The following is a 51,130-nucleotide window of genomic DNA, read 5'->3' on the forward strand; positions in this document are numbered from 1 at the left end:
TCAAAGGCAGGTGAAGTTGGAGTAGCTGGTTTATTACCATTAAAGTTGTTATCATAATCAATTAGTGAGGCAGGTAATACGTATTGAAAATAATCTCCTGCTTTTACGTCTTCTGGCAAATCAATCGTAAATACAAATTTCCCTTGAGCAATCTGGTTTTGAGGCAGCTCAGCTGTAAATTCAGGAGGTGCCACTGGTTCGCCATTAATCGTAAGCGTAAACTCAGTTAACTCTACTCCAGGAATTTCTACTCCTGCTGCAAGGATATTCAAAGGTATAATAAGATCATCATCATTCTCTGATGAAGTTGCTTCTCCATCCTCTCCTTCAACTGGATCTTGGTTTTCACCTTCGTCTCCACCCTCATCTAATGGCGGAGCTTGGTTTTCACCTTCATCTCCTTCCTCATTTTCTGGCGGAGCTTGATTTTCACCTTCATCTCCATCCTCATCTAATGGCGGAGCTTGATTTTCACCTTCATCTCCACCCGCATTCTCTGGTGGTGTCACAAATTCGCTCTCGTTTCCACTATCGTCTGCACCATTGCCTTCCTCAGACGATACAGGAGGTAAAAGATCATCTGGTTCTGCAAAAATAGTTAGTGGACTAAATAAAACTTGAAAAACCAGTAGTAGAGCCATAATAGCAAAACTTGCTTTTCTCATTTTTTTGATTTTCTCTCCTTTTTCTATTTTTTTCGATAATTATTCAATTATCTTCAAATTAGAATATCCCACAAAAGTATAAGAATGTGACCTAAACAATTTCTGAACATCAAATGTACACTTTTATTGAAAACGCTTGAAAATAAAAAAAGCTCCTGATCGGTTTAAAGATCAGCAAGCTAGCTATCAATTGTTACGTAAGTTATTTTGTTAAGAAATTCGAAAAATTAGCTGTTGAATAACTGAAAAAATTGGGGGTTGTTATATCTTTATGAAAATTAAATTTTTATGTCTATTTTAATTGTTATAAGAGACTTTGAGTTGTGATAGGATGGGGCAATTTTCACGCTCCCATGGAGTGCGACTGCATTACAAGCAGATAAACCGTTTGGTGACACAGATTTCAATCCACGCACTCACATGGAGTGCGACGATTCGCAATCCAACGTTAATCCCCATTACAAAAAGATTTCAATCCACGCACTCACATGGAGTGCGACATCTCAAAAATTTTTTCCCAGAGTCGCACTATTGATTTCAATCCACGCACTCACATGGAGTGCGACCCACCATTACCACCTGTACCGCCTTCTGACGGTTTATTTCAATCCACGCACTCACATGGAGTGCGACCCACCATTACCACCTGTACCGCCTTCTGACGGTTTATTTCAATCCACGCACTCACATGGAGTGCGACCACAGTGTACATAACTGGTATGACGACGATGACAAATTTCAATCCACGCACTCACATGGAGTGCGACGCTAACTAGCCATATATTTTTTAACTATTAAACCATTTCAATCCACGCACTCACATGGAGTGCGACGATGAGCAAGGGTCATCATCTCTAAAAATTTTGTATTTCAATCCACGCACTCACATGGAGTGCGACGATCTCAGCCTCTAGCTCTGCAGCTAGGTACTTCTATTTCAATCCACGCACTCACATGGAGTGCGACCAACACGGCGAGAGTATTGCCGATACGTATGCTATTTCAATCCACGCACTCACATGGAGTGCGACTGACAGCGTAGAGGCTTACTTTGATGCGGTAAATGCGATTTCAATCCACGCACTCACATGGAGTGCGACTCGAAAGAGTGTCTGAGTATCAGGACATAAAAGCTATTTCAATCCACGCACTCACATGGAGTGCGACATTTGGACAAGCATATAACATCACAACTAATTAGAATTTCAATCCACGCACTCACATGGAGTGCGACAACTTGCCAAAAATGCGGATATACGTACCTACCGCAAATTTCAATCCACGCACTCACATGGAGTGCGACCGTGGCTAACGGTTACTGGCGCATATTTATCGAGATTTCAATCCACGCACTCACATGGAGTGCGACCTTGCATTAATCAAGAGTCGTATTATAACTTTTATTTCAATCCACGCACTCACATGGAGTGCGACATTACGATTAATAACTTCTTCAACTACAATCCTCCTATTTCAATCCACGCACTCACATGGAGTGCGACAGCCCGCATATTTCACCTTTGCGTAGCAAGCTTTTGCAAACGCTTAAGTGCGGATCGATTTAAATTTACCATAATTATACCAAAAAATCACGTGAAAAATCGCAAAAACCCTTATTTTATGCGGGGTGCGGATCTCCTAGGGATTTTATGTGAGCTTCCGATCCGCACCAAACCATGCTAAGCCAGCCTTACAGCTCAACAATTGCTTTAATCACTTTTGACTGAGGCTTCAGCCACTCTGTAAACTGTTCAACCATTCCCTCTAAACTGCTGCGATGGGTAATATAGCGGTTTGCATCAATATAACCATTCTCCATCGCCTGCAAGACCGTAGTAAAATCTTGCCGAGTAGCATTTCGACTTCCCATTAATGTTAGCTCTTTACGGTGAAAGTCAGGATCGTGGAAAACAATATCTCCTTTAAACAAGCCAACATACACTAACGTTCCTCCATGAGCAGTATAACGGAATGCATCCATCATCGATTGCGCGTTTCCTGTTGCATCGAATACGACATCTGGAAACTGACCATTCGTTAGCTCAGAGATCTGTTGCTCGGGCTGTTCCATAGCATTCACAAGCTGCTTGGCACCAGCCCAAGATGCTGCAAATTTCAAACGTTCCTCATTCATATCCATCGCAATAGCGCTTGCTCCCATACTATGAATTAATGCCATAATCCCTAACCCAATAGGACCCGCTCCAATAACGAGTGCAGTTTGCCCCTGCTTTAAGCCCGAACGAGCAATCGCATGTGCTCCGATTGCTAACGGTTCTAGCAGTACCGCTTGATCAAGCGTTAATTGATTGCAGGAAATAAGATGAGTAATCGGGATAGCAACCCGCTCTCTCATTCCGCCGTCAATATGTACACCAAAAACTTGCATGCTTTGACAGCAATTGCTTTTCCCCTGCAAACACGCCTTACAATGACCACAATGAAAATAAGGAATAATGCTGACTTGATCTCCAATTTTAAAGCCCTGATCATTGTCAGCGATGTCTACAATTACTCCCGCCAGTTCATGACCGAGTATACGCGGATACGTAAAATAAGGCTGCTTTCCTGCAAAGGCATGATAATCTGTTCCACATATCCCAATGCGGCGAATTTCTACGATAGCAAAACCATCTTGCAGAAGGGGCTCCGCTAGCGAATCAACATAGTTCAGTTTTCCAACTTGCTCACAGAGAATCCCTTTCATTATTGCTCTCTCCTTTGGTCAGGTGCCGACTCTGCTTCTTGTTTGGCAAGCCCTTCGTTATATTCAGGTCGTCCGCTTGCCCAAGTAACATTAGCAATCGGCTCTAAGATTTTTAATACTTCAGCTAGTAGCTGTTCATTTAGTTCCTCCTCCACCCAGCGGACATTATTTGCTATATTAAGCGGATTAGCCGTGCTTACTAATGTAGTTGGAATCGCTGGATTAGCGGTAGAGTATTGAACGGCTAGCTTAGCAATATCATAGCCTTGAGCTGCACAAAAGTCCGCTGCTTGCTTACATATTGCCTTTACCTGCTCGTCTGCAGGATGCCAGTCTGGAGCAGAACGTGTGCTTAATAACCCCATTGAAAGCGGAGAGGCATTAATTAAGCCGATTTTAGACTGCTCTAATAAAGGCAATAAACGTAAAAGCGAGCTGTCATTTAAAGAATAATGACAGTAGGATAAAATACAATCTACCTCGATTTGCGGTAACAGCTTTTCAAACATCTGTAACGGCAAGCCGCTAATTCCGCAATATCGGATTTTTCCTTGCTGCTTTAATTGATGTAATGCAGGTATCGCCTCATGCACGATAATATCTGCCGAAACAAACTCCACATCATGCAGAAAAAGAATATCAACATAATCGGTATTTAATCGCATTAAACTTTCATCGATACTAGCAAAAATTCGTGAGGCAGAAAAATCAAAGCTGTTCTCTCCATACCGACCTGCCTTGGTCGATAAATAGTACTTGCTTCGGTCCAATCCCTTCAAGCTTTTGCCTAGCACAGTCTCGGCTTTCGTTAAACCATAATAGGGAGCAACATCGATATAATTAATTCCAAGATCAAGTGCAGTATGGACAGTTTTAATGCTTTCCTGATCATCAGTATCGCGAAAAACAGAACCTAGCGATGATGCTCCAAAGCTTAATGCGGAGACGGTTAGATCGGTATTTCCCAGTTTTCGATATTGCATGTTCATTCTCCTCACGTTCTAAAATGACAGCTTATAAAATGCTGCGGCATTTAAGCCAAAAAGTCTTGCCTTCTCCTCTAGCCCCCATGTTTTAGGCATTGCACGTTCAACAATTTCTATCACTTGATCGTAGCTGGCTGCCAGCAAGCATACAGGCCAATCGCTGCCGTACATCACTCTTTTATCGCCAAAGCATGCTAACACATGCTCGATATATGGAATAAACTGTTCGTTGCTCCAGCTTTGATGATCCGCTTCGGTCACCATGCCAGATAACTTACAAAATACATTCTCGTATTGGGCGATCTGACTGATTTGCTCCGCCCACGGCTGAAATTCTCCACTAGCAATGTTTGGCTTGCCAATATGATCAATAACTGCTCTCATCTTCGGGAAATGTTCTAGTAACGCCAGTACAGTATCTAGCTGACTAGCAACAACAAGTAAATCTAGCGGAAGATCACGCTCAACATAATAGGCAATTCTATGTAAAACCTTTTCTTCAAGCAGCTTACTGCAATCCTCCATATCCTGCAGCATGATTCTTAAGCCAACAAGTTTTTTATATTGACTAAGCTCAGCAAATTGCTGCTTATAATCACTTGCAAAGAAATCAATCCAGCCTACCACTCCCAAAATATTAGGAGTTTTGTCGGCAAGTTCAAGTATAAACTTACTTTCAGCTACTGTAGGAGCTGCTTGTACTAGAATCGTTCCATCTAACTGATGCTTTTGCAAATATGACTGTAAATCATCTGGATAAAAGTCGCGATATAACGTTGGAATTTGTGGGGTTATCCATCCATAATCGCCACGATTAATTGCCCAATAATGTTGATGTGCATCAATTCTCATGACAATCCTCCTTAATTAAAATTAAGCTTGCTACAACAAATCGAAACAAGTAAGTTAATCATTTTCTATATTCTATACTACAAATTTTGATAGTGTAAAGGCTTTATATTGCATATTTATAACGAAATTTGATATTATAGAACAAACCTTTATTTATAGAAAGGTGGTAGACAATTGAAGCCGATACGCAAGTCCTTTCATCATCAATTGCTTTTTCCTTTCGAGCTTGTTTATCGAGCTGTTAAAAAGCAAAATAATGAACTTCCAGAGCATTTTCATGATCACTACGAACTTGTTTATATTCATGAAGGCAAAGGGGTAATTTTTATCGATCATATGTGGTATGAGAAGCAAAAAGGAGATTTCTTTCTAATACCAGGCAACACCATTCATCATTCCTTACCAGACGATGAGCAGCCTATCGTTTCCTCAGCAATCTTTTTTGCACCATATCTAGTGAACAGCACGCCAAGCGAGGCAGGCTATTCATCGCTTGCTTGCTTTGAGAGTGCCAAGCAGAAAAAGCAATATAAGCTTGAGCTAACCAAGGAGCAACAAGCTATGCTTGAAGAAACTTTGTCCAAGATGAATGAGGAATGGAGCAACCGCTCCACTGGCTACCAAACTGCACTTTGGCTTGAACTGTGTCAGCTATTGTTAAAGCTTAATCGCCTAACGAGCTCAAGCTCATTTAAGCTGGCAGCAGGCTCACATCATATTCCTTCCTGGATGCTTACCGCATTACGAACGATTGACCAGCATCCAGAACAAGAGCTAAGTTTAGAGCTGCTCGCTAAGCAGGCATCTGTATCGACTTCACATTTTTCGCGAGTATTTCGCCAGCTTACAACAATGAATGTTACGAACTACGTTAATGCAAAACGAATTGTAAAAGCGAAAGAGCTATTATTAACAACAGAATTAAATATCGATACTATTGCAGAGCAATGCGGCTTTCAAACCGCAACCCATTTTTACCGTGTATTTAAGCAAATTACTGGAGTAACGCCAAGACAATATGTAAATGACTCCCTTGCTAAAACATAAGTAGTCCAAGATCATCCCGATGATATAAATGGATATCCAATCTATTATGATGTGAAAGGAAGGATCTTATGAAGCTTGTTTATCATTCTCCCGCAAATTTTTGGACGGAGGCATTACCTGTAGGTAACGGTAAACTAGGAGCTATGATTTTCGGGGGAGTAGAAAAAGAGTTGCTGCAATTAAATGAGGATACATTATGGTCAGGTTATCCAAAGGATGGCAGTAATCTGAACGCTTCCGCTGCTATCCCAAAAGTGAGAGCTGCCATTGAACGAGGAGATTACGCACAGGCTGATGAGTTAACCAAGCAGATGTTTGGACCGTACACGCAATCCTATTTACCTCTAGGCGATCTAAGCCTTACGATGGAGCACGGAGATTGTTACCACCAATATAAACGCGAGCTTGATTTGCAAAACAGCTTGGCAAAAGTGGAATATTGCGTAGGAACAACGGTTTATAGCCGTGAAGTATTTGCTTCCTATCCCCATCGAGTAATTGTCGTTACCCTTAAAGCTAGCGATGTCGGTGCACTTAATTTTCATTTACAGTTACATAGCACGTTGCGTCATCAGACGTTAATTGAGAAGCAAGATCTCATGATATTTGGTCAAGCGCCAGAGCAAGTTTGGCCAAGTTATTGCAATGTCACCAATCCAGTTCAATATGGAGAAGAGGATAATGCAAAGTCACTTCGTTTCCATGGCAGAATACGTGTCGCTCACCATGATGGAAAACTTATAGCTAAAAATAATGGTATTCATGTATCAGGGGCAACCAGTGCAACCCTATATATTAGTGCCGCTACAAATTTTAATGAACAGAAAATTAATATAGATTATGATGTTGATCCTGCTTTAGCTTCAAAGCGCACTTTAGATGCATTAGCGGAAATTAGCTTGGAAGAATTAAAGTCGGCTCATATTACCGATTATCAAGCATTATTTAATCGGGTAGAACTGAAGCTAGGAGAAAGCCTCGCACCAGCAGAGTTGTCTACCGATCAAAGAATAGCCCAGTATCGAGCTAGCGATCCTGGTTTAGTAGAGCTGCTCTTTCAGTATGGTCGCTACCTGATGATTTCTAGCTCTCGACCTGGTACTCGCCCTGCTAATTTGCAAGGAATATGGAACAATTTAACTCGTGCGCCTTGGAGCAGCAATTATACTTTAAATATTAATGCGCAAATGAACTATTGGCCTGCAGAAGTGGCTAATTTAGCAGAATGTCATGAACCGTTATTGCAGTTTATCGACGCACTTGCCAAAAATGGATCGAGAACAGCTCGTAATAACTATGGGATGAATGGCTGGGTAGCACACCATAATTCCGATCTATGGGCGCAATCTGAACCGGTAGGTAATTTCGGAGAAGGCGATCCTGTATGGGCATTTTGGCCGTTCGGCGGTGTATGGCTTGCTCAACACTTATGGGAGCACTATGCTTTTAACTTAGATAATCAATATTTGCGAGAAACAGCTTATCCGTTAATGCGCGGTGCGGCAGAGTTTATTTTAGACTGGCTATATTGTGATGAAAACGGCAAATTGCAGACTGCACCATCAACTTCACCAGAACATAAATTTAGAATTAACGGTCAATTATATGCTGTTAGCCGTTCTACTACAGCGGACTTAACGATGATTTGGGATCTGCTGTCAAATTGCATAGAGGCATCGCAAATTTTAAATATTGATGAGAATTTCCGGCAAAAGTTAAAGGATACGCTTAATGCTTTGCAGCCGCTGCAAATTGGCAAGCATGGACAATTGCAGGAATGGTCGGTCGATTTTGAGGATGAAGATATTCATCATCGTCATGTGTCCCACCTGTTTGGCGTATATCCAGGCAAACAATTAACCGAGTCTAAGGAGCAAGCACTATTTAACGCTGCTAAAACATCATTAGAAATTCGCGGCGATGGTGGCACAGGTTGGAGTCTCGGCTGGAAGGTTGCGCTATGGGCTCGATTTAAAGATGGAAATCGCGCGCATAAATTATTAAACAATGTATTAAATCTAGTACCGAGCAACAGTTCATACAATAACAGCGGCGGAGTTTATGCAAACTTGCTTGGCGCACATCCACCATTCCAAATTGACGGGAATTTCTCAGCAACAGCAGGAATTGCCGAGTTGCTGCTGCAATCTCACGAACAGGAATTGCATCTTCTACCGGCATTGCCTGACGCTTGGGCAACAGGAAGCGTGAAAGGCTTACGAGCACGGGGCGGTTATGAGGTCAATATGACTTGGCGTGAAGGCAAACTGCAAGAAGCAATCATTTCTGCTACTCATACTGGCAATTGTACATTACGAATTGCTGCTAAGGACATTTCCGTACTGCAAAATGGTAAGTCTATAGCCGTTACTACGCTGCATAACGGTCAGTTCTCGTTTACTGCAGAAGCTGGTGCAAGCTATACGATACTTGTGCAATAGTAACAAATAAGGGCAGGCGCTAACTTTAAAATGTACCCTCTGTAAAGGACAATTATTAAAAGGTTAGACGACTTGTTCTAGCTGCTGTCTGTATTTTGCAGGCGGCAGCTTTTTTAAATTCCACTGACCACGATAGTAATTGTAATAGATCATATAGTCCTTAATTTCTTGTTTAACCTCGTCTAACGTTTCACAATGACTAATCCTTGTTTCATCTTTGAGATGTCCAAAGAAGGATTCTTGTGGGGCATTATCCCAACAATTCCCTCTACGTGACATCGATTGACCTAACTTCATTTTCTTTACCAACTTTTGAAATTTAGGATGCGTATAGTGCATACCTTGATCGGAATGAATAAAAGCATCTTTGGTTAAATGACGATGTTTTAACTTCAGTTTTTGGAGCGTGTTGATTGCAATATCTAAAGTGATTTTATCGGATACTTCATAGGCTAAAATTTCATTTGTTACAGCATCTTTTATGGTAGACAAATAGGCACGTTTTCCGTATTTGTACGTTAAATAGGTAATGTCCGTTAATAATACTTTTCCTGCTACCCCTTGCTTAAAATGACGTTGTAGCAGGTTTGGACATGTTCGATGTTCCTTTGTTGCTTTCGCCATTCTTCGATATGGATTAGCCTTTCGAATCGGACATATGATTGAAAATTTTTTCATAATACGACGAATTCGTTTTAAGTTAAATATAATCTGATATTGATTTTCTAACGTCATTTTAATTTGACGTGCCCCTTTGTTTCGATTGCGGAAACGATAGGCTTTTAGAATGATCGCTTTCAATTTCATATCGGCTTCCTCACGTTTTCTCCGATTGCGTACTGCCTCTTCTTTGAAATAACCATAATAACCTGAACGTGATACGCCTGTGAGTTTACAAAGATAGCTAGCAAGTCGTTTTAATTGATATTTCTCAATAATCTGATGAATGAGTTGAAATTTTTGACTGGTACTTAATAGGATTTCTTTTTCATCATCTGCCTTTCTAGTTGATCGAGCTTTTTTAATAGTTCATTCTCTGCTTGTACTAATTTCATCTTCGCCTCTAAACGTGCATATTTCTCTTCGATGCTTAACTCACGCTCTAATGGACGACCAGAACTATATTTACGTGTATCCTCTAATCCTGCTACTCCGTTATCCTTATAAGCTGCACGCCAACGACTAGAGGCCTTCCAGATACGTGTCATCCCTAACACTTCTGCATCAAACCCAGCTTCTTCAAAAATTTGAGAGGGGAGTTTCCCTTGCTCATACTCGTGAATAAATAACTGCTTAAATGCGTCCGTATACGTAATTGCTTTTTCGCTAACTCTTTTTACATAAGGATTTTGTCTTAATTGTTCCTGTTGTTTTCTTGTAAATAATTGTTTGCTCATATTCATCGGCTCCGATTGTTGTTTTGTTCATTATAATCAAAAAAAGACCCAATAAGATAACCTTTTTCAAGTGTCCATCTTATTGGGTACATTTTACTTGCGCATCTGCCCTTTAATATTTAAAACCTAATCTTATAATTTTATTAATGATATATGATTGCTGTTTATTATCCATTGACAATGCTTAACTTTTGAATTGAACGAATAAAATCAGAAGTTGCATAGCCTAACGATTCAAAAATTTGATAAATTGGTTGATTGTATTCATCATCCGTTACATAAATTTTCGAAACTTTCTTCTGTTCAAAGCGCTGTCTTAAAGCGCGAACAAGATCATTGTCTATACCTTTATTCTGATAATCCTCTGCAATCGCTATTCGATAGTAGTAACCTTTGTTATTGTCGATTGTTCCAATTATTACGCCAACAATTTCGTTATTATCCTCAGCGACCAGTACCAGGTCACTATCCCAGCTTAATTGGCGTCCGAATGCTTGCAATGTTTGCTCACATACTTCTTCAGTAAGAACTGCCTCAAAAAGCTCCTTGATGCTGCGATAATCTGCTAATTGAATCGAACGTACATTCATCGTTTACACCTACTTCTGAAAGATCAGTATCTAAAGATATTTCGACAATTTTATATAAAATTTGCCTAATAGAGCTATTATATATTGAAAATACGCAAAAAAACAAACATTTTATTTGTAAGCGCTTTACAATGTTTGCGATTTTCGGTTGTTATTTATCGATAAATGTATATTATTTTTACTCACTGGTATACTTAATGAGAGTAGTTTTTTACAAGACTTTTTAAACACTGATGTTGCTTTATTCCATCAAATAAGGGATAATAAATAAAGTAACTACATATTAAATTGGAGGTTTTTGAATATGGCACATCAATTACCAGCATTACCTTATGCTCATAATGCACTTGAGCCGCACATTGATGCTCAAACAATGGAAATTCATCATGGGCGTCATCACAATACTTATGTAACTAATCTAAATGCAGCTTTGGAATCTGCTCCAGAACTTCAAAGCAAATCTGTTGAAGAGCTAATTTCAAATCTTGATAGTGTTCCTGAAGCAATTCGTACTGCTGTTCGCAACAACGGCGGCGGTCATGCTAACCACAGCTTGTTCTGGGAAACTATCGGTCCTAACGGCGGTGGCGAGCCTACTGGTAAACTAGCTGAAGCAATCAACAGCAAATTCGGTAGCTTCGAAAACTTCAAAGCTGAATTTACTAAAGCAGCTACGACTCGCTTTGGTAGCGGTTGGGCTTTCCTTGCAGTAAACAATGGTGAGCTTGAAGTTTACAGCCTGCCAAACCAAGACAGCCCACTTATGGAAGGTAAAACTCCTATCCTTGGACTTGACGTTTGGGAGCATGCTTACTATTTGAAATATCAAAACAAACGCCCTGACTACATTGCAGCATTCTGGAATGTTGTAAACTGGGCTGAAGTAGGCAAACGCTACGAAGCAGCTCTATAATATAACTCAACGCAAGATCAATAAAGGACTAGAAAGCATACTTTGGTATGTTTTTTGGTCCTTTTTGCATTTAAAATATTTCTATTTATTAAGGAAAATAAAAACTCGTTGATGAATAGTTTTTCTGCTAGGTACAGGAACCCATTTCAAGCCATTTGCATAAGCTACTGCATGACGAACGCCTAAAATGCTTGAAAAGGAGTTTGAGTACTTACATGAATAATGAACCTTTGCATAACCAACCTAATCATGAGCTTGAGAATGAATTCGACTCGGCTCGTTCTCCTGTCATTGTATCAGTTCCACCATTAGTCGGCCCTGGTCCTTACGGTCCTGGACCTTTTACACCTGGACCTTGGGGAGCTCCTGTGCCTCCTTACGGACCTGCTCCTTGGACGCCCGGACCTTGGGGAACTCCTGTGTCTCCGTATGGACCTTCTCCTGGGCCATGGATTCCTGTTCCTCCAGGCAGACCTGGACCTTGGAATGTTGTTCAACCTGTAGATACTACTGATTCATCACAAACCCCATTTTACCAGCAATCAATTCCTGCTACACCGCGCGAGGAAGATCAGTTTACTGAAGGAGAATGGATAAACGAGAAATCCTCTTATGATGTTAACGCTGAAGAACGACCTACCCCTGGGTCAGGACACGGACCTGGACATGGATCTGGTCATGGACACGGACCTGGACATGGGCCTGGACCTTGGGGACCTGGACACGGGCCTGGACCTTGGGGACCTGGACATGGACCTGGACATGGGCCTGGACCTTGGGGACCTGGACACGGGCCTGGACCTTGGGGACCTGGACACGGGCCTGGACATGGGCCTGGACCTTGGGGACCTGGACACGGGCCTGGACATGGGCCTGGACCTTGGGGACCCGGACCTTGGGGGCCTGGACCTTGGGGGCCTGGACCTTGGGGACCTGGACCTTTAGGGCCATTCGGACCTTGGGGACCAATCATCCCGCTGCCAATTCCTATTCCTTTCGGGGGAGGACGTGAGCAATATATTTATATTACGATAAATGGCGGTGTAGCATATCCTAATGCGACTAGCTCTTACCGATTAACTTATCAGCCAGGTCTAACTGTTTATGATGCTCTTAATAGTACTGGTGTGATTCAAATATCTCCACAAGGAGAAATTATCGCTGTAAGTGGAGTAGCTATAGGCGGCAATGTCAGCTATACTTTACAGCTTAATGGGCAAATGATACCTGTCTCCATGATGAATCAACAACTACAACCAAGCGATCAATTGGTATTATCGATAATTGTTAGTTAATTTCTGAACAGTGTCATGATTTTGATTTAAAAATAAAGAGCTGTCCAAAAAGTCGTGTAAACCTGACCTTTTGGACAGCCGCTTTATAAAAAATATTGCAAAGCTACAGTGCTTTCACTTTACTGCTTAAAAGCTTTAATTGCTCATCCTCGTAACCTACTCGGAAAGTGATTTGCTGTTTTACAAAATTATATGCTCCTTCGACTCGTTGATCGGCAGAGATGACGACAGTCACCATGGCTTCATCATCTGTTAATGAAATATGCTCATCATCAATTGAAATATTACGCATATGAATATAGCCTTCACGGAATTTTACATAACTCGTACTTTCCTGCCAATTGCTGCCCAGCAGCTTATAAGCATAGATGTAGTCGCCAATGTTAATTGCATCGTAAAAATGCTTTACTAAATAAGAAGCTAACTGATCTAGCGGTTGCTTTTCTTCTTCGGAAACTGTCTCCTCATCTGTAAGTGACAAGCCAGGCAGCATCGTCATTGGCTCCTTCGACCAGCCCTCAATTAGTGGAAGCACATTGACAATAGGGATGCTAAAACCAATTGAGCTATTTTCTAGACCTGCTGAATTAATCCCTAATACCGCACCCGTCGTTGCATCAACTAATGGACCACCGCTATTCCCATGTGAAATTGGCGTTGAAATTTGATATAAATCCGTATAAGTGTACGGTGGAATCTGTAAACTACGGCCAACACCGCTTATAATTCCTGTCGTCACTGTATTTTGGAAACCAAGCGGACTACCTACTGATAGCACTTCATCCCCTACACTTGCTTTTTCGTACTTCACTAAGGATAGACTTTCACCGCCCGCAAGCTCTGGCACTCTTACTACAGCAACATCAATATCGGTACTGATACCAATCACTTCTCCAGTTAGCTCACGAGCATCTGAAGTTTTGACTCGTACATGACGGACACCAGTAACCACATGAGCATTGGTAATCAAATCACCTTGATCATTGTATAGAAATCCGGAGCCTTGATTGCCCATATCTGTTTCCAGCATAACTACATACTTTTGTGTTTCAAAAATAATATCCTTCAACGATTTAGTTTTTTCTCCAACCGCAATTAATGGTGCACCATTTAATTGTCTTGGCACGAGCTCTTTGATCTCAGCATATGCAATAATTCCTCCACCAAGCATAAGGAGAATACCAACGATGACCAGTATTGCTCTCCAGTTCATGAAATCCTCCCACACATTTACCGTAACATTTTTATCTTTATTCCAGGCTCCAAGTTCCTTCAACTATTTCTAACTTAATGTTTTGCCCCGTTGCAAGCTCCTCATCCAACACAACAGAAAACGTCATCCCTTCACCAGAAGCAACGTTATCTGGAGTTACACCAATTGTCCCTGTTTTCAATACCTCTCCTTGTTCGGAGGTAATTTTATACTTTAATGAAACGTTATAGATGGTGCGTGTCGCTACATTTTTCATGTGAGCAACAACTACAAGATCCCCCATTTCATTCATAACCTGTTCAAAATTAAGCAGTTGTACTGCAGCTGTCTGATTGATGTAATCCTCGGCAGCAGCTTCTTCCATTGCTTGCTGAATTCGTTGCTCCTCAGCGCGAGCATATTCCTGCTGTTGCTCGTTAATATTTCTTTTTAATTCTACTAATTCTTCATCACCACGAACCCAGCCCAATGCTTCATCAATTACTGATAAAGCATTCGTATAGCGTTTACGCTCAACCAGCTTATTCACTTCCGCTGTTGTTGTTGTGCGAATCCGTTCAATAATCTGTTCTTTAAGCACTGTTGCTTCTTCACCAACTAAACCATTTGCCACATTAAGCAGATTGCCAAGCTCTTCAATCGTTCCTAATCTACCAAGCTCATTTGTTAAACTTAATACCGTATATTTCATATTAAGCTCTTCAAGTCGCTCACGATGTTTATTAAATACAGGCTCCTTATAGCCTTTTAGCTCCTGACGCAGCTCCTCCAACTTTTCCTCAGCTTCACTCTCTTTGCCCTGTTCTATGGCGTTTTCTAATTCATCCCCCATTCGATCAATTCGAATCGCATGATAAACCATAGTTTCATCTTGGGTTAATGCAGCAAAATTAGGTCGAAGCTTTATCGCATCCTGCAAAAGATTGAGCGATTGTTCATAGTTTCCAGCCATCGCTTCAACTCTTGCCATCGACTGTAAATTTAATACTTCCTCATTTATATCCAGCTCTTGTTTATAGAAATGGAATAATACCCCTAATATCGTTGCAAATAATAAAACAAATCCTACTGTAGCTTTTAATGCAAAATTATGATTGCTTCGCATCATCGCTTTCTTTTTCTTCTCATTGGTTGGCATGTTGGTTTCAACCGTAGCAGCTACTTCTTGCTGCTCAACTGAGAGTTCAGTACTATCATCGGGCCAAATACCGACCTTCTGTACTTTTGTTATGTTGTGCTGAAGCAATTTTCTTCCACATTGGCTACAGTATATAGCATCCTCAGCAAAGCTTCTTTGACAGTGATGACAATACACTTTTGCTCAGCCTCCACCCTCTGGTTCAGTAAATCTATCTAATTTTCTATTGTCTCTACTCTATTCTACCCTAAACGACTATTGTTCTCCATTTCAAAAATAAACCATTATCAATAAATGGTTCTTTTTACCTGGAAATATAGTGTCACAGATATATACGAAAGAAATCAACTTTAGTTTAGCTTTTCTGTAATTAATCGCGTACATCTTATAAGTTTACGATATTGTAACGAAAAAATGTATATCCCTCAGCTAATCGTCAAATCTTATTAGAAGTGAACTTAACGTGAAAGTTGAATGAACTGTGTTGACAATCGTTACAGTTTATTATAACTTTATATTACGACAACTGTGCTATGTTTCATTACAGTTATAGAATTGAACAACGGAGGAAATCATAATGTATAAAACAGTCATTATCGGAACTGGTCCTGCAGGACTTACAGCAGCAATTTATTTGGCACGTGCAAACATGTCCCCTCTTGTAATCGAGGGTTGGCAACCAGGAGGTCAATTAACAACGACTACAGAAATTGAGAACTTCCCAGGCTTCCCTGAAGGTATTTTAGGTTCTGAGTTAATGTCCAATATGCGTAAGCAAGCTGAGCGCTTCGGTGCTTCTTTTAAAACTGGCTCTGTAAAAAGCGTAGATTTTAGCAAACGTCCATTTGTGCTTGACGTTGAAGGTGCTGGCGAAATCGTTGCTGAATCTGTTATTATCTCCACTGGCGCTTCTGCAAAATATCTAGGTATACCAGGTGAGCAAGAAAACATCGGTCGCGGTGTAAGTACTTGTGCAACATGTGACGGATTCTTCTTCCGCGGTAAAAAAATCGTTGTTATTGGCGGCGGCGACTCAGCAATGGAGGAGGCAAACTTCCTTACTCGCTTCGCAACATCAGTTACAATCGTTAACCGTCGTACAGAGCTTCGCGCTTCTAAAATTATGCAAGATCGCGCACGAGCTAACGAAAAAATTAGCTGGGCACTTAATCGTACACCAGTTGAAGTGCTTGCTAATGGCATGGGCGTAACTGGCTTAAAAGTACGCAACAATGAAACTGGCGAAGAAGAAATTATCGAAACTGATGGCGTATTTGTCGCGATTGGTCATAGACCAAATACTGCTTTCCTAGGCGGACAAATCGAACTTGATGCGAACGGTTATATCATTGTAAAACCAGGTACAACTTCAACTAACATTCCAGGCGTATTCGCATGCGGTGATGTTCAGGATACAGTATACCGTCAAGCCATTACTGCTGCTGGTACAGGTTGTATGGCTGCCCTTGAATGTGAACGTTTCTTAGAGGGCTTAGAATAATCGTGCATGAACTAATGCTTGTATAATATAAGTACACAATAAAAAGCGATGGTGCTTTGTTGCTGAAGAGTAATTACTCCTAAGAACAAAGGTAAACCATCGCTTTATTATTACCTCATAATTACCTCATCCTCTAGCCTTTTAACGAACCTGCTAATGCCCCAGCAATAAAATACCGCTGTAAAAAGATAAACATTAAAATCATCGGCAATGCAGTAACAATAACCCCTGACATCAATAAAGGATAATTTGTAATATATTCGCCCTTAAATTGTAACAACGCCAGCGGCAATGTCATCTTGCTTTTTTCTACAATCAACAGCATTGGGAACAACAAATCATTCCAAACAATAACGAATAAAAATGCTGCTGTTGTTGCTAAATAAGGCGCCGTTAACGGTACGACGATTTGTAGGAACAAGCGAAATTCACTTGCTCCATCAATTTCTCCCGCTTCAATAATCTCTTTAGGCAATGTTTTTACAAAACCTGTTAGCATAAAGACACTAAGCGGCAATAAAATTGTTAACGTCACTAATATCAAGCCGAAATGACTATTCGTTAGTGAAAAATCACGCAGCAATGAGTAAATTGGAATCATATTTACCTGTGAAGGTATCATTAGACCGATTGCAAAAAACGAAAAAAGTAAGCCTGCAATTTTACTTTTGCCATAACGCATAATTGCATAAGCAATACTGCTCGATAATAATAGCTCTAAAGCAACCGTTACTAAGGTAACTACTGCGCTATTCCAAAAATAACGCCACATCGTCTGCTTAGCAAACAAGCTTTGGATATTGTCGAATGTAAATTGTTTTGGCAAAGATACAGGGTTAGCAAAAAACTCTGCATTACTCTTAAAAACCGTAAACAGAACGATAAGCAGAGGGGCAATAATCATACATGCGAAGCCAATTAATAGTAGTTTACCGAGTGTACGCAGCATACTTTCCCCTCCTTAATAGCTGACACGATCCGTACGTAACAGCTTAAATTGTAAAAATGTAATAAGCGCAATTAGCACTAAGAAAAATACCGATGCAGTTGCTGCCTTGCCAAAGGCATAGTTTAAAAATGCTGTGCTGTAAATATAAGTAGAGATAATTTCAGTTGAATAGTTAGGTCCGCCACCGGTCATCGTAAATACAAGGTCAAATGCCTTGAACGATTGAATCGTCGTATAGGAAACAACGATCGCTGCAGCAGGAGCAAGCAGCGGCCAAGTAATGCGAAAAAACAGTCCTACCTTACTAGCACCATCAAGCTTCGCTGCTTCATGTAACTCAGGCGGAATAGACTGTAATCCCGCAATGAACAGTACCGCCATTTGACCGATATGCGCCCATGCCTGAACAGCAGCAATCGAAAAAATGGCTATGCTTGGATTCCCCAACCAATTTTGTGCTAAATTCTCTAAGCCAATGAGCGTTAGAAACTTATTAAGCGCCCCTAAATTAGAATCATAAATAAATGTCCAAATAAAGCCGACGGAAACAGAAGACAAAATGGTAGGCAAAAAATATAACGCTCGCAGAGCAACATTGATTTTAGATTTTTTATAAATTTGCAGCGCCAGCAGCAGTGACACAATGGTTTGTACAATAACAACCATGAACATAAACTTCACGTTATTGCCAAGTGATTTTCTAAATATAATATCCTCGCTGACCTTTTCATAATTTTGCAAGCCAACATACTGATAGGACGGCGATAAGCCGTCCCAATTGGTAAAGGAATAGTAAAGCGCTGATATGGTAGGGTACATAAACAGCACCGTATATAAAATTAACCCTGGCAAAATAAACGGAAGTAATCTTAGATGCTTTTTCATCTTATTCATCATCCATTATTGAGCAATCTGCTGCTCAACAATAGCTTGTGCTTCTGCTGCTGCTTGTTCAGGAGATACCCCACTTAACACTGCTTGAATTGAATTTGTTACTGCTTTTTGCACTTCTGCATTTTTAATCGTAAAGCGCGGTTGGAAGCGTGTTTTCTTACTTGTCCATTCACTTACGATCTGTAATTCTTCTGATGTATATTCTACATCTTTTACTGTGACGTTTTGCCCTGTGCCATTTGCATATTCACCAGCAATGTCACTGCGGCTTAAAAATTCAATAAATAGCTTTGCTTCTTCTTGATGCTTAGAGCGACTGTTTACCGCTAGCATAAACGTTGTTGTATGAATTCCTTCATATACCGCTTCATCTTCAGAAACGGTAATTGGAGCTAATAGTCCTTGCTGTAAATTCGGATTGCTAGCCTTGTTTGATGCAAGATGGAATGACCCTGTTCCAAGAATCGCAGCTTGTTCTTGCACGAATAAAGCAATGGATGAATCCTGTTTTGCACCAACCGCATCCTTTTGGAAGTAGCCTTTATCATTTAACTCCTTAAATTGAGAAAGTGTTTTAACCCACCAATCGTCAGTTAACTTCGCTTCACCCGCTTCAAGCTTAACAAAGATGTCTTCATCTGGCGCGTTGTTCATTACCATTGAGTTCATTAGCTGACCAGGGCCAATATCTGCACCTGGAAATGCGATTGGCGTAATGCCAGCTTGCTTAAATACTTCCAGTGCTGCTAGCAAGCTATCCCAGTCTTTTGGAACTTCAACATTATATTTTTCAAACAGTCCCACATTATAAATTGGAATATTATAAACCAATTGATAAGGCAGCGCATATTGTTTACCATCTTTTTGACCTGCAGTAATTAAATTCGGCTCAAAATTATTTACAAAAGCTTCATTTGATAAATCTGCCATTAACTCTGCATTCGCAATTGCTTCAAATTGTGCGCCTGGGAATACTGTGAACACATCACCAACCGATCCGTCAGTAATTTTTGCCTGCGCAGTAGATTGATATTGATCAGACGGAAAAACTTGTGTCTCAACTTTTATATAAGGATATTCTTGCTCGAATTTCGCAATAATGCTGTCCAAAACTTCAACATCTTCCCCGCGCCAATGAATGAAGCTTAATTTCACATTTTCCTTTTTCTCATTATCGCTATTGCTTTGATCAGCACTGCTATTAGAACTATTGCCGCCTGTTGAAGCGCTGTTGCTACTGTTATTGTTACTACCGCAAGCTGAAAGAAGTAAAATAATTGATAATAATAAACTTAACCAACCTAACTTTTTCATAAAAAGACCTCCTAAAGTGCTCCAGCTAAGCCTCGCTCAGCAAGCTTTTTGCGTAATAGTGGCAATAATAGTCGCCCTGAAATTTCTGCTTCCTCCAAATGAGGATAACCAGATAAAATAAACGAAGTAATTCCTATATCTACAAACTCGAGTAAACGTTCAGTAATTTGCTCTGGTGTGCCAACGAAGGCAACTGCTCCGCCCCCGCGAATAGCAGATAGCCCTGCCCACATATTTGGCGCAATTACATAATTATCTTCAACAGATTGATTGAACAAATCCATTTGTCGATTTTGCCCAACTGCATCGGTTTTTGCATGCAGCTTCTCTCTAGATTGCACAAGCTCAGGATCGGCTTTACTTAAAATGTTCCACGCTGCTGCCCATGCTTCTTCTTCAGTTTCACGGACAACAAGCTGTGCTCTCATACCGTAGCGCAGCGAGCGTTCAATCCCTTGCTGCTCTTTAAGCTCCTGCAAATACCCTTTCATTTCATCAATTTGTGACTTTATCCAATCTAGCGGTTCAGCCCACATTAAATATACATCTGCGGTTAATGCTGCAGTTTTCTTGCCTGCTACTGAACTTCCGCCAAAGTAAATCGGAGGATGAGGTTCTGTTTTAACTGCTGGCTGACATGATCCGCCTTCAACGGTATAATGTTTACCTTCAAAGTTAAAGCCGCCGCTCTTCACATCTCCTGCTTCCCAGACTCCCTTGACGACTTGTACGAACTCCAAGGTTCGCTCATAGCGCTCATCATGCTTATCATAAAGCGGATCGCCACACGCTTTTAAGTCCTGAGGGTAATGTCCCGTTACAACATTAACTAACGCTCTCCCGCCAGACATTTGGTCTAATGTGGCAGCATTACGTGCTGCTAGCACTGGAGAAATTAAGCCAGGACGCAAGGCAACAAGCGTTTTTAACTTCGTTGTATGAGCAGCAATCCAAGATCCTACAACAAAACCGTCCCAACAATCTCCGCCTGTAGGAATTAAAACAAATTCATAACCTGCCTGTTCTGCTGTCTTAGCAACCTCCGTTAAATATTGCGGAGATGCTGGTCTTTGTGGGGGAATCCCAATAAATTCGCCATCTCCAGTCGTTGGTATGAACCATCCGACCTCCACTTGTTTCTGTGCTGACATAAGTACCCCTCCATATATTTAATCGTATTGTAAAAACTTTATATATATAATTGAGGGTTTTCCTTGATATATAAGTCTCGGAAAGCAAAAAACTTGCCACCCCCATAGTTTTAGGTTAAAAGTAAGGTTACCACACCGAACACTTAATCCCAAACAACTAGGAAGTGACAAGTTTGTATCCTCAATTATTAACCTATTTACTTGAATTTATCAAGTACCAAGATCAAATTATTAAAACTTTACTTACTCTTCTTATCGGTAAAAACATGTTTGATAAACCTAAAGAAGAGCCAATCAATAAACCATATCGTAAGCTTCAGGTGGATGATCTTCCGATCAACGAAACTCTTCAGAAGCTTGATTATCGAATCCTTCTAACAGAATACCTAGAGAAAAACGGTAAACATCTAAAGCCTGTTCAAAGGCGTTTGAATGCAAAGACGACTGTACCTAAATCTATGAACTGTCCGAAGTGTGGTGCTCCATCGGATTATCTTTATGCCAATAATGGGGGCAAAGGACAGTATCAATGTAAGGTATGTTCCTGTCTGTTTAATGATAAGAGCCGCTATTTGAAAGAGGCCATTTTAAAGTGTCCTCATTGTTCTAAGACTCTTGAAAAAATCAAAGAGCGAAAAGACTTTAACGTGTTCAAGTGTAAAAATAATGATTGTCCCTATTACCAAAAGAAACTAAATGGTATGTCTTCGAAAGAGAAGAGACAGTTTAAAAAAGATCCTCAATCCTTTAAGTTAAGATACATTTTCCGGCAGTTTCACATCGATTTTCAGCCATTGTCTAAGTCTTCCCCCAAAAAGCCCAAGGTTGATTTATCCAGGCTGTATGCGTCGCCACATACTTTGGGGCTCATTTTAACCTATCATGTCAACTATGGACTTTCGGCCCGTAAAACAGCTGCACTCATGAAAGATGTACATGGGGTAAGCATATCGCATCAAAGTATTTTAAATTATGAGAATGCAGTTGCCCTAATACTTAAGCCTTACGTAGATTATTATCCCTACGAACTTTCTGACCAGTTCTGTGGAGACGAAACCTACATCAAGGTGAATGGGCGTTGGCATTACTTGTTTTTCTTCTTTGATGCGGTAAAAAAGATTATTTTGTCTTACCCAGTATCGCCAAATCGGGATACAGTGTCAGCAATCCGTGCCATTGATGATGTCTTAATGAAACTGAAAGAGATTCCTAAAGATCTTACATTTGTGGTGGATGGCAATCCGATTTATCTCTTAGCTCAGCACTTTTTCGCTCAACACGATATTCAGTTCGACATCAAGCAGGTTATTGGACTTACCAATGAAGATCCTGTGTCAACGGAGTATAGGCATCTCAAACAAGTTATCGAAAGACTAAATCGCACATTTAAAGGCAATTATCGTTCAACACACGGGTTTGGATCCGAACAAGGATCTGTTTCTTTTGTGACCCTGTTTGTAGCTTACTTTAACTTTTTAAGGCCTCATTCTGCATTAGAAGGTAAGGTGCCAGTGCTTAATCCAGAGTTACTGCAGCTCCCGAATATGCCTGCGAGATGGACTAAACTGATCGCTTTAGCACAACAATGGATTAACGAACAACAACCAGCCTAACTTTTTGGTTTAGCAGAGCCCGAAGTAAAAACGAGCAATCGGCGGAGCGAACTCTTGACAAACCGAACTAGCCAATGGTTTAAAATGGAAAAACCAAGGGCTATTTAGCATGCCTTCTTTTTGTCCCCGTCGCCCTTGTTAAAGTAGAGTCAAACCATTGGCGTGTTTGTCAAGAGCGATTGCGTGGCCTTTCCACCCAACAAATGGGAGACGACCCGAACACCTATTGAGTTTTCATAGAACTTTTGACACTACCTATTTAATTAACTTTTTAGTATAATCTTAATATCCCATAGATTTACTTGGATTAATATGATATAAGTAGATTACATAAAGTTGTCACAATAGTCTATGTCCATTTGTTGCGGATTTAGTTGTCAATTTGTGGGTGTTAAGCTTAAAGTAAGGAGGGACAGCAATGAATTTAACAGAAGTGATTAATAAAGAAGATATGAATGAACATGAGCAGGAATGGCTTACAATCTATCCATTGCAGCCTACTGAATATGAGAAACAAAGCAGCTTATGGCCGCTGCGCGTTGGATCAAATATTGCTAAGCCACATTATCATATCGGTCCGCGCGTAACACAATATTATTATTTATTATGTGTTTTAGAGGGTGAAGGAACGTTTATTCACCAAAAAAAGAAATATGACCTGCGCGCTAATGATATTTATTGCTTGTTTCCTCAGGTCATTCATGAATATTACTGCAATCCCAATAAACCAATAAAAAAACTAATTCTAGCTTTTGATGGCAAACAAGCGTTAGCAACGCTAGCAAGGCTCGGATTGTCGCCTGAGCAGCCACATCTGGCAGACCGTGTAAACGCTCAGACGATTTCAGCTTTTTTGCATATGTTCCATCAGCATCAACAGCCACTTGAACGACTGCATGCTATGTATGCAATCTTTCAATCTTTAGAAATAAAACACGGACATACTCCTGCCCAATCACCTTCGCTAGATTGGCTTGAGAAAGGAAAGCAATATATTGAACACCATTTTTCTGAACCGATTACAGTAGAGCAAATTGCCCAGCTTGTTAGAGTGGAGCGGACTCATTTTTCCAAAATGTACAGCAAAGTATATGGCATTTCTCCGCTCGACTTTTTAATCCAATTAAGAATGCAGGAAGCGGAGCTATTGCTGGAGCACACTAGCTATAAAATTGCTGAAATCGCGCAAGCAGTAGGCTACCAGGATATCTCCTCCTTCTCCAAAGCGTTTAAGAAGCGAGTTGGCATGTCACCAATTGCATATCGAGAAATGCTAAGTCATCGTAGTGAAAACAAAAACGCTCTATAGTACGTCATAGTTACATGAAACCAAGCTTTAAATGACTATATTTCAAGAGCAAGCGACTTAATATATGCAACTTATTATGTTCCGAAGACAAAAGCTTCACTTCATTTCGAATCCTCAAAAAAGAAAGAACTGCAAAAGCTAGATATGATTTACAAAAATATAGTTTTAAGAAATAGAGGCTGGAACAATGCCAGCCTCGATCTCAATTAAGATTATCACGTAATCCTTTTCCTATTTAGTTTAATTCCACAATTGCTTACGCTCTTCGTATTTTAAGATTCCGCTTCATAATCAGTTATTGCCTGCTTGCCGAGCAACGTTAATACGGCATCTTCCATTGGCGGATTGTGCAAGCCAAAGCGCACGTCGCGATACATTCTTTGCAGCGGATGATCCATGGACAGACTGTGAGCGCCAACAACGCGCATTGCTTTATCGACAATAGATAATGCAGTTTGAATTGCAGTTATTTTTACCGCATTTAGCTCTGCAACTAACAATTCTGGAGCAATTTCTAATCGATCCCATCTTGCTGCGACACTGTACATATAGTGGCGCGCTGCTTGCAGCTCCAGTTCAATTTGACCAAGCTGTGTCATAATATGCGGAAGCTGAATAATTGGTGCTGGCAAGGAAGTTGGGTGATAGTTATAGGCAAATTTTATCGCTTCTTTCCTTGCAGCAAGTGCAATTCCTAGATAACAAGCAGGGATATGAAGTAACGATGGCGTAGCAGCTTTTGCTGTCTTACAGAGCATTGCTGACTGAGGTACAATGACATCGTTCATTACCAAATCATGACTAGCGGTCCCACGCATTCCTACCATATCCCACGTCTCTTCAATAACGACGCCACTGGCATTACGGGGAAAAATAAATTCAGCCGCTTCGCCATTTTCCAAGCTTGCAATAACAATAAAGTAGTCCAATGCTGGAGATAAAGACGTAAAGGTTTTTCTACCATTTAGCTTATATGAGCCATCATCAAGCTGAACGGCTGTAGTTAACATTTTCCCGCCACGAGTTGGACTGCCTGATGTTTTTTCTGTTACTGCTTTATTGAGCAATACTTGCTTCTCGACAATTTCCCGATTTAGTTGCTCTATTACAGTTGGTGAATAGTTCTTTTTGAAATTCATATCATGGACAACACTTAAATGCCAGCCAACTGCAAGTGCAGTTGCTGCATCAGCCTGTGCCAAACGCTCTTGATACATAACAAGCTCATATAGCGATATTCCTTGTCCACCAAAGCTTTTAGGCACGGGATAGGAAAAGTAGCCGATTTCACGCAATGCTGCAATATGTTCATAAGCAAAGCCATTCTCCTCGTCTGCCCGCTTCGCTCCATCCTTAAAGCTATCTGCCAAACCGCCGATTGTTGCTAACCGCTGCTCCTGCTCCTTTGTTACAACAAATAAATGATCTAATCGTTTCATCGCCTTCGCCTCTACTCATTAATAAAATGTTTATATAAAAAATTAGGTATTGTAGTTTTACAGTTCCTTTGCTCTCTACTGCAGTAATATGCTGTTGTTCATTAACTATACCAAGCGCAACTAACTGCTACAAGGCTATCTACAAACTATGATACCATTCGCACATAAAAAAGCATGTGTCCGATTTCCGAACACATGCTATCGCTAAAGCGTGATTGCTTAGCTTTTTTCTGGGCTAGACTTAGATCGCCTTTATAGTTTTTGTCCTTGTACCAGATCACCACGCACCCATTCCTTACCACTTGCAAATGTGATCGGAATGACTAGATCGCTGTCATCTTCTACTTGCTTCATCACTTGGAAATGAATATGAGCTTCCGAAGAGTTGCCAGAATTACCGCAAAGACCTAACACTTGTCCCTGCTTAACCTTATCGCCAACCTTTACCGTAATCGAATTTTGCTTAAAATGAGCGAGCATACTTACTTCCCCATGATCATGCTGAATAACGACCATATTGCCCTCTGCCTGTTGCTCATTCATTTCCCCTGGAATATTGTCAGCAATACCATCGACAACCGCAATGACTTCACCATCTGCTGGGGCAAGGACTTCGGCACCAAAGGCATAGTAGCTTTCATTATTCAACGGATCACCAGAATACGTATAACCATCCTTCATTATTACAAAATCATAGGCATAGCGTACATGCTCATATTCATAATGATAGTTTTCAAACACATTTTTTCCTCCCCAATAAACTAACCATTCATTAGCAAATGGAGGCTGAAACATTGTTTGTGAATACATTTCATCGGTTTCAGGATAGCTTGTTAGCTGCAGCACCTGCAAGCCAATAATTTGATTCTGTTCATTTACAGAAGCATTAATAGCCTTTTGCTTCGTGTTATCCTTCCATACATACGAGTTAAATCCATTTACGTTTACCGTTGAGCTTAGTTCAAAGCTATCTACCCCTTCAATAAACTGCTCGCCAATAGATTTAAAATCTTGTAACGAAACAATGTCTTTCATATACTCGTCAAATTGCTCATAAAGATGATCATATTTTCTCTCTAGTAAAGCATTAGCTATATCAACTGCTTGGATCAAGCTATCCCTATTACCAGTTTGCACCTCGTTTGAGATTGATTCTTTTATTTCCTCTTTCACCTCGTTGATGACAGCTCCTTTTTCCTCATTTTTCGCCTCACTACAACCGATAAGCAATAAAGAAACAGCGACCGCAGCAAACACTGGTTTCATATATTTTTTCATCTCTACCTCTCCCTTATATTTGTCCCTTGATTTATCTGCACTTAGTATACGCTGCTAATCTTAACTGGCAAAAAACGCTAGCTTACATATGACTTAACTATTTTGCGTGCTAAATAAAAGAGTTAAGGTAAAGTTAAGATTCAGTTGCTGTTATCTCCATGGTAAGATGTAGAAAAATAGCTCAATAACATTGAGGTGAATCAACTTGCACAATGCGAAATTGCTTATTGTTGATGATGAGCGTGCCATTGTCGAAATGATGACAACTGTATTAAAAAAAGAAGGATTTTTACATATCGATTGCGCTTTTAACGGAGAAGCGGCACTAGAGGCGTGCAACCAAACAAAATATGACCTTATTCTACTCGATATTATGATGCCTGGGATAAGCGGCTTACAGCTTTGTCCCTTAATTCGGCAAACAACCTCAGCGCCAATTTTGTTTATTACTGCGAAAACGTCCGACCTTGATGTGCTTTCAGGCTTTGCTGTTGGCGGCGATGATTATATTCGTAAACCGTTTAATCCTTTGGAGGTCGTTGCACGAATCCGTGCTCAACTGCAACGTTATTTAAGTAAAGCCCCCTCCGCAATATCTTCAAGTTTGCAGTCAGCATCTGCTAGCTTACAGCCAGCAGAACCAGCTCAAGATTCCAATTCACCAAACACGGCAGAAGTTATATATGACTATGGGCATTTTCAAGTAAATGAAACAACCGCAACTTTAACTGTAAACAATAAAGAGGTTCATTGCCCAGCGCTTGTATTTCAATTGTTGCTTTTTCTCTGTAAACATCCTAATCGAGTTTTTAGTAAAAGCGAGCTGTACGAGCGCGTCTGGGGAGAGTCGATGTTGAATGATGATAATACCGTCATGGTGCATATTCATCGTATTCGAGAACGTATCGAACGAGATCCAGCAAAACCGCAATTTTTAGTAAATGTTCGTGGCATAGGCTATAAATTAGTTCCTCGCCAGCAGTCATCAGGAGGTAAAGAATGCTTCGTAGACGATTAACGATACGCTTTGCTGGACAAATGATTATTGTCACTTTACTGCTCATCATCGTTGCTACCTTTATTATTGCTTGGATGATTAATGAAATAGAAGAAATTGAAATGAAGCGAAGCTTTGCCCCAACTGGTATTTCCAAGCTAATCGAAGAAGCAACCATTGATAAGAACGGCCTCATCGTTAATGACTCCTTGCTTAAGCAATTAGAGCAATATGGTACCTGGCTGCAAAGTCTAGATGAGAACGGGAATGTTCTGCAATCATTCTATACTCCTGACGATGTGCCAAAGCAATACATCCCTGCCCAGCTAATGAATTACTGGGTTGGTATAGAACCATTTTCCTATGATCTTGGCTTATGGATTCAACAAAAAGAGGATCGACTTTTTATTATGCTTTATGGGCAGGAAAAGTCCACATTAACGAATTTAATACCTATTTTTAAGAGGGCCTCAATTGCTGATCACTCCATTATTTTGCCGGAGTCAGTTCAGCAAAAGCTGCTCCAAGATCAAGCTTGGATGCAAGTATTAGATGCTGAAGGCAATGAAATCGCCGCTTGGAATAAACCAGCTAATGCGGGAAACAAGCTAACACTTTCTCAGCTAGCCCTGCAATATAATTACCCAGAACGCTATGGTTCGAGGCTGCAATCCTATTTTGATAAAGAAACCCAGTTAACTTGGATCCTGCATTCACCATTGCAATATTCTGCTGGCAGCTTAGCAGCATCTCCCGACGCAGAGCTGCGCGTAATCATTATTGGTTTAGTTGCATTTATCATCGCAGCATTTGTCATTATGTTAAGCTTGGCATTCGGTTATGCTAGCTTATTTATTAGACCGATCTTTCAATTAGTAAAGTGGATTCAGCAATTGGGCAGTGAGCAAGCAAAGCAATCCGATAATCATCAAGTTACCTCCTCCAAGCAACGTAAACATCTGTTTAAGGAGGTTAAAGATGAAATTGATCGACTAGCCTTAGCACTAGCTGCCAATAAACAAGCCGAAGCTCAAACACAAGCCTATCGTGAGGAATGGATTGCCGGTGTTACTCATGATATGCGAACCCCGTTATCCTCGATCCAAGGCTATGCTCATATGCTTGCTGCTGAACAATATAGTTGGAGTGAGCAGGAGGTCCGCTCTTTTGCCTCTATCATTCTAGAAAAGAGCCAATATATAGACCAATTAATTGAGGATCTTTCATTAACTTATCGCTTGCGCAGCGGAAATCTGCCAATCGTTTTAGAACGACATAATATCGCCATAGTATTGCAAGAAGCAGTAGAACGAGTAGCAGTAAGTCATGCTGGGCAAAACTATAACATTAGCTGTACTGTGCCTAGGGAGAAGAAGATTTATCAAAATATTCATCTACCTTGGTTTGAACGTATTATCCATAATTTAATTGTCAATGCAATGCTTCATAATGACAGCAATACATCGATCATGGTTCATTTAGAAGCGTTAACGAAAGATAACTGGGCAATTCATGTGCAAGATAATGGAAAAGGAATGGACCAAGAAACAAGTCAACGTCTGTTTGAGCGCTATTATCGCGGTACAAATACTGAGCAAACAAGCCTTGGCAGCGGTCTTGGAATGGCGATTACAAAAGAGCTTGTACAAGCGATGGGCGGTAAAATTAAAGTTACTTCCCAGCCAAATAAAGGCACCACGATAAGCTTATTATGGGAGAGCAACAAAACAGTCTAATATAGACTGCTTCTATATAATTTGCTTTAAAATAAAGGAGCTAGCTGATCAACATCATTGATCGCTAGCTTCCTTTCTTTATTTAAGCCTATTAAGCATTACTTATTTAATGACGACATACTCTAGGTCTACAAGCTTAGCATACGTTACAATTTGGTCTACGCTTAAGTTTAAGGAAACAACTGTATGGTGACCGCCGCCATTTTCAATCCAAGCTTTTACACCGTCTTGGAAATTAGGTTTAACTTTCCATAGCACTCTAGCTACAGGAAGCTTAGGTGCAGGTACTGTTGGTTCAAACGCTTCAATTTCATTAATTAGCAGCTTAAAGTGGGTACCGAAGTCAGCCATTGATACAACCACACCGTTGCCAGCTTTACCATCGAATACTAGACGAGCTGGATCTTCACGGTTACCGATACCTAACGGAGAAACTAAAATTTTTGGTTTATTGCTTGCAAGACTAGGGTCAACCTCTAGCATATGAGATTGCAGAATGGCTTCCTGTCCCTCTGCTAACTCATAAGTATAGTCTTCCATAAAGCCAGTGTTTTGGTTATGGCTCATCACTTTTAATAGACGGTCAAGTGCAGCTGTTTTCCAGTCCCCTTCACCTGCAAAGCCATAGCCTTGTGCCATTAGACGTTGCACAGCAAGGCCTGGAAGCTGCTTCATGCCATGTAAATCCTCAAAGTTTGAAGTAAAGGCATTGTAACCGCCGCGATCAAGGAAGCGTTTCAAGGCAATTTCGTATCTTGCTTGAACTTTAACACTTGCCTCCCAATCTTCTTTGCTGTAGTCGCCATAGTCAAAATCGTAAAGCTCACGATACTCTGCAAACAGCGCATCAACCTCTGCATCGCTCACTTCGTTCACAACTTGCACAAGATCACCAATGCCGTAGTAGTCAACTGTCCAGCCAAATTGGATTTGTGCTTCTACCTTATCACCTTCAGTTACCCCTACATTGCGCATATTATCGCCAAAACGAGCTACTTTAATGTTAAAGCTTTCATTGTAAGCAACCGCAACATCCATCCAATCAGCAATTTGTTTGCGAACTTCTGGACGTTTCCAATAGCCAACAACGATTTTATTTTGCTTTTTAAGACGAGCATTAATAAAGCCGTATTCACGGTCACCATGAGCTGCTTGGTTCAAGTTCATAAAGTCCATGTCAATTGTAGCCCAAGGAATGCTCTCATTATATTGCGTTGCAAGATGCAGCAACGGTTTTTGCAAAAGCTTTGTGCCGCGAATCCACATTTTTGCAGGCGAGAACGTATGCATCCATGTAATTACACCAGCAACCTCATCGCGATAGTTAACTTCCTTCATAATAGAAGTGATTTTATCTGCACTTACGGCAAGATCTTGGACAACAAGCGGATATGGCAATACACCGCTATTGTTTAATTCATCTGCCATTTCCTGTGCATGTGCTTTAACTTCTGCAAGAGCTTCTTCTCCATAAAGATGTTGAGAGCCTACTACGAACCAAAATTCTTTTTTTGCTGACATATCATTCATCCTCTCCCTAAAATTAATTAATAAGATTAATGATTCATACAATTAGCTATTAATAGCTTAAAGCATATTGAGCGGCTAACTAGTTTTGTCCGTAATACGCGTTTTTACCGTGTTTACGTAAATAATGTTTATCTAAAATACGCTGTGGAAGCTCCTCAGCAAACTGATTTAGCTGACGTGCAAAATGATTCATTTTACATACTTCTTCTAATACAACGCTGTTCATAACCGCATCATGAGCATTTTTTCCCCAAGTAAATGGCGCATGTCCTTTCAGCAATACTGCTGGAACTGCCATTACATCAAGACCGCGCTGCTCGAATGTTTCAATAATGACATGACCTGTTTCTTTCTCATAACCACGGTCAATTTCTTCCTGTGTTAAATAGCGAGCGCATGGCACTGAGCCGTAAAACGTATCTGCATGCGTCGTTCCCATACAAGGAACATCTAGTCCTGCTTGTGCCCAAATTGTCGCCCATGTGGAATGAGTATGGACAATCCCGCCAATTTGCTCAAAATGCTTATATAACACCGCATGGGTAGGCGTATCGGAAGAAGGACGAAGATGACCTTCTACTACATTCCCATCAAAATCTACTACAACCATATCGCTCGGTTTCATTTTGTCATAGCTAACTCCGCTCGGCTTAATAACAAAAAGACCTCGCTCGCGATCTACAGCACTAACATTACCCCATGTATATTTAACTAGGCCAAGCTTCGGCAATTCAATATTCGCCTCATAGACCTCTTCCTTCAAGCTTTCTAGCATCTATTACTCCCTCCAATTTTCCACAAAATGATCGACCGCTGCTTGTTCAATTGCCAGTCCTTTCGTATAGCGCTCCATAAATAACGCAAAGCCCGCTACATCTGTTGCATCTGGCGCAAGAGTCTCTCCTTCTGCATCCTTAAACACTTTGTTTGCTAAATAATCAGCAAGACTTTCACCCTGCTCTTTATTCAGCATGTATGCTGCAAGCAGCGCCATCCCCCATGCTCCGCCTTCACCAGCAGTAGACATTACGGTAACAGGTACATTAAGTGCTGCAGCACACATTTTTTGACCGACAATTGGTGTCTTAAATAAACCGCCATGTGCCAAAATACTATCAATTGCTACCTTTTCTTGTTGCGTTAAAATATCCATTCCGATTCTTAACGCCGCAAATGCGGTAAATAGATGAACACGCATAAAGTTAGCAAGATTAAAGCGGCTTTCAGGAGAACGTACAAACAACGGACGTCCTTGCTCAAGTCCTGTAATATTTTCACCTGAGAAGTAACCATAGCTCAATAAACCGCCGCCATCTGGATCAGCCTCTAAAGCTTTCTTGAACATTACGCTAAATAACTGATTATTATCTGGCTTATGACCCATCGCTTCATAGAACTCGCGGAATAAGCCTAACCAAGCATTAATGTCACTAGAACAGTTGTTGGCATGAACCATCGCTACAGGGCTGCCATCTGGTGTCGTTACCATATCAATCTCAGGATAAACAGCCGATAAATCTTTCTCTAAAACTAGCATCGCAAATACAGAGGTACCTACCGAAATATTGCCCGTACGCTTACGCACGCTATTTGTTGCAACCATACCTGTTCCAGCGTCGCCCTCCGGCGGACAGAGCGGAATACCTGCAACTAAATCACCTGCTGGATCAAGCAGCTTTGCCCCTGCTTCAGTAAGTAGCCCAGCCTGTTCACCAGCATTATAAATTTTCGGTAACAGATCGCGAACATTCCACGGATAACCTTTATCAGCGATCAGTTCGCTAAATGTATCTAGCATTCCTTCATGGTAACTTTTTGTCGTATCATCAATTGGAAATACGCCAGAGGCATCCCCAATACCTAGTGCTTTATTACCTGTAAGCTGCCAGTGAATGTAGCCAGCAAGGGTTGTAATATGATCAATGCTCGGAACATGCTCCTCATTATTCAAAATCGCCTGATAAAGATGAGCAATGCTCCAACGCTCAGGGATATTAAACTTAAACTTCTCTGTAAGCTCTTTGGCAGCAGCACCAGTCGTCGCATTACGCCATGTGCGGAACGGCACTAACAGCTCTCCTGCCTTGTTAAAGGCCATATACCCGTGCATCATTGCCGAAAAGCCGATTGAGCCGACTTTTTTCAAAGTGACGCCGTACTTGGCTTGTACCTCCTGCTTAAGCTCACGATAGGCAGTTTGCATGCCCTTAATGATTTCATCTAAATGATATGTCCAATAACCATCAACTAATTGATTTTCCCATTCATAGCTGCCAGAGCCAATCGTATTGAATTGCAAATCAATAAGTACAGCTTTAATGCGAGTTGAGCCAAATTCAATGCCAAGCGCTGTATCCCCATTCTCAATCGCTTGCTTAATCCGTTGATCCATGCACATTACTCCTCTCTGTCATTATTGCTTTATTTCTGTATTTAAAAGAAGGCGCTTTCTATTTGTTCTTTTTTAGTATATTTTTTGTTCGTACATTTGTCAATTTAACTTATAAATTATACTTACAACTTTTAACGTCATTAATTGTTTTTCTCAGTAACATTCAATAATTTTCATTGCTTTTACTCCATCCAATAAGATCTCTTTATAATAGAACCTTGTCTTAGTTATATTGGGTTATAAACCAAAATTGTCTCTTGCTCTATTGTTTGGAACTTTATAGCATTAAGCTTATTAGAGCAATAATGGGTTATGTCGATTTTTTAAGCGGCTGACGATACAAGCTTTTACCTATTCAAAAAATGAAGTATAATAAAATTGTTTATCAAGATTAATATGTACGTACAAATTTCATAATGCTAATTATATTGTATTTATATTACATAGCTCTTTCTATTGTAATGAATCAATCACGAAGGATGAGATTAGTGTGAAACCTAAATATCAGATTATAGTCGACGATCTAAAAAGCAATATATTGTCCGGTACATATCAGGTTGGTGAGCAAATTCCAACAGAATTAGCTTTGCAAGAAATATATAAGGTCAGTCGCCAAACGGTTAGAAAAGCGATTCTTGAGCTTGCAAACGAAGGCTTTTTGCGCAGTGAAAAAGGCTCCGGAACTTATGTCAGCAATCAATATCGCACCCTAGCAAACGGTAAGGCCAATAAACGAACAATTGGTGTTATTACAACGTACATCTCTGACTATATTTTTCCTTCTATTATTAGGGGAATTGAAAGCAGATTAAATGAAGATAATTACTCACTGCTGCTTGCCAGCACTAATAATGATGTTGAACAAGAGAAAAAAGCACTGGAAATGATGCTGTCTTACGGAGTAGACGGACTTATTATTGAGCCAACAAAAAGTAATCTTTACAATCCAAACATCGCCTACTATTTGGCGTTTAAGGAGCAAGAGGTTCCGTTTATTATGATCAATGCCTATTATGAGGAGTTAGAAGTGCCCTATTTAAGGCTTGATGATGTGCAATCTAGCTATTTAGCAACACAGGAGCTTATTTCAAAAGGACATCGGCAAATCGGCATTATCGCAAAAATGGATGACCAGCAAGGAAAGTATCGGATGAAGGGCTATATTAAAGCGTTGGCGGAGGCTAAGCTGCGCTTCCAGCCTGATCATGTTTTATCCTTTGATACGGAATCGAAAAAGGATCTGTCGGCTAATATTAAGAAGTTTTTGCTAGCTAATCGAGATTATATAACTGGCATCGTATGCTACAATGATGAGGTAGGACTTGAGCTTGTTAATGTTTGCCGCCAGCTTAATATTGCTGTCCCAGATGAGCTGTCGATTATAGGTCAGGACAACTCCTATATTGCCAAAAATGCCAACATTAAATTAACAACGTTAACCCATCCGCAGGAGCAAATGGGACGAGATGCAGCAGATTGGGTAATTAAAAAGCTACAAGGCAAAAAAGATCTCGTTGATCATGTATTTTATCAGCCGCAATTAATTGCTGGCGAGACTGTAAAGGAAATATAAACTATCGAAACTACTAAACTTCCCCTACTTGCGCGATTCCTTCATATGACTAGGCGCCTTTGCTAGCCGAATATAGTTTATATTTAGCGGTAAAGGAGCCTTATATGTTGCTAGACTTGGCTAGATTACTGCTAAATTTATTGTCGTTAACCTCATTGTTTTACGAAGATGACAACGTTTACTAAAATCCATTGCAAACAACGATTTTTAATGCTATTCTTTACGTTAAATAGACTAGTTTGTTAACTAAACTTATGATTTGTTAAAACGATTGCACAACTTTGAAATCAATTATTATTTTATTCTTTTCTTTAATATTCTCTTAAAATCTCAAGCATTCTCAATCATTCTTAGATTGTGTTATTAGCTTTTTCAGTGTACAGTATTAATAATTGTGAAATAGTTTGCACAAGCTTGCACAAATCACTTGATTAGAAATAAGAATGTATTCTTCGGAAGAAGGTTAAGAAGTATGGTTACGATTAAAGATATTGCGAAAGCTGCAGGAGTTTCTCCATCAACAGTATCTCGTGTTATATCCAATCACCCAAGAATCAGTAAAGCAACAACGTTTAAAGTAAAGCGTATCATGGAAGAAATGGGCTACCATCCTAACATCATGGCAAAAAGTCTTGTCTCAAAAACGACGAATACATTAGCTATTGTGTTACCACGCCCAGCTGAGGAACTGTTCCAGGACTTTTTCTTCGGTGAGCTTTTGCGCGGGATTTTAGCTCATTCAACTAAAGCAGGCTATGATATGCTACTTTCTGCTGCTACATCTCCAGCCGATGAACAAGAAACGATTTCTCGTCTTGTGCTTGGCCGCCGTGTAGACGGTGTTGTGCTATTATCATCACGTCAAGACGACCCGCTAATTCGTATGCTCGCAGAGCATGATTTTCCTACTGTATTAATTGGTCGAACTGAGGGGTATGATAATATCATTACAGTTGATACAGATAACGTTCAAGCTGCCTTTGATGCAACAAATCATTTGATTAAACAAGGTCATCAAAAAATTGGATTTGTAATCGGTTCCCCTAACTTAACCGTTTCTGTAGACCGTCTGCAAGGCTATAATAAAGCGATGCAGCAAGCTGGACTAACCATTAATCCTGAATGGATTATTGATAGCGAATTTTTACAGCAAAGTGGTTTTCGTGCAATGTCTTTTGTTATGAATATTCCTGACCGCCCAACAGCATTAGTTGTCATTGATGATGTTACTGCGTTTGGCGTTTTACGTGGCTTAAATGAGCTTGGCTTTAATGTGCCTAATGATATCAGCTTAGTTAGCTTTAACAACATTGCTCTTTCTGAGCTAGCTTCACCAGCACTTAGCTCTGTTGATATTAGTACTTATCAGCTTGGCTACACAGCATCTCATTTGCTTGTTAGACGTTTGCAAGATAATACAAGCTCACAAACACGTAACATTATTCCACATCGGTTAGTTGTAAGAGAATCATCGATTAAAGATTTTCAGAAAAGAGGTTAACGTAATGAATGAAAAAAAGCCTTATTTAGTTGATGCCGTTATCGGTAATTCCAATCTACTTGCTACATTAGGTCGCACTGGAAGACTTTATCGTCTGTGGTGGCCAAATATTGACACTCCACAGCATATGGATGCGATGCGAGTAGGATTAAAGCAAGAAGGCTCTGCTATCCAATGGTTTGATGAGGAAAGCAATGGCTGGTCTCATACGATTAGCTATGTAAAAGGCAGCAATGTGCTAAATGTTACTGCTGAAAATAAAGCAGCACAGTTATCCGTTGCTAGCCAACACTTTGCTGTACCAGGTAAAGATTTATTAGTTCGCGAATATGCAATTCGTAACCATAGTAATGAAAGTAAACAATTAACGTTTTACTTGCACTCCAGCTTCTTGATTAGTGAAAACAATCTATATAATACAACTATGTTTAACGCTGATGCCGATGCGTTGATTCATTTCCGCCATCAGTACTTTTTTGCGGTTTCTAGTGCAATCGTATGCACTAAATTCCAAAGCGGTATTTCTTGGGAAGAAGTGCAACATGGAGAATTGCGTGGTAACGTGATCGACATGCAACCAACAGGTGCAATGTCATGGGATTTAACGATTCCTGCTGGTGAAACTGTGGTTCTGCCTATATATATTTCTGCTGCTCATAATGAGCAAGATGCTGTCAGCATTCTAGCTGAAGCTCGGACAAAATCAAGCACAGCTTGGGCAAATGAAACAAATGAATATTGGCATAACTATGTTGCTAATGCAGTGCCTTGCCCAGTTGATGATGAGCGAATTAAAGCATTATATGAGCGTTCAATCCTAACCTTTAAATTAATGTCTGATGAAAAAACAGGGTTAATTATTGCCGCTCCTGAATTTGATGAAACGTTCAGTCGTTGTGGCGGCTATGCCTATTGCTGGGGCCGTGATGCTGCATTTATTACAACTGCGCTTGATAAAGTCGGCCTAAAAGATTTAACTAATTCCTTCTACGATTGGGCATTAACTGCACAATCTCCTGACGGTTCTTGGCAACAACGTCACTACCATGATGGTCAATTAGCTCCTTCTTGGGGTCTACAAATTGATGAAGGTGCATCAATTATTTGGGGAATGTGGGAACATTATCTCGTTGATAAAGATGAGAACTTCGCAAAACGCGTATGGCCTGCTGTATTGAAGGGCGCACAATTCCTAAGCACATTTATTGATGAAGAAACTGGCTTGCCTAAACCAAGCATCGATTTATGGGAAGAGCGTGAAGCTTCTCACACTTACTCTTGTGCTGCTGTTTATGGCGGATTAAAAGCTGCTGTTGGCTTTGCTGAACTAGCTGGTGAAGCTGAACTGGCAAAAGAGTGGAATAAAGTTGCAGAGCAAATTAAAGCAGGTATCGATGCACATTGCTTTAATGAAGAGCTAAATTGCTTCTATCGCGGGGTTAACTTAACAGTTTCTGCTGAGAAATATGAGCAAGCTATTACTGCAGGTAAACAAGGCTATACTGTTGATCTTCCTAAAGGCTACAAAAAATATGTGCTTAAACATGATCCGATTGTCGATATTAGTTTGCTTGGTATTAGCGTTCCATTCAATGCAGTTGAAGCGTCTGATGAACGTATGCGCAGTACAGCAAATGTAATTGAAGAAAAATTAACTTCGCCAATTGTTGGCGGTATTAAACGTTATGAGGATGACATTTATGTTGGAGGAAACCCTTGGATTCTAACAACATTGTGGCTTGCTCATTATCGCTTCGCAATTGGAGAAGCTGAAGCTGGCTACAAGCATATTCAATGGGTGCTTGATCACTGCACTGAAACAGGACTACTTCCAGAGCAAATTGATAAAAATACTGGTGCAACGGCTTGGGTAGTTCCATTAACATGGTCACATGCGATGTTTATTCTTGCAGTATTTATGCTAGCTGAAGCTAAACAATTTGATTTAGCTAACGTTAACAAATAATGTTTACAAATTGTTAAACTAACGTTAAATAAATTAGCGTTTGTTACAATTGAGTTAAATAATCCGCACAGCAATTGTTGCTTATAATGTAACAGTTGTTTGTGCGGATTTTCTTTTTTTGTATGGTAAAATGAGGTCATCTCCTAAAGCTTGGAAATGATTTACGCAAATCACTTGACAAATCTTATTTAATTTGTAATAATTATAAATAAGAAATTGGTCTAAATTCAATATTTATATTTTTAAATGTATGGATTTAAAGCTTTTCGCTAACACTGCAATAAGATAAAGAACTAACGACGAGGAGGATTTATTATGAAAACAATTCAAGACCAACTTAATCGTCAAATTGCAAACTGGAGCATTCTTTATGTTAAACTGCACAACTACCATTGGTATGTAAAAGGTACGCAATTTTTTACATTACATGCAAAATTTCAGGAGCTTTATGAAGAAGCGGCACTTCATGTTGATGAAATCGCTGAACGTTTGCTTGCTTTGAAAGGTCAGCCACTTGCCAAAATGGCAGACTACTTAGAAGCTTCCAGCATTAAAGAGGCTGAAGGAAATGAAAATGCAACTGAAATGGTCGATCAATTAATTAAAGACTTCACAGTTGTGATTGGCGAACTGAAAGAAGCGATGGTGATTGCTCAAGAAGCAAATGACGAAACAACTGCCGATATGCTGCTAGCAATTCACACATCACTTGAAAAACATGTATGGATGCTATCCGCATTTAATGGATAAAATCATGAAACAAAGAACATACTAAACTTACTAGAGCTACTGAGTAAACAAATACCCCCAGCAAAAGGGCTTTGCCTCATCATTAGTCTGCCTCTCCGCTAATGATAAATAAGCTTGTTGCTGGGGGTATTATTTATGTTTTAAACAATTCGGCAACTGCCTAGCTCCTGCTCGTTCCAAAGCATTTGAACATAGTCACCACTAGTTAGCGCTGCTACGCCAGCAGGTGTGCCCGTATATAGCAAATCTCCTGCTTCAAGCCCATAATTTTCGTCAATATATGCAAGCAGCTGATCGATGCTGAAAATCATATCTTTAGGACTGCCTAGTTGAGCTTGCTTACCGTTAAGCAGCAACTTAAAATGACCATTAAGCAGCTCGTCCATTGAATGTAATGGCTGCCATTTACCAATCGTCGCTGCTCCCTTAAATCCTTTAGCTGCCAGCCATGGGTGGCCTTTCTCCTTTAGTCTGGTTTGAACATCGCGTAACGTTAAATCTAAGCCAAGTGAAAAGCTGTCGATTATGTTCTCTAGCGGTTTACTGGCGTCATAAGCTTGGCGCATCCGCAATACTAGCTCAAGTTCAAAATGAACTGCTCCTCGCTGTTTCGGTATTTCCAGCTCACCGCCATTCATTTCTCGCAAAGCATGAGTCGGCTTCGTGAAAATCATCGGCTCACTTGGAACCTCATTGCCAAGCTCTAAAGCATGTAAACGATAATTGCGGCCAACACAGTAAATATTGCCTACCTACAAAATGCCTACCCCTTTCTTTGCGCCTCAATTTTTTCAGCTAACTCGCTTAGCTCTGCCCAACGATCCATAAGCGCCTCTAGCTTCTGCTCAGCCTGCTGTTGTTTTTCCGTAAGTTCTTGCAGCATCGCTGCATCAAAGGAATTCCGCTCGATTTCTTCTCCAATCAATTGTAGCTCTTGTTCCGCTTCTGCGATCCACTGCTCAATATTTTCGTATTCACGCTGCTCTTTGAAGGACATTTTTAGCTGTCGCTCTTGTTGTCGCGGCTGTTTCTTGCTGTCCTCATCTCCTATTTTTCCTGAGGCAGCAGTTTTATTAGCACTTCCTGCGCCAGCTCCTTCAAATTCTCGCTTGCGAGCAGCGGCATAAGCAGCATAATCAGTATAATTTCCAGTATGAACCGTTAGTACACTTTCTCCTTCCTCAAAGGCAATTACTTTGTCTACGATTCGATCAAGAAAATACCGATCATGCGATACAACAAAAACTACACCTGGAAAATCATCTAAATAATCTTCTAGAATCGTCAACGTCGTAATATCGAGATCATTGGTCGGCTCATCTAGCAGTAACACATTAGGAGCCTCCATTAAAACACGCAACAATTGCAAGCGACGCTTTTCCCCGCCCGAAAGCTTAGCTATTGGTGTCCATTGCATTGTGGAATTAAATAAAAATCGCTCTAGCATTTGACTAGCAGAAACAGTCGTGCCATCAGCTGTTTTCACTTGTTCAGCAGTATCACGAATATATTCCAGCACGCGCTTGCTTTCATCCATTTCATCTCTTTCCTGTGAAAACCAGCCTAATTTAACGGTTGGTCCTAGCTCAATTCTTCCCTCGTCCGGGGCTAGCTTGCCGCCAATCATTTTTAATAAGGTTGATTTCCCCGCTCCGTTCCGTCCGATAATACCAACACGATCTCCTGGAGTAGCAATATAGCTAAAACCCTTAATTAATTGTCTTGTGCCAATGCTTTTGCTAATATGCTCTAGCTCAATAATTTTTTTGCCGAGTCTGCTCGAAGCAACCGATAACTCAACTTTGCCGTTGCCTTCCTTCGGAACTGCTGCCTGAAGCTGTTCAAAGCGTTCGATTCTGGCCTTTTGCTTCGTAGATCGTGCCCGTGCACCACGGCGAATCCAAGCTAACTCATTGCGCAATAAATTTTGTCGCTTTGCCTCAGAGGCTGCTTCGCGTTCTTCACGCTCCAGCTTAAGCTCTAAAAATTTACTGTAATTCGCTTCATAAAAATATGCTTTTCCTTGGTCAAGCTCCATAATTCGATTACTTACCCGATCAAGAAAATAACGATCATGCGTAATCATAAGCACAGCACCACGTCGCTTTTGCAGCATCGTTTCAAGCCACTGCACTGATTCATTATCAATATGGTTTGTCGGCTCGTCCAAAATTAATAAATCGGAAGGCAACACAAGTGCCGCTGCCATTGCCACCCGCTTGCGCTGACCGCCAGACATCTCTGCAACCGGTTTATCCCAATCATTAATGCCAAGTTTGCCAAGCACTTGCTTAGCTTCACTTTCCAAACTCCACGCATCTAACTCGTCCATAGCCGCATTTGCCTTCATTAGCAGTTGCTGTGCCGCTTCACTGCTAGGATTAAGCTCAACTGCCTCTAGTGCGGCTTTATATTGCATATAAGCTTTTAACTGAGGAGAATCACCGCCAAGCACGTGTTCCAGTGCTGTTTCCCCGTCACGAAAAACTGGTTCTTGTGCAAGCATGCGTATAACGGCATTGTTTGCAACCAAAATATGACCACTATCGGCAGGCTCAAGCCCAGCAATCACTTTTAGAAAAGTTGATTTGCCAGTACCATTTACTCCGATAATCCCAATTTTATCGCCTTCTGCAATGCCAAAGCTGACATTCTCAAACAGCAGCTTCTCTCCGTAGCTTTTTGTTAATTGCTCAACCGATAATATATGCATGCGAAATACCTCTTTTAAACGTAATATGTAGCTATTATTGTAGCACAGTAGTGATGCCACGTACATTTGCCCTTACATATAGTCCCGCTATTCATCAAACGTAAAACGCCAAACCAACTTTAAACAAACTATATGCCTCAATCCGTTATTAATTTAGCCATAAGCTCCAATCCATTATTAATTTAGCTAAATGCTCCAACCGTTATAAATGTAGCTAAAAAAAGCATTTATCCAAGCGCTTCATAGAATGCTCCATGAACGCTCAGACAAATGCTTTCTATATATTGCTGTTATTTTATTTACGACCAATCATATTTTCTGGACGAACATATTGATCAAATTGCTCAGCAGTTAACAAGCCGCTATTTACAGCCGCTTCTTTTAACGTAATGCCTTGCTTATGAGCTGTTTTGGCAATTTTCGCTGCATTTTCATAACCGATATGTGGATTTAACGCTGTAACAAGCATTAACGATTGCTCAAGGTTACGCTTAATTACCGCTTCATTTGGCTCAATGCCTACTGCACAATTATCATTAAATGAAATCATTGAATCAGCTAGTAATGCAACGGATTGCAAGAAATTATAAAGAATAACTGGCTTAAATACGTTAAGCTCGAAGTTACCTTGGCTTGCAGCCATACCGATTGCTGTATCATTACCAATGACTTGGCAAACAGCCATCGTCATCGCTTCACTTTGTGTCGGGTTGACTTTACCTGGCATAATTGAGCTACCTGGCTCATTTTCAGGAATCGTAATTTCGCCAATACCACAACGTGGACCACTTGCTAGCCAACGAACATCGTTTGCAATTTTCATTAGATCAGCTGCCAGTGCCTTCATTGCTCCATGTGTATATACCATTTGATCATGACTAGTTAGCGAATGGAATTTATTGCTAGCAGTAATAAACTGTTTGCCAGTTAGCTTTGTTACTTCCTCAGCAACTGCTACAGCATAATCAGGATGTGCATTCAGTCCTGTACCTACAGCAGTACCGCCAAGGGCTAGCTCACGCATACTGTTTACACTTTGTGCGATCATTTCGCGTGATTTTTCCAGCATTGCAGACCAACCGCTAATTTCTTGACCTAATGTAATTGGTGTTGCATCTTGCAAATGTGTACGGCCAATTTTAACGATATGATCAAAAGCTTCAATTTTTTGCTTTAATGTTGCATTTAATTTATCAATCGCAGGTAGCAAACGATCCTCTACTGCAATAACGCCGGCAATATGCATCGCTGCAGGGAAAGTATCATTTGAGCTTTGTGAACGATTGACATCATCATTTGGATGTATGCGAAGATCGCTGCCGCGCTCTGCAAGCAATTGGTTAGCACGATGAGCGACTACCTCATTCACGTTCATATTTGTTTGTGTGCCGCTACCTGTCTGCCAAACTACTAACGGAAATTGATCATCCCATTTGCCCGCTAAAATCTCATCTACTGCCTCTGCAATAACAGCAGCCTTTGCAGAGTCCAGAACGCCTAAACGCTCGTTTGCAAGTGCCGATGCTTTCTTAACAATTGCCATCGCATAGACAACTTCTAACGGCATTTTTTCACCGCTAATTTTAAAGTTTTGCAGACTGCGCTGAGTTTGAGCTCCCCATAGCTTGTCCGCCGGCACTTTGATTTCTCCCATAGTATCTCGTTCAATACGATATTCCATTTTTTACACTCCTTTATTTTCAGGTAAGTCCCCAGCTTTAATCAGCTGGACTGAACCGTTGATTTATGCATATAGGAAAACTAGTTAAAGCTATCTATTTTACAATCCTTTTGCTTCACGATATGCTGCCATATACGCAGCGGATTTTTCTTTAATCAATTCAAAGTTACCTGTTTTCACAGCTTCCTTCGTTAAATCAGATCCAATCCCTACTGCAACGGCCCCTGCTTTGATCCAATCTTTAAGGTTTTCCAAGTTTACACCGCCAGTCGGCATAATGTTCGCTTGTGGAATAGGACCTTTTACAGTAGAAATCATACTTGGTGAATAAAGATTTCCAGGGAAAAGCTTAATGATATCGACGCCTAATTCTAATGCAGATTGAATTTCTTGAATCGTCATTGCGCCAGGTAAGCAAGGAATACAATAACGATTGCAAAGCTTAACCGTATCTGCGTTTAACGCAGGAGAAACTACATATTCAGCCCCAGCCAATATTGCTGCACGAGCAGTTTCTGGATCCAGTACGGTTCCTACACCGATAATAGCGAAGTTTGCATCGCTTGGATCTGCCTCACAGCTATACTGTGCACTAAGCTCTTCGATAGCTTTTAATGCATTCGGAACTGTCATAGTAATTTCGATCGCTTTGATTCCGCCTTCAATGGCATAATGCGCCATGCGTACAACATCTTCTGCAGAATCTGCACGCAAAACAGCCACAACTCCAGCATCAACGAGTTGCTGCAATACTTTTAGCTTCTTCATCCTATTCTAGTTCTCCCCTCTATCGTGTAACTACCATGAATTATAATATGTTTACCTAGACAGAGCAATGCTTCTATGTAAGGGGATTCATGCCGTAAACGTATCATAATGTTGCTGGATCGATAACTAGTAAAAAAGCTAGCTTATAGCAAGCTAGCTTTTTAAACGTTTTTTTACTAAAACACGATAAGATATAATTGCACTGCACACCATAACAAACATAATAATTGCCATTGGCAAAGCAGTATCTTCTCCGCCTAGTCCTACAAGCGGAGCGACTATACCGCCAAAAAAGAAAGAGGACATCCCCAGCATCGCTGAGGCGCTTCCTGCCCGCTCTCCCTGTTCCTCAAGTGCTAAAGAGTTAGCTGTTGTATTAATAAGACCTATACTGCTAACAACTGCAAACAGACCAATAATTACAAGTGCAAGCGGTCCGTCAACTATAATTGTAGTAATTAAAATAAGTGCTCCAATGAAACTGTAAGCTAAACCTACAACGAGCAATGTACTGCCCTTCACGCGATGTGCCAAGCGCCCAGCCACTTGACCAAGCAGCACAATGCCAAGTCCGTTCATACCAAACACGAAGGAATACTGTCTTGTCGTCAGCTCATATATACCTTGCAGCACAAAGGATGATCCTGAAATATACGCGAACATCGAAGCCATCATAAAGCCTTGAGTCATCATATAGCCCATAAAGCTGCGATCTTTGATTAATATGCCAAAGGTGAGCAATGTCTGCCTTAATCCTCCGCTGGAGCGACGCTCAGTTGGTAATGTTTCCGCTAAGGCAAAATAGATTCCTAGTACCATAATAATGCCAAATAGCGTTAAGCCAGCGAAAACACCTTTCCATGAGGTAAGCGTAATAATCTCTGCACCAATCACTGGAGCTAGAATTGGTGCTGCACCGTTAATGACCATTAAAGTTGCCATAAAACGAATCAGCTCAGGACCAGAGTATAAATCACGTACGCTGGCTCGAGAAATAACAAGGCCTGCTGCTCCAGCAAAGCCTTGAAGAAATCTTAAAATAATAAAGCTCCAAATGGAGCCTGACCATATACATAATGCTGAAACAATCGCATAAATTGTCATTCCTATTAGCAGAGGTTTTCTTCTGCCTCTTACATCGCTTATCGGTCCAATCACAAGCTGACCTAATGCAATCCCGACTAAGCAAGCTGTTAAGCTAAGCTGAATCAGTGACGGAGAAGCTCCCATCTCATCAGCAAGCTCGGGAAATGCCGGTATATACATATCAATCGATAACGGTCCCAGTGCAGAAAGCGAACCAAGAATCGTCGCAATCATTAATCGCTTGCGTCCACTAAATGAAGCTGCTTGAGCATATACTCCCATGATGCTGTCCTCTCTTTATTTCAGTTAATCTTTATCGAGTTAATTATTGAAAAATTAAAATTAAGATCCCTACGATAAAGCAATAAAAAGCAAAGTAATGTAATTTTCCTTTTTCCATAATGCCCATAAACCAGCGCATCGAGAAATAAGTCACCACTAAACTTGCAATAAAGGAAATCAAGTACTCAACCCACAATGCTTGCAAATCAGGATCGCTTGCAATATCGGCAATACCAAGCACCAAGCCGCCAAGACTTACCGGAATATACAGCATAAACGAATAACGAAGCGCTGCATCCTGCTTCATTCCAGTAGCGATCGAGGCAATAACAGTTGACCCAGAGCGGCTAATCCCTGGAATTAATGCAACAGCCTGCGCTAAACCAACAATTAGCGCATCCTTCCACGATAAATCACCATCGCGTTTAATCCCACGCAAATTACGAATAAGGAATAAAGCAACGCCCGTACAAAGCAAAGCAATTGCAACAGTCGTTAATGATGTTGAAAATACTTCCTCTATTTTATCTTTAAATAATACACCAATAACCCCCGCTGGAATTGAGCCGATAATAATGTACATAATAAAGTTAAAATCAGCTTTATATTTGGTATCTCGAGTAGCCACATAACCTACTCCATTTTTCACTAAACGAGTAATGACTTCACGATAGATGAATAAAATAGCGATAAGCGAAGCGGTATTGGTCATAATTTCAAATGACAATCCATGCTGCTCCATGCCAAGTAAATTTTGGGCTATGATTAGATGCCCACTTGAGGAAATAGGAATTGGCTCGGTAAAGCCTTGAATTGTACCTAAAATTAAATACTTTAACCATTCCATTATTTCTGACATATCTTTTGTTCCGTTGCCAGCAATGATCTAGTCAACGGCTCCCCTCCTTAAATGTTAATCAAATTAATACCTTAATTAGTATAAACGATTAGCGGCAAAAAAGGAATTGTACCTATAGTCTAGTTATTTCTGTTAAAATAGGAAGGCAAGCTAATTACGGAGGTTATAATTTGGATTACATCGTACTCGACATTGAATTTAATGGACGTAAATTTGCAAGTGATTTGCCAATGGAAGTTATTGAAATAGGCGCTGTGCGATTAAATGAAGCTTTGGAACAAGTGGACACTTTTACCGCCTGTATAAAACCAATCTACTTCGCTAAGCTTAATAGCTTTATACAGAAAAAAACAGGTATAGCCCAAGCAGAAATTGATAAGGCAGAGCGCTTTCCAAAAGTTATTGCCAAATTCCAGCAATGGTTATCATCATCGGCAGAGCTCCTGTTTGTCACATGGGGCAAAGAGGATATGAAGCGCATTATTCTCGATACACGCATGCATAAGCTAGACGATCATTTTTGGATGACTACCCCATACTTTGATTTACTTAAAGGCTTTATCGCATTAAAAGGTTTAACAAATGATATTAGTGTCGAAGGAGCATTAGAAATGCTTCAGCTCGAAAGCAATGGTCAAGCCCATCGTGCGCTAGATGATGCGATTATGACAGCTAATATTTTTCGTTCAATTTATTCCCAGCTAAATTTATCTCAGCAGCAATATTACGTTGACAGATACACTAATGCACGGGAAAGAAGATCACTTAAGAATGCTGTACGTATGCTGCGTTCACAAAAAATTGAGCCAACATGGGAAAATTATTCGGATAAGTTTCTAAAGGATAAATCTGACGGCATAGAGCAACGCAAGTTAGATGAAATGAAGCAATATTTCGAGTCAGAAGCTGCTAAGGCAAGCAATGCAAAACCAAGATCTATCCAGGCAACAGAGCTGCAATCGACAAAGGAAACATTAAACGAATCATCGTCGGGTGGAGAATAGTCCATCAATATACAGCTTCGCAATTATTGAAAGTCCCTCTAAAGGTTAGAGCTAGTTATTTTATTTTAGCAATTTGAGCAGAATGAGTTCGGTATTGCACCGAACTCATTTAATACGAACGATAAAGGTATGCTTTAAGTAAAATATTGAAAACAAACCAGATAAAACAAAAAAGTCTACTGCATTTGCAGTAGACTTCTTCTTTGCTTGGCAACGTCCTACTCTCCCAGGACCCTTCGGTCCAAGTACCATCGGCGCTGAAAGGCTTAACGGTCGTGTTCGAGATGGGTACGCGTGGTTCCCTTTCGCCATTGTCACCAAACATGGGGTTTACACCCTCAAAACTGGATAGAAAGTTTTCATCTTACGAATCATTTAGGATAAGCCCTCGACCGATTAGTACTGGTCAGCTCCATGCATTGCTGCACTTCCACCCCCAGCCTATCTACCTCGTCGTCTTCAAGGGGTCTTACTACTTGGGAAATCTCATCTTGAGGGGGGCTTCACGCTTAGATGCTTTCAGCGCTTATCCCTTCCGTACTTGGCTACCCAGCGGTGCTTCTGGCGAAACAACTGGTACACCAGCGGTACGTCCATCCCGGTCCTCTCGTACTAAGGACAGCTCCTCTCAAATTTCCTACGCCCGCGACAGATAGGGACCGAACTGTCTCACGACGTTCTGAACCCAGCTCGCGTACCGCTTTAATGGGCGAACAGCCCAACCCTTGGGACCTACTTCAGCCCCAGGATGCGATGAGCCGACATCGAGGTGCCAAACCTCCCCGTCGATGTGGACTCTTGGGGGAGATAAGCCTGTTATCCCCAGGGTAGCTTTTATCCGTTGAGCGATGGCCCTTCCATTCGGTACCACCGGATCACTAAGCCCGACTTTCGTCCCTGCTCGACTTGTGGGTCTCGCAGTCAAGCTCCCTTCTGCCTTTACACTCTTCGAATGATTTCCAACCATTCTGAGGGAACCTTTGGGCGCCTCCGTTACGCTTTAGGAGGCGACCGCCCCAGTCAAACTGCCCACCTGACACGGTCCCTTCGCCCGATTCAGGGCGACAGGTTAGAACTCCGATACGATCAGGGTGGTATCCCAACGGCGCCTCCACACAAGCTGGCGCTCATGCTTCCTAGGCTCCCACCTATCCTGTACAGATCGTACCAAAGTCCAATATCAAGCTGCAGTAAAGCTCCATGGGGTCTTTCCGTCTTGTCGCGGGTAACCTGCATCTTCACAGGTATTAAAATTTCACCGGATCTCTCGTTGAGACAGCGCCCAATTCGTTACGCCATTCGTGCGGGTCAGAATTTACCTGACAAGGAATTTCGCTACCTTAGGACCGTTATAGTTACGGCCGCCGTTTACTGGGGCTTCGGTTCATAGCTTCGGCTTACGCCTAACCATTCCCCTTAACCTTCCAGCACCGGGCAGGCGTCAGCCCGTATACGTCGTCTTACGACTTTGCACAGACCTGTGTTTTTGCTAAACAGTCGATTGGGCCTTTTCACTGCGGCCCCCTCGGGCTATTCACCCTACCGGGGCACCCCTTCTCCCGAAGTTACGGGGTCATTTTGCCGAGTTCCTTAACGAGAGTTCTTCCGCGCGCCTTAGCATGCTCTGCTCGCCTACCTGTGTCGGTTTGCGGTACGGGCACCTTCGTCTCACTAGAGGCTTTTCTTGGCAGCCTGAACTCATGACCTTCGCTACTGCAATTTTCGCTCCCCATCACAGCCCAGCCTTTCGATGAGCGGATTTGCCTACTCACCAGCCTCACTGCTTGGACGGACATCCATCAGTCCGCGTCACTATCCTTCTGCGTCACCCCTTCGCTCAAACAACTACGGTGGTACAGGAATTTCAACCTGTTGTCCTTCCACTACGCCTTTCGGCCTCGCGTTAGGTCCCGACTTACCCTGAGTGGACGAGCCTTCCTCAGGAACCCTTAGGCTTACGGCGGATAGGATTCTCACCTATCTTTTCGTTACTCATACCGGCATTCTCACTTGAATACAGTCCACCACTCCTTACGGTATGACTTCAACCCGTATTCAACGCTCCCCTACCCAATTCGTAGGCTTCACTTCAACTTCGATGGTTTGTGTTTAGCTGAAGAACATACATTTAGTCGAATTCTTGAACAACCTTAGCGGTTGATTTCGACGAATGTTAATCGTCGCTAAACACTTCTTCAAAGAAGAAGTGAAACCTACGACTTGCCATAGCTTCGGCGGTGTGTTTAGCCCCGTTACATTTTCGGCGCAGAGTCACTCGACCAGTGAGCTATTACGCACTCTTTAAATGGTGGCTGCTTCTAAGCCAACATCCTGGTTGTCTGTGCAACTCCACATCCTTTCCCACTTAACACACACTTGGGGGCCTTAGCTGATGATCTGGGCTGTTTCCCTCTTGACAATGGATCTTAGCACTCATTGTCTGACTCCTGGATATATATCGATGGCATTCGGAGTTTGACTAGACTTGGTAACCCTCGCGGGCCCCGCACCCAATCAGTGCTCTACCTCCATGATACTCGACTCCAAGGCTAGCCCTAAAGCTATTTCGGGGAGAACCAGCTATCTCCGAGTTCGATTGGAATTTCTCCGCTACCCCCACCTCATCCCCGCACTTTTCAACGTGCGTGGGTTCGGGCCTCCAGTGCGTGTTACCGCACCTTCACCCTGGACAGGGGTAGATCACACGGTTTCGGGTCTACGCCTGCATACTTTTTCGCCCTATTCAGACTCGCTTTCGCTGCGGCTCCGTCTTCCCAACTTAACCTTGCATGCAAACGTAACTCGCCGGTTCATTCTACAAAAGGCACGCCATCACCCCTTAATTGGGCTCTGACTTCTTGTAAGCGCACGGTTTCAGGTTCTTTTTCACTCCGCTCCCGCGGTGCTTTTCACCTTTCCCTCACGGTACTGCTTCTCTATCGGTCACTAGGGAGTATTTAGCCTTGGCAGATGGTCCTGCCGGATTCCGACGGGGTTTCACGTGTCCCGCCGTACTCAGGATCCAGCTCGGAGAGAACTAATTTTTGACTACAGGGCTTTTACCTTTTATAGCGAGCCTTTCCAGACCTCTTCGTCTAATCAATTCCTTTGTAACTCCGTGTGAGCTGTCCTACAACCCCAAGAAGCAAGCTTCTTGGTTTGGGCTCTTCCGCGTTCGCTCGCCGCTACTGACGGAATCACTATTGTTTTCTCTTCCTCAGGGTACTTAGATGTTTCAGTTCCCCTGGTGTGCCTCTACCTAACCTATGTATTCAGTTAGGAGTAACTGTCCATTACGACAGCTGGGTTTCCCCATTCGGAAATCCCCGGATCGACGCTTGCTTACAGCTCCCCGAGGCAGTATCGTTGTTCGCCACGTCCTTCATCGGCTCCTAGTGCCTAGGCATCCTCCGTGCGCTCTTATTAGCTTAACCTATTCGCTCGTTGTTTCTTTTTTCTCCTCCGTCGCCCTTTCGGGCAAAGTCGTCGAGAAAAAGAAACAGCTTGCTAGTTAATTCGCTTGTTAATGTTTGAATATTACTTTGAGAGTAAATATTCGAACTCGATTCGCTTTGGATGATTATTACTTTCTTATCCAGT

General features: G+C 41.2%; 37 protein-coding genes, 2 rRNA genes and 1 CRISPR repeat array (1 of these 40 running past the window's edge). Of the genes, 14 read left to right on the plus strand and 25 right to left on the minus strand.

What is annotated here, in order from left to right; translation table 11 throughout:
* From AC2TDL_RS06285 to AC2TDL_RS06300, 4 genes are all read right to left on the minus strand, one after another.
* On the minus strand, positions 1-665 hold the beginning of the coding sequence (locus tag AC2TDL_RS06285) for a collagen binding domain-containing protein (protein WP_484699343.1). 6,058 nt of this gene lie to the left of the window's left edge; only the first 665 of its 6,723 coding nucleotides appear in the window; the start codon lies at positions 663-665; its stop codon lies beyond the left edge, outside the window.
* A gap of 400 nt (positions 666-1,065) precedes the next feature.
* Positions 1,066-2,167: direct repeats of the CRISPR family, unit length 32 nt; unit sequence ATTTCAATCCACGCACTCACATGGAGTGCGAC.
* A 188-nt stretch (positions 2,168-2,355) separates the two neighbouring features.
* A complete protein-coding gene (locus AC2TDL_RS06290; RefSeq protein ID WP_484699345.1) occupies positions 2,356-3,372 on the minus strand; it encodes a zinc-binding alcohol dehydrogenase family protein in 1,017 nt (338 codons plus the stop codon).
* Positions 3,372-4,355, minus strand: a complete 984-nt coding sequence (locus AC2TDL_RS06295; RefSeq protein ID WP_484699347.1) for an aldo/keto reductase — start codon at positions 4,353-4,355, stop codon at positions 3,372-3,374. Before AC2TDL_RS06295 ends, AC2TDL_RS06290 begins: the two co-directional genes overlap by 1 nt.
* Before the next feature lie 18 nt (positions 4,356-4,373).
* Entirely contained in the window at positions 4,374-5,210 is an 837-nt protein-coding gene (locus AC2TDL_RS06300; RefSeq protein WP_484699349.1) for an amidohydrolase family protein, read from the minus strand.
* A gap of 174 nt (positions 5,211-5,384) precedes the next feature.
* Between AC2TDL_RS06300 and AC2TDL_RS06305 the strand changes: the two genes are divergently transcribed.
* The gene (locus AC2TDL_RS06305; protein WP_484699351.1) at positions 5,385-6,257 is read left to right on the plus strand and encodes a helix-turn-helix domain-containing protein; all 873 of its coding nucleotides are present in this window, start codon (positions 5,385-5,387) and stop codon (positions 6,255-6,257) included.
* Between the two features lie 68 nt (positions 6,258-6,325).
* Positions 6,326-8,698: a glycoside hydrolase family 95 protein gene (locus AC2TDL_RS06310; protein ID WP_484699352.1), complete on the plus strand. Its 2,373-nt coding sequence runs from the start codon at positions 6,326-6,328 to the stop codon at positions 8,696-8,698.
* Between the two features lie 63 nt (positions 8,699-8,761).
* On the opposite strand, the gene AC2TDL_RS06315 is transcribed toward AC2TDL_RS06310, so the two are convergent.
* Positions 8,762-10,095, minus strand: a protein-coding gene (locus AC2TDL_RS06315; RefSeq protein ID WP_484696053.1) for an IS3 family transposase whose coding sequence is annotated in 2 segments (ribosomal slippage) — positions 8,762-9,711 and positions 9,711-10,095 — 1,335 coding nt in all. Because the reading frame shifts where the segments join, the coding sequence is not laid out codon by codon here.
* Between the two features lie 167 nt (positions 10,096-10,262).
* Positions 10,263-10,685, minus strand: coding sequence for a GNAT family N-acetyltransferase (locus AC2TDL_RS06320; protein ID WP_484699354.1), 423 nt, complete (start codon positions 10,683-10,685; stop codon positions 10,263-10,265).
* Between the two features lie 304 nt (positions 10,686-10,989).
* Between AC2TDL_RS06320 and AC2TDL_RS06325 the strand changes: the two genes are divergently transcribed.
* Both AC2TDL_RS06325 and AC2TDL_RS06330 read left to right on the plus strand, forming a co-directional pair.
* Entirely contained in the window at positions 10,990-11,598 is a 609-nt protein-coding gene (locus AC2TDL_RS06325) for a superoxide dismutase (RefSeq protein ID WP_484699356.1), read from the plus strand.
* 215 nt (positions 11,599-11,813) lie between these two features.
* Positions 11,814-12,893, plus strand: a complete 1,080-nt coding sequence (locus AC2TDL_RS06330) for a hypothetical protein (RefSeq protein ID WP_484699358.1) — start codon at positions 11,814-11,816, stop codon at positions 12,891-12,893.
* A 103-nt stretch (positions 12,894-12,996) separates the two neighbouring features.
* Here AC2TDL_RS06330 and AC2TDL_RS06335 read toward each other — a convergent pair whose 3' ends face one another.
* A complete protein-coding gene (locus AC2TDL_RS06335) occupies positions 12,997-14,106 on the minus strand; it encodes a S1C family serine protease (protein WP_484699360.1) in 1,110 nt (369 codons plus the stop codon).
* Between the two features lie 37 nt (positions 14,107-14,143).
* Positions 14,144-15,352, minus strand: a complete 1,209-nt coding sequence (locus AC2TDL_RS06340; RefSeq protein WP_484699362.1) for a hypothetical protein — start codon at positions 15,350-15,352, stop codon at positions 14,144-14,146.
* A 469-nt stretch (positions 15,353-15,821) separates the two neighbouring features.
* Here AC2TDL_RS06340 and trxB point away from each other — a divergent pair, with 469 nt between their 5' ends.
* The gene (gene trxB, locus AC2TDL_RS06345) at positions 15,822-16,745 is read left to right on the plus strand and encodes a thioredoxin-disulfide reductase (RefSeq protein ID WP_484699364.1); all 924 of its coding nucleotides are present in this window, start codon (positions 15,822-15,824) and stop codon (positions 16,743-16,745) included.
* Between the two features lie 133 nt (positions 16,746-16,878).
* Here the strand turns inward: trxB and AC2TDL_RS06350 are convergent, their stop codons facing one another.
* From AC2TDL_RS06350 to AC2TDL_RS06365, 4 genes are read right to left on the minus strand one after another with little or no spacing between them, the layout of a single operon-like run.
* Positions 16,879-17,694, minus strand: a complete 816-nt coding sequence (locus tag AC2TDL_RS06350; RefSeq protein WP_484699366.1) for a carbohydrate ABC transporter permease — start codon at positions 17,692-17,694, stop codon at positions 16,879-16,881.
* Between the two features lie 12 nt (positions 17,695-17,706).
* A complete protein-coding gene (locus tag AC2TDL_RS06355; RefSeq protein WP_484699368.1) occupies positions 17,707-18,579 on the minus strand; it encodes a carbohydrate ABC transporter permease in 873 nt (290 codons plus the stop codon).
* 15 nt (positions 18,580-18,594) lie between these two features.
* Positions 18,595-19,902, minus strand: a complete 1,308-nt coding sequence (locus AC2TDL_RS06360) for an ABC transporter substrate-binding protein (RefSeq protein ID WP_484699370.1) — start codon at positions 19,900-19,902, stop codon at positions 18,595-18,597.
* Positions 19,903-19,913: 11 nt separating this feature from the next.
* Complete coding sequence (locus AC2TDL_RS06365) at positions 19,914-21,053, minus strand: LLM class flavin-dependent oxidoreductase (RefSeq protein ID WP_484699372.1); 1,140 nt, start codon at positions 21,051-21,053, stop codon at positions 19,914-19,916.
* Positions 21,054-21,226: 173 nt separating this feature from the next.
* Here AC2TDL_RS06365 and AC2TDL_RS06370 point away from each other — a divergent pair, with 173 nt between their 5' ends.
* Together AC2TDL_RS06370 and AC2TDL_RS06375 are read left to right on the plus strand one after the other, a co-directional pair.
* Positions 21,227-22,666 carry an IS6 family transposase gene (locus tag AC2TDL_RS06370; protein ID WP_484696056.1) on the plus strand — a complete coding sequence of 480 codons (1,440 nt, stop codon included), beginning with the start codon at positions 21,227-21,229 and terminating at the stop codon, positions 22,664-22,666.
* A gap of 418 nt (positions 22,667-23,084) precedes the next feature.
* On the plus strand, positions 23,085-23,975 hold the full coding sequence (locus tag AC2TDL_RS06375) for an AraC family transcriptional regulator (RefSeq protein ID WP_484699374.1): 891 nt from the start codon (positions 23,085-23,087) through the stop codon (positions 23,973-23,975).
* Positions 23,976-24,247: 272 nt separating this feature from the next.
* On the opposite strand, the gene AC2TDL_RS06380 is transcribed toward AC2TDL_RS06375, so the two are convergent.
* On the minus strand, positions 24,248-25,414 hold the full coding sequence (locus AC2TDL_RS06380; RefSeq protein WP_484699376.1) for an acyl-CoA dehydrogenase family protein: 1,167 nt from the start codon (positions 25,412-25,414) through the stop codon (positions 24,248-24,250).
* Between the two features lie 252 nt (positions 25,415-25,666).
* Positions 25,667-26,692 carry a M23 family metallopeptidase gene (locus tag AC2TDL_RS06385; RefSeq protein ID WP_484699378.1) on the minus strand — a complete coding sequence of 342 codons (1,026 nt, stop codon included), beginning with the start codon at positions 26,690-26,692 and terminating at the stop codon, positions 25,667-25,669.
* 205 nt (positions 26,693-26,897) lie between these two features.
* Between AC2TDL_RS06385 and AC2TDL_RS06390 the strand changes: the two genes are divergently transcribed.
* Positions 26,898-27,710, plus strand: coding sequence for a response regulator transcription factor (locus AC2TDL_RS06390; RefSeq protein WP_484699380.1), 813 nt, complete (start codon positions 26,898-26,900; stop codon positions 27,708-27,710).
* Complete coding sequence (locus tag AC2TDL_RS06395; protein ID WP_484699382.1) at positions 27,692-29,425, plus strand: sensor histidine kinase; 1,734 nt, start codon at positions 27,692-27,694, stop codon at positions 29,423-29,425. Before AC2TDL_RS06390 ends, AC2TDL_RS06395 begins: the two co-directional genes overlap by 19 nt.
* Positions 29,426-29,527: 102 nt before the next feature.
* Here the strand turns inward: AC2TDL_RS06395 and araA are convergent, their stop codons facing one another.
* From araA to AC2TDL_RS06410, 3 genes are all read right to left on the minus strand, one after another.
* Positions 29,528-30,946 (minus strand): L-arabinose isomerase, encoded by a 1,419-nt coding sequence (gene araA, locus AC2TDL_RS06400; RefSeq protein WP_484699383.1) that lies wholly within the window; start codon positions 30,944-30,946, stop codon positions 29,528-29,530.
* An 88-nt stretch (positions 30,947-31,034) separates the two neighbouring features.
* Positions 31,035-31,730 carry an L-ribulose-5-phosphate 4-epimerase gene (locus AC2TDL_RS06405; RefSeq protein WP_484699385.1) on the minus strand — a complete coding sequence of 232 codons (696 nt, stop codon included), beginning with the start codon at positions 31,728-31,730 and terminating at the stop codon, positions 31,035-31,037.
* 3 nt (positions 31,731-31,733) lie between these two features.
* Positions 31,734-33,347: a xylulokinase gene (locus tag AC2TDL_RS06410; protein ID WP_484699387.1), complete on the minus strand. Its 1,614-nt coding sequence runs from the start codon at positions 33,345-33,347 to the stop codon at positions 31,734-31,736.
* A gap of 490 nt (positions 33,348-33,837) precedes the next feature.
* Here AC2TDL_RS06410 and AC2TDL_RS06415 point away from each other — a divergent pair, with 490 nt between their 5' ends.
* From AC2TDL_RS06415 to AC2TDL_RS06430, 4 genes are all read left to right on the plus strand, one after another.
* Complete coding sequence (locus AC2TDL_RS06415; RefSeq protein ID WP_484699389.1) at positions 33,838-34,920, plus strand: substrate-binding domain-containing protein; 1,083 nt, start codon at positions 33,838-33,840, stop codon at positions 34,918-34,920.
* Between the two features lie 472 nt (positions 34,921-35,392).
* Positions 35,393-36,421: a LacI family DNA-binding transcriptional regulator gene (locus AC2TDL_RS06420; protein ID WP_484699391.1), complete on the plus strand. Its 1,029-nt coding sequence runs from the start codon at positions 35,393-35,395 to the stop codon at positions 36,419-36,421.
* A gap of 4 nt (positions 36,422-36,425) precedes the next feature.
* Entirely contained in the window at positions 36,426-38,387 is a 1,962-nt protein-coding gene (locus AC2TDL_RS06425; protein WP_484699393.1) for a glycoside hydrolase family 15 protein, read from the plus strand.
* Positions 38,388-38,702: 315 nt separating this feature from the next.
* Complete coding sequence (locus AC2TDL_RS06430; protein ID WP_484699395.1) at positions 38,703-39,137, plus strand: Dps family protein; 435 nt, start codon at positions 38,703-38,705, stop codon at positions 39,135-39,137.
* Between the two features lie 140 nt (positions 39,138-39,277).
* On the opposite strand, the gene AC2TDL_RS06435 is transcribed toward AC2TDL_RS06430, so the two are convergent.
* From AC2TDL_RS06435 to AC2TDL_RS06460, 6 genes are all read right to left on the minus strand, one after another.
* Entirely contained in the window at positions 39,278-39,880 is a 603-nt protein-coding gene (locus AC2TDL_RS06435; protein ID WP_484701079.1) for a fumarylacetoacetate hydrolase family protein, read from the minus strand.
* 20 nt (positions 39,881-39,900) lie between these two features.
* Entirely contained in the window at positions 39,901-41,850 is a 1,950-nt protein-coding gene (locus AC2TDL_RS06440; protein ID WP_484699397.1) for an ABC-F family ATP-binding cassette domain-containing protein, read from the minus strand.
* 295 nt (positions 41,851-42,145) lie between these two features.
* Entirely contained in the window at positions 42,146-43,531 is a 1,386-nt protein-coding gene (gene fumC / locus AC2TDL_RS06445) for a class II fumarate hydratase (protein ID WP_484699399.1), read from the minus strand.
* Between the two features lie 99 nt (positions 43,532-43,630).
* Positions 43,631-44,299, minus strand: a complete 669-nt coding sequence (locus AC2TDL_RS06450) for a bifunctional 2-keto-4-hydroxyglutarate aldolase/2-keto-3-deoxy-6-phosphogluconate aldolase (protein WP_484699401.1) — start codon at positions 44,297-44,299, stop codon at positions 43,631-43,633.
* Positions 44,300-44,452: 153 nt separating this feature from the next.
* Positions 44,453-45,667 (minus strand): multidrug effflux MFS transporter, encoded by a 1,215-nt coding sequence (locus AC2TDL_RS06455; RefSeq protein ID WP_484699404.1) that lies wholly within the window; start codon positions 45,665-45,667, stop codon positions 44,453-44,455.
* A 43-nt stretch (positions 45,668-45,710) separates the two neighbouring features.
* On the minus strand, positions 45,711-46,526 hold the full coding sequence (locus tag AC2TDL_RS06460) for an undecaprenyl-diphosphate phosphatase (protein WP_484699406.1): 816 nt from the start codon (positions 46,524-46,526) through the stop codon (positions 45,711-45,713).
* Between the two features lie 170 nt (positions 46,527-46,696).
* On the opposite strand from AC2TDL_RS06460, the gene AC2TDL_RS06465 reads away from it, so the two are divergent.
* The gene (locus tag AC2TDL_RS06465; RefSeq protein WP_484699408.1) at positions 46,697-47,530 is read left to right on the plus strand and encodes a 3'-5' exonuclease; all 834 of its coding nucleotides are present in this window, start codon (positions 46,697-46,699) and stop codon (positions 47,528-47,530) included.
* 205 nt (positions 47,531-47,735) lie between these two features.
* On the opposite strand, the gene rrf is transcribed toward AC2TDL_RS06465, so the two are convergent.
* Together rrf and AC2TDL_RS06475 are read right to left on the minus strand one after the other, a co-directional pair.
* Positions 47,736-47,852, minus strand: a 5S ribosomal RNA gene (rrf, locus tag AC2TDL_RS06470).
* A gap of 54 nt (positions 47,853-47,906) precedes the next feature.
* A 23S ribosomal RNA gene (locus AC2TDL_RS06475) occupies positions 47,907-50,964 on the minus strand.
* Between the last annotated feature and the right edge of the window lie 166 nt (positions 50,965-51,130).

The organism is Paenibacillus sp. plas6 (assembly GCF_057221655.1).

Bases quoted from the DNA above. Each gene is read 5' to 3' on its own strand.
- AC2TDL_RS06365 (WP_484699372.1), bottom strand. From the start codon at position 21,053: ATGTCAGCACAGAAACAAGTGGAGGTCGGATGGTTCATACCAACGACT.
- AC2TDL_RS06360 (WP_484699370.1), bottom strand. From the start codon at position 19,902: ATGAAAAAGTTAGGTTGGTTAAGTTTATTATTATCAATTATTTTACTT.
- AC2TDL_RS06300 (WP_484699349.1), bottom strand. From the start codon at position 5,210: ATGAGAATTGATGCACATCAACATTATTGGGCAATTAATCGTGGCGAT.
- AC2TDL_RS06310 (WP_484699352.1), top strand. From the start codon at position 6,326: ATGAAGCTTGTTTATCATTCTCCCGCAAATTTTTGGACGGAGGCATTA.
- AC2TDL_RS06460 (WP_484699406.1), bottom strand. From the start codon at position 46,526: ATGTCAGAAATAATGGAATGGTTAAAGTATTTAATTTTAGGTACAATT.
- AC2TDL_RS06385 (WP_484699378.1), bottom strand. From the start codon at position 26,692: ATGAAAAAATATATGAAACCAGTGTTTGCTGCGGTCGCTGTTTCTTTA.
- AC2TDL_RS06350 (WP_484699366.1), bottom strand. From the start codon at position 17,694: ATGCTGCGTACACTCGGTAAACTACTATTAATTGGCTTCGCATGTATG.
- araA (WP_484699383.1), bottom strand. From the start codon at position 30,946: ATGTCAGCAAAAAAAGAATTTTGGTTCGTAGTAGGCTCTCAACATCTT.
- AC2TDL_RS06455 (WP_484699404.1), bottom strand. From the start codon at position 45,667: ATGGGAGTATATGCTCAAGCAGCTTCATTTAGTGGACGCAAGCGATTA.
- AC2TDL_RS06335 (WP_484699360.1), bottom strand. From the start codon at position 14,106: ATGAACTGGAGAGCAATACTGGTCATCGTTGGTATTCTCCTTATGCTT.
- AC2TDL_RS06395 (WP_484699382.1), top strand. From the start codon at position 27,692: ATGCTTCGTAGACGATTAACGATACGCTTTGCTGGACAAATGATTATT.
- trxB (WP_484699364.1), top strand. From the start codon at position 15,822: ATGTATAAAACAGTCATTATCGGAACTGGTCCTGCAGGACTTACAGCA.
- fumC (WP_484699399.1), bottom strand. From the start codon at position 43,531: ATGGAATATCGTATTGAACGAGATACTATGGGAGAAATCAAAGTGCCG.
- AC2TDL_RS06295 (WP_484699347.1), bottom strand. From the start codon at position 4,355: ATGCAATATCGAAAACTGGGAAATACCGATCTAACCGTCTCCGCATTA.
- AC2TDL_RS06290 (WP_484699345.1), bottom strand. From the start codon at position 3,372: ATGAAAGGGATTCTCTGTGAGCAAGTTGGAAAACTGAACTATGTTGAT.
- AC2TDL_RS06325 (WP_484699356.1), top strand. From the start codon at position 10,990: ATGGCACATCAATTACCAGCATTACCTTATGCTCATAATGCACTTGAG.
- AC2TDL_RS06375 (WP_484699374.1), top strand. From the start codon at position 23,085: ATGAATTTAACAGAAGTGATTAATAAAGAAGATATGAATGAACATGAG.
- AC2TDL_RS06425 (WP_484699393.1), top strand. From the start codon at position 36,426: ATGAATGAAAAAAAGCCTTATTTAGTTGATGCCGTTATCGGTAATTCC.
- AC2TDL_RS06330 (WP_484699358.1), top strand. From the start codon at position 11,814: ATGAATAATGAACCTTTGCATAACCAACCTAATCATGAGCTTGAGAAT.
- AC2TDL_RS06420 (WP_484699391.1), top strand. From the start codon at position 35,393: ATGGTTACGATTAAAGATATTGCGAAAGCTGCAGGAGTTTCTCCATCA.
- AC2TDL_RS06405 (WP_484699385.1), bottom strand. From the start codon at position 31,730: ATGCTAGAAAGCTTGAAGGAAGAGGTCTATGAGGCGAATATTGAATTG.
- AC2TDL_RS06450 (WP_484699401.1), bottom strand. From the start codon at position 44,299: ATGAAGAAGCTAAAAGTATTGCAGCAACTCGTTGATGCTGGAGTTGTG.
- AC2TDL_RS06440 (WP_484699397.1), bottom strand. From the start codon at position 41,850: ATGCATATATTATCGGTTGAGCAATTAACAAAAAGCTACGGAGAGAAG.
- AC2TDL_RS06430 (WP_484699395.1), top strand. From the start codon at position 38,703: ATGAAAACAATTCAAGACCAACTTAATCGTCAAATTGCAAACTGGAGC.
- AC2TDL_RS06355 (WP_484699368.1), bottom strand. From the start codon at position 18,579: ATGAAAAAGCATCTAAGATTACTTCCGTTTATTTTGCCAGGGTTAATT.
- AC2TDL_RS06380 (WP_484699376.1), bottom strand. From the start codon at position 25,414: ATGAAACGATTAGATCATTTATTTGTTGTAACAAAGGAGCAGGAGCAG.
- AC2TDL_RS06410 (WP_484699387.1), bottom strand. From the start codon at position 33,347: ATGGATCAACGGATTAAGCAAGCGATTGAGAATGGGGATACAGCGCTT.
- AC2TDL_RS06320 (WP_484699354.1), bottom strand. From the start codon at position 10,685: ATGAATGTACGTTCGATTCAATTAGCAGATTATCGCAGCATCAAGGAG.